Source organism: Fusobacterium perfoetens (genome assembly GCF_021531595.1).
Lineage (GTDB): Bacteria > Fusobacteriota > Fusobacteriia > Fusobacteriales > Fusobacteriaceae > Fusobacterium_B.
Window position 1 is genome coordinate 1 of sequence record NZ_JADYUD010000016.1, and the last position, 46390, is coordinate 46390.

The 46390-nt window shown below is 30.8% G+C and carries 39 protein-coding genes, 4 tRNA genes and 1 other annotated feature; of the genes, 38 read left to right on the forward strand and 5 right to left on the reverse strand.

Annotated elements, in window-relative coordinates:
- Positions 1-244: 244 nt before the first annotated feature.
- The 31 genes from I6E17_RS08485 (at position 245) to trxA (ending at position 34039) form a co-directional block, all read left to right on the forward strand.
- A complete protein-coding gene (locus tag I6E17_RS08485; RefSeq protein WP_235236722.1) occupies positions 245-1396 on the forward strand; it encodes a hypothetical protein in 1152 nt (383 codons plus the stop codon).
- Positions 1397-1715: 319 nt separating this feature from the next.
- Positions 1716-1868, forward strand: coding sequence for a 50S ribosomal protein L33 (gene rpmG / locus I6E17_RS08490; RefSeq protein ID WP_176829524.1), 153 nt, complete (start codon positions 1716-1718; stop codon positions 1866-1868).
- 32 nt (positions 1869-1900) lie between these two features.
- Positions 1901-1976, forward strand: a tRNA-Trp gene (locus I6E17_RS08495).
- Positions 1977-2012: 36 nt separating this feature from the next.
- A complete protein-coding gene (secE, locus tag I6E17_RS08500; RefSeq protein WP_235236724.1) occupies positions 2013-2198 on the forward strand; it encodes a preprotein translocase subunit SecE in 186 nt (61 codons plus the stop codon).
- 2 nt (positions 2199-2200) lie between these two features.
- A complete protein-coding gene (nusG, locus tag I6E17_RS08505; protein ID WP_176829522.1) occupies positions 2201-2800 on the forward strand; it encodes a transcription termination/antitermination protein NusG in 600 nt (199 codons plus the stop codon).
- A 61-nt stretch (positions 2801-2861) separates the two neighbouring features.
- Positions 2862-3287, forward strand: coding sequence for a 50S ribosomal protein L11 (gene rplK, locus I6E17_RS08510; protein WP_176829521.1), 426 nt, complete (start codon positions 2862-2864; stop codon positions 3285-3287).
- Between the two features lie 76 nt (positions 3288-3363).
- Entirely contained in the window at positions 3364-4074 is a 711-nt protein-coding gene (rplA, locus tag I6E17_RS08515; protein ID WP_176829520.1) for a 50S ribosomal protein L1, read from the forward strand.
- A gap of 25 nt (positions 4075-4099) precedes the next feature.
- Positions 4100-4241: a sequence feature (ribosomal protein L10 leader region), on the forward strand.
- Between the two features lie 20 nt (positions 4242-4261).
- Positions 4262-4768, forward strand: coding sequence for a 50S ribosomal protein L10 (rplJ, locus tag I6E17_RS08520; RefSeq protein ID WP_176829519.1), 507 nt, complete (start codon positions 4262-4264; stop codon positions 4766-4768).
- Positions 4769-4821: 53 nt separating this feature from the next.
- Complete coding sequence (gene rplL, locus I6E17_RS08525; RefSeq protein ID WP_176829518.1) at positions 4822-5187, forward strand: 50S ribosomal protein L7/L12; 366 nt, start codon at positions 4822-4824, stop codon at positions 5185-5187.
- Positions 5188-5400: 213 nt separating this feature from the next.
- Positions 5401-8913, forward strand: a complete 3513-nt coding sequence (rpoB, locus tag I6E17_RS08530) for a DNA-directed RNA polymerase subunit beta (protein ID WP_235236726.1) — start codon at positions 5401-5403, stop codon at positions 8911-8913.
- Between the two features lie 80 nt (positions 8914-8993).
- On the forward strand, positions 8994-12944 hold the full coding sequence (rpoC, locus tag I6E17_RS08535; RefSeq protein WP_176829516.1) for a DNA-directed RNA polymerase subunit beta': 3951 nt from the start codon (positions 8994-8996) through the stop codon (positions 12942-12944).
- A gap of 60 nt (positions 12945-13004) precedes the next feature.
- Positions 13005-13877 carry a YicC/YloC family endoribonuclease gene (locus tag I6E17_RS08540; protein WP_176829515.1) on the forward strand — a complete coding sequence of 291 codons (873 nt, stop codon included), beginning with the start codon at positions 13005-13007 and terminating at the stop codon, positions 13875-13877.
- A gap of 50 nt (positions 13878-13927) precedes the next feature.
- Positions 13928-14491 (forward strand): guanylate kinase, encoded by a 564-nt coding sequence (gmk, locus tag I6E17_RS08545; protein ID WP_176829514.1) that lies wholly within the window; start codon positions 13928-13930, stop codon positions 14489-14491.
- Positions 14492-14500: 9 nt separating this feature from the next.
- Positions 14501-14716, forward strand: a complete 216-nt coding sequence (rpoZ, locus tag I6E17_RS08550; RefSeq protein ID WP_176829513.1) for a DNA-directed RNA polymerase subunit omega — start codon at positions 14501-14503, stop codon at positions 14714-14716.
- A 12-nt stretch (positions 14717-14728) separates the two neighbouring features.
- Positions 14729-15715 carry an FAD:protein FMN transferase gene (locus I6E17_RS08555; RefSeq protein ID WP_235236728.1) on the forward strand — a complete coding sequence of 329 codons (987 nt, stop codon included), beginning with the start codon at positions 14729-14731 and terminating at the stop codon, positions 15713-15715.
- Between the two features lie 73 nt (positions 15716-15788).
- Positions 15789-17798 carry a sodium-translocating pyrophosphatase gene (locus tag I6E17_RS08560; RefSeq protein ID WP_176829511.1) on the forward strand — a complete coding sequence of 670 codons (2010 nt, stop codon included), beginning with the start codon at positions 15789-15791 and terminating at the stop codon, positions 17796-17798.
- 78 nt (positions 17799-17876) lie between these two features.
- Entirely contained in the window at positions 17877-18254 is a 378-nt protein-coding gene (locus tag I6E17_RS08565) for a DUF5684 domain-containing protein (RefSeq protein ID WP_176829510.1), read from the forward strand.
- Between the two features lie 434 nt (positions 18255-18688).
- Positions 18689-19516, forward strand: coding sequence for an NAD(P)H-dependent oxidoreductase (locus I6E17_RS08570; protein WP_235236730.1), 828 nt, complete (start codon positions 18689-18691; stop codon positions 19514-19516).
- 15 nt (positions 19517-19531) lie between these two features.
- Positions 19532-20122, forward strand: a complete 591-nt coding sequence (locus tag I6E17_RS08575; protein ID WP_176829508.1) for a DNA-3-methyladenine glycosylase — start codon at positions 19532-19534, stop codon at positions 20120-20122.
- Positions 20123-20391: 269 nt separating this feature from the next.
- Entirely contained in the window at positions 20392-25236 is a 4845-nt protein-coding gene (locus tag I6E17_RS08580) for an alpha-2-macroglobulin family protein (protein WP_235236732.1), read from the forward strand.
- On the forward strand, positions 25236-27497 hold the full coding sequence (gene pbpC, locus I6E17_RS08585; RefSeq protein WP_235236734.1) for a penicillin-binding protein 1C: 2262 nt from the start codon (positions 25236-25238) through the stop codon (positions 27495-27497). Before I6E17_RS08580 ends, pbpC begins: the two co-directional genes overlap by 1 nt.
- Positions 27498-27642: 145 nt before the next feature.
- Positions 27643-27849 carry a 50S ribosomal protein L31 gene (rpmE, locus tag I6E17_RS08590; protein ID WP_176829505.1) on the forward strand — a complete coding sequence of 69 codons (207 nt, stop codon included), beginning with the start codon at positions 27643-27645 and terminating at the stop codon, positions 27847-27849.
- Between the two features lie 57 nt (positions 27850-27906).
- Positions 27907-28533 carry a uracil phosphoribosyltransferase gene (upp, locus tag I6E17_RS08595; RefSeq protein ID WP_176829504.1) on the forward strand — a complete coding sequence of 209 codons (627 nt, stop codon included), beginning with the start codon at positions 27907-27909 and terminating at the stop codon, positions 28531-28533.
- 164 nt (positions 28534-28697) lie between these two features.
- A tRNA-Ser gene (locus tag I6E17_RS08600) sits at positions 28698-28781 on the forward strand.
- A gap of 2 nt (positions 28782-28783) precedes the next feature.
- Positions 28784-28876: transfer RNA gene (locus tag I6E17_RS08605), tRNA-Ser, on the forward strand.
- A gap of 48 nt (positions 28877-28924) precedes the next feature.
- Positions 28925-29001 (forward strand) — tRNA-Arg (locus I6E17_RS08610).
- Positions 29002-29421: 420 nt separating this feature from the next.
- Entirely contained in the window at positions 29422-30612 is a 1191-nt protein-coding gene (gene megL, locus I6E17_RS08615) for a methionine gamma-lyase (protein ID WP_176829503.1), read from the forward strand.
- Between the two features lie 109 nt (positions 30613-30721).
- Positions 30722-31540 carry an EFR1 family ferrodoxin gene (locus I6E17_RS08620; RefSeq protein ID WP_235236737.1) on the forward strand — a complete coding sequence of 273 codons (819 nt, stop codon included), beginning with the start codon at positions 30722-30724 and terminating at the stop codon, positions 31538-31540.
- 265 nt (positions 31541-31805) lie between these two features.
- Positions 31806-32441: a bifunctional 2-keto-4-hydroxyglutarate aldolase/2-keto-3-deoxy-6-phosphogluconate aldolase gene (locus I6E17_RS08625; protein ID WP_176829501.1), complete on the forward strand. Its 636-nt coding sequence runs from the start codon at positions 31806-31808 to the stop codon at positions 32439-32441.
- Positions 32442-32454: 13 nt separating this feature from the next.
- Positions 32455-33495 (forward strand): sugar kinase, encoded by a 1041-nt coding sequence (locus I6E17_RS08630; RefSeq protein ID WP_176829500.1) that lies wholly within the window; start codon positions 32455-32457, stop codon positions 33493-33495.
- Between the two features lie 232 nt (positions 33496-33727).
- Positions 33728-34039: a thioredoxin gene (gene trxA, locus I6E17_RS08635; RefSeq protein ID WP_176829499.1), complete on the forward strand. Its 312-nt coding sequence runs from the start codon at positions 33728-33730 to the stop codon at positions 34037-34039.
- Positions 34040-34143: 104 nt separating this feature from the next.
- On the opposite strand, the gene I6E17_RS08640 is transcribed toward trxA, so the two are convergent.
- The 5 genes from I6E17_RS08640 to I6E17_RS08660 all read right to left on the reverse strand — a co-directional run bounded on the left by I6E17_RS08640 (position 34144) and on the right by I6E17_RS08660 (position 38817).
- Entirely contained in the window at positions 34144-34809 is a 666-nt protein-coding gene (locus I6E17_RS08640) for a Crp/Fnr family transcriptional regulator (protein ID WP_235236739.1), read from the reverse strand.
- 119 nt (positions 34810-34928) lie between these two features.
- Positions 34929-36440: a glutamate--tRNA ligase gene (gene gltX, locus I6E17_RS08645; protein WP_235236741.1), complete on the reverse strand. Its 1512-nt coding sequence runs from the start codon at positions 36438-36440 to the stop codon at positions 34929-34931.
- Positions 36441-36505: 65 nt separating this feature from the next.
- The gene (prfB, locus tag I6E17_RS08650; RefSeq protein ID WP_176829496.1) at positions 36506-37603 is read right to left on the reverse strand and encodes a peptide chain release factor 2; all 1098 of its coding nucleotides are present in this window, start codon (positions 37601-37603) and stop codon (positions 36506-36508) included.
- A gap of 75 nt (positions 37604-37678) precedes the next feature.
- A complete protein-coding gene (acpS, locus tag I6E17_RS08655; protein ID WP_176829527.1) occupies positions 37679-38041 on the reverse strand; it encodes a holo-ACP synthase in 363 nt (120 codons plus the stop codon).
- A gap of 17 nt (positions 38042-38058) precedes the next feature.
- A complete protein-coding gene (locus tag I6E17_RS08660) occupies positions 38059-38817 on the reverse strand; it encodes a TatD family hydrolase (RefSeq protein WP_235236743.1) in 759 nt (252 codons plus the stop codon).
- 294 nt (positions 38818-39111) lie between these two features.
- On the opposite strand from I6E17_RS08660, the gene I6E17_RS08665 reads away from it, so the two are divergent.
- The 7 genes from I6E17_RS08665 to I6E17_RS08695 all read left to right on the forward strand — a co-directional run bounded on the left by I6E17_RS08665 (position 39112) and on the right by I6E17_RS08695 (position 46075).
- Positions 39112-40407 carry a Na+/H+ antiporter family protein gene (locus I6E17_RS08665; protein ID WP_176829494.1) on the forward strand — a complete coding sequence of 432 codons (1296 nt, stop codon included), beginning with the start codon at positions 39112-39114 and terminating at the stop codon, positions 40405-40407.
- Positions 40408-40532: 125 nt separating this feature from the next.
- A complete protein-coding gene (gene ychF / locus I6E17_RS08670) occupies positions 40533-41627 on the forward strand; it encodes a redox-regulated ATPase YchF (RefSeq protein ID WP_235236745.1) in 1095 nt (364 codons plus the stop codon).
- A gap of 81 nt (positions 41628-41708) precedes the next feature.
- Positions 41709-42197, forward strand: coding sequence for a YceD family protein (locus I6E17_RS08675; RefSeq protein WP_176829492.1), 489 nt, complete (start codon positions 41709-41711; stop codon positions 42195-42197).
- 30 nt (positions 42198-42227) lie between these two features.
- Entirely contained in the window at positions 42228-42413 is a 186-nt protein-coding gene (rpmF, locus tag I6E17_RS08680; RefSeq protein ID WP_176829491.1) for a 50S ribosomal protein L32, read from the forward strand.
- 236 nt (positions 42414-42649) lie between these two features.
- Positions 42650-43117 (forward strand): DUF1850 domain-containing protein, encoded by a 468-nt coding sequence (locus I6E17_RS08685; RefSeq protein ID WP_235236748.1) that lies wholly within the window; start codon positions 42650-42652, stop codon positions 43115-43117.
- A gap of 20 nt (positions 43118-43137) precedes the next feature.
- Positions 43138-45108, forward strand: a complete 1971-nt coding sequence (locus I6E17_RS08690) for a TRAP transporter permease (RefSeq protein ID WP_235236750.1) — start codon at positions 43138-43140, stop codon at positions 45106-45108.
- A gap of 22 nt (positions 45109-45130) precedes the next feature.
- Complete coding sequence (locus tag I6E17_RS08695; RefSeq protein ID WP_235236752.1) at positions 45131-46075, forward strand: TAXI family TRAP transporter solute-binding subunit; 945 nt, start codon at positions 45131-45133, stop codon at positions 46073-46075.
- The last annotated feature ends 315 nt before the right edge of the window (positions 46076-46390 follow it).

Consider the following 46390-nt stretch of genomic DNA (forward strand, 5'->3'; position numbering starts at 1 on the left):
TAGAGCACACGACTGTTAATCGTGTTGTCGTTGGTTCAAGTCCAACAAGAAGCGCCATTTTTTATTTTTTGGAAAAAATTTTTATGAGGCAGTTTAAAAACTGTCTTTTTTTATTTATTGTAAAATCAAATAAAATTGACATTATATATGTCAGATGTTATACTAAAATGTCATTCATCATTATAGTAAAGAATTATTATTTCAGATGAAAGATTATAAAAATTTATATAATAAGGAGAAATCAATGGAGAAGTTGAAAAAGAAAGCAGTCAGTCTTGAAGCTTTTGTATGCCTTATTGTTCTTATCGGGTCTTGTGTCTCAGTAGCTCATATAATGGGACCAGTTAATATGATAAATACAATAATGGGAACTGCACATGATTTGTTGCTTAACACAGTATTTTTCATAATGGGTGTTGCAGTTTTAGCAGGAGCTTTATCTGAAATTTTGTCAGAATTTGGAGTCATATCATTAATAAATAAATTATTATATTTTGTTATATACCCCTTATACAGACTGCCGGGAGCTTCAGCTTTAGCAGTTGTTACAACATATATTTCCGATAATCCAGCAGTACTTAGTCTTGCTGCAAATAAAGAATTTAGAAAATATTTTAAAAATTATCAGTTTACTGCTCTTACTAACCTAGGAACATCATTTGGAATGGGATTTATTGTATCTGCTTTTATGGTTGCACAAGGTGGAATTATGAAAGAGAGTTTATTTAAACCTGTACTTCTTGGAAATTTAGGAGCTGTTGTAGGAAGTATAGTAAGTGTTAATCTTATGATTCACTATAGCAAGAAATATTTTGCATCTTGTGGTGAACTTGACAATCAAGAAGTTACAGATAAATTTGTTCTTGAAACAAGAGAAATAAGAAGAGGATCTGTTTTTGAAAGATTCCTTGAAGCTATGCTTGAAGGAGGAAAAGTAGGAGTAGGAATGGGAATGGCTATTATTCCAGGAGTAATAATAATATGTACTACTGTTCTTATGCTGACAAATGGAATGCCTGAAGGAGGATATACAGGGGCAGCTTATGAAGGTATAGGTATACTTCCTGTAATAGGATCAAAACTTACATTTATACTGAAGCCATTATTTGGATTTTCAAGTCCGCAGGCAATAGCATTTCCAATAACAGCTCTTGGAGCAGTTGGAGCAGCTATAGGACTTGTTCCTCAATTTATAAAAGAAGGAGTTATAGGGCCAAGAGAAATCACAGTATTTACAGCTATGGGAATGTGTTGGAGCGGATATTTAAGTACTCATGTGGCTATGATGGATAGCTTGAATTACAGAGAGCTTACAGGAAAGGCAATATTCAGTCATACGATTGGTGGAATAGCAGCAGGAATAGCAGCTAATCTATTATATACATTTTTCTGTTAAAATTAATTTATAAAATCTTACATTAATATATATGAAAAAATAATATAATAAAAAAGCATTTTAAGAACGGAAATAGAAAGTTATTTTTCTTTTCCGTTTTTTTCTTTTGAATTTTGTTTTATAATAATCTAAATTTTTTGAGCCATTGAAAATGAAGAAAAAAAATTAAAAATATTTTAAAAAATTACTTGACAGAATTGAGAGAAGAAGGTATAATCTTCTATGTCTTAATAAACCTAAATCAAGAAAACTCTATTACCATATATTGTTATTATATGGGAGGATTACAGAATATCCGAAAGGTAAATGGAGGTGTACGATGAGAGTAAATATTCAATTAGAATGTACAGAATGTAAAAGAAGAAATTATAGTACTTCAAAAAACAAGAAAAACACTACAGAAAGATTAGAAGTGAATAAATACTGTAAGTGGGATAAAAAAGTTACTTTACACAAAGAAACTAAAAAATAATTTTAGTATTTAGGAAATAGTTATCAACATGCAGGTCAATGGCTCAATTGGTAGAGCATCGGTCTCCAAAACCGAGGGTTGGGGGTTCGAGTCCCTCTTGACCTGCCATTTTTTATGGATACTAATAAAAAGGTGGATTAAACTATGAAATTGTTTAAAGATGTAAAAATGGAATACTCAAAAGTAGAGTGGCCTAGAAAGAAACAAGTAGTTCATGCTACTGTATGGGTTGTTGTGATGAGTGTTGCATTGAGCATATATTTAGGGGTTTTTGATATAGTTGCTTTAAGACTTTTAAAGATACTTGTATCTCTATTCGGAGGACAATAATAATGAAAACAGTTTTAGAAAAAAAATGGTTTATGATACATACATATTCAGGGTATGAAAAGAAAGTGAAAACTGACTTAGAGCAAAAATTAGAAGCTCTGGGTATGAATACCATAGTTACCAAAGTATTAGTACCAGAAGAACAGTCAGTTGAACTTAGAAGAGGAAAGAAAAAAACAATAAGCAGAAAGTTATTCCCTGGATACGTAATGTTGGAAATGTATGCTACGAGAGAAGAAAGTGAAGATGGAATCAATTATAGCGTAGACTCTGATGCTTGGTATGTAGTAAGAAATACAAACGGAGTAACAGGTTTCGTAGGTGTAGGATCAGATCCAATTCCTATGGAAGAAGAAGAAGTAAAAAACATCTTCAAAGTTATCGGATACAGCGTTGAAAACAGTGAAAGTGAAGATGCAGAATTAATAGCAGTAGATTTTGCTGAGGGAGATTATGTAACTCTACTTGAAGGTGGATTTGCAGGTCAACAGGGAAAAGTTGCTGAAATTAATTTAGAAAATAGAAAAGTAAAAGTAATGGTGGAGATGTTCGGAAGAATGACTCCTGTAGAAGTAAACATTACTGGTGTTGAAAAGGATTAGTCATTTGAACTAATCAGTGGGAGATAAATCACTAGTACCACATAAGGAGGAAATTTAAAAAATGGCAAAAGAAGTTATTAAAATAATTAAATTACAATTACCAGCAGGAAAAGCTAACCCTGCACCACCAGTTGGACCAGCTCTTGGACAACACGGTGTTAACATCATGGAGTTCTGTAAAGCATTCAATGCAAAAACTCAAGATAAATCAGGATGGATTATTCCAGTTGAAATTTCTGTATACAATGACAGATCATTCACATTTATAATGAAAACTCCACCTGCATCAGATTTATTAAAGAAAGCTGCTGGAGTTCAATCTGGAGCTGGAAACTCTAAAAAACAAGTTGCAGGAACTATCACTAAAGAAAAATTAAAAGAAATTGCTGAAACAAAAATGCCAGACTTAAATGCTGGATCATTAGAAGCTGCAATGTCTATAATAGCAGGATCTGCAAGATCTATGGGAATCAAAATAGAAGACTAATTACAGATCCAATCTTTGTTGGATATATTAAGTGGTAGGAGAAATCCAGTGACCACAAAAGGAGGAAATTTTTAAAATGGCAAAACACAGAGGAAAAAAATACTTAGAAGTAGCTAAGTTAGTAGATACAACTAAATTATATGAAGTTAAAGAAGCTTTAGAATTAATTAAAAAAACAAGAACAGCTAAGTTCTTAGAAACAATAGAAGTGGCATTAAGACTTGGAGTAGACCCAAGACATGCAAGCCAACAAATCAGAGGGACAGTTGTTTTACCACACGGAACTGGAAAAACTGTTAAAATATTAGCAATCACTCAAGGTGAAAACATAAACAAAGCTTTAGAAGCTGGAGCAGATTATGCTGGAGCTGAAGAATATATTGAAAAAATCCAACAAGGTTGGTTAGATTTTGATATCGTAATCGCTACTCCAGATATGATGCCTAAACTAGGAAGACTAGGAAAAATATTAGGAACTAAAGGTTTAATGCCTAACCCTAAATCAGGAACAGTTACTCCAAATATTGCAGCAGCTGTATCTGAATTCAAAAAAGGTAAATTAGCATTCAGAGTAGACAAATTAGGATCAATTCATGTACCAATCGGTAAAGCTGATTTTGATGACGAAAAAGTTTACGAAAACTTTAAAGCATTCATGGGAGAAATCATCAGATTAAAACCTGCAGATGCAAAAGGACAATACTTAAGAACTGTAGCAGTTTCATTAACAATGGGACCAGGAGTAAAAATTGATCCATTATTAGTTGCTAAAGAAATTGGTGCATAATTAAGTTAACAAAGTTGGATAAGCAAATTAATATAGATCCAAACTAAAGACAGTGGGTGGCGAAAGCCATAAATCCTACCGAGGTTGGACAGAAGTTCAGTAACCTCAGAAGAGTTTATGACCTCCGTTCCACTTCAAAAATGGTGCGGAGGTTAATTTTAAATAAAAGAGGAGGTGAAATCGTAAAATGGCAAATCAAGCAAAAGTTCAAGCAGTAGCTGAATTAGCAGACAGAATTAAAAGAGCTCAATCTATCGTTTTAGTTGACTATCAAGGAATCAATGTTAAAGATGAAACTAAATTAAGAAAATCTTTAAGAGAATCTGGTGGAGAATACCTAGTTGCTAAAAATAGATTATTCAAAATAGCACTTAAAGAAGCAGGAGTTGAAGATTCATTTGACGATATACTAGAGGGGACAACAGCATTCGCATTCGGATATGATGATGTTGTAGCACCAGCTAAAGTTATGAATGAAGTTTCTAAAGCTAATGCAAAAGCAAAAATATTCAACATTAAAGGTGGATATTTATCAGGAAAAAGAGTTAGTGAAGCAGAAGTTGTTGCACTAGCAAGCTTACCATCAAGAGAACAATTACTATCTATGGTGTTAAACGGAATGTTAGGACCAGTAAGAAAACTTGCTTACGGTTTAGTAGCAGTAGCTGACAAAAAAGAAGCAGCAGCTGAATAATTAAAAAATTAAAGTAAAAATCAAATTATCGAAATTATAGGAGGAAATTATAAATGGCATTCAATAAAGAACAATTTATCGCTGACTTAGAAGCTATGTCAGTTTTAGAATTAAGAGAATTAGTATCAGCTTTAGAAGAGCACTTCGGAGTAACAGCAGCAGCTCCAGTTGCAGTAGCAGCAGGACCAGTTGCAGCTGAAGTTGAAGAAAAAACTGAATTTGATGTTGTATTAACAAACGCTGGAGACAAAAAAATCGGAGTTATTAAAGAAATCAGAGGAATAACTGGATTAGGATTAAAAGAAGCTAAAGACTTAGCTGACAACGGTGGAGTTATTAAAGAAGGAGCTTCTAAAGAAGAAGCTGCTGAAATTAAAGCTAAATTAGAAGCTGCTGGAGCTACAGTAGAAGTTAAATAGTTTTATTTCTAATACAATAAATTGTACTGAATAAACAAAGCAATAGGCACTCAAAAATGAGTGCCTATTTTAATCATGTTATAGAGTATTGAGTTTTTATATCTAATTTTTTACTTAGTTAATACTTAATCTGTTGAAAATAATATAATTATAACTGTATGTTGTTTTCAATAGGTTAAGTATTGACAATAAAAATTGAAGGGGTGTGAGTAAATGGGGAAACTCGTTGAAAGATTAAATTTTGGAAAAATAAAAGAAAGAGGAGAAATGCCTCATTTCCTTGAATTTCAATTGAATTCTTACGAAGATTTTATTCAAGCAAACAAGAATCCATTGTCAAGAGAAGATAAAGGATTAGAATCTGCATTTAGAGAAATATTTCCAATAGAGTCTTCTAATGGAGACATTAAACTGGAATATATAGCTTATGAACTTCATGAAGCTGAAAAACCTTTAAATGATGAGTTAGAATGCAAGAAAAGAGGAAAAACATACTCTGCTTCATTAAAAGTGAGATTGAGATTAACAAATAAAAAAAGCGGAAATGAAATTCAGGAAAGCTTAGTATATTTTGGAGAACTTCCTTTAATGACTCCAAGAGGAACATTTATTATAAATGGTGCGGAAAGAGTTGTTGTATCACAGTTACATAGATCACCAGGAGTATCTTTTGATAAAGAAGTAAATCTTCAAATAGGTAAAGACCTTTTTGTTGGGAAAATTATTCCATATAAAGGAACTTGGCTTGAATTTGAAACAGATAAAAATGACTTTTTAAATGTTAAAATCGACAGAAAGAAAAAAGTATTAGCTACAGTATTCTTAAAAGCTATTGATTTCTTTGATACAAACGAAGATATCATGAATGAGTTTTTAGAAATAAAAGAATTAGATTTATCAACATTCTATGAAAAATATGCAAACAAACAAGATTTACTTGATGAATTAAAAGTTAAAATGGAAGGAAGCTTCCTTAAAGAAGATATAATTGACGAAGAAAATGGAGAATTTATAGGAGAGGCTTCAACAGTAATAAGTGAAGAACTTATCAGCAAAATTATAGATAAGAGAATAATGAGCATTACTTACTGGGAAGTTAAACCTGAAGAAAAAATTCTGGCAAATACTATTTTAAATGATTCAACTGAAACTAAAGAAGAAGCAGTTACAGAGGTATTTAAGAAATTAAGACCAGGAGACTTAGTAACAATAGATTCAGCTAAATCTCTTATAAAACAAATGTTCTTCAATCCTCAAAGATACGATCTTGAGCCTGTTGGAAGATATAAATTAAATAAGAGATTAGGACTTGATATTCCTGAAACACAAATTCTTTTAACAAAAGATGATATTGTAAGAACTATGGAAATTATTATGGACCTTTATAATGGAGAGGGACATACAGATGATATAGATAACTTATGTAACAGAAGAATAAGAGGAGTAGGAGAACTTCTTTTAATGCAAATCAGAACAGGTCTTGCAAAAATGGGTAAAATGGTAAAAGAAAAGATGACAATTCAAGATTCTGAAACATTATCATCTCAGTCTTTATTAAATACAAGACCATTAAATGCTCTTATCCTTGATTTCTTTGGTTCTGGACAGTTATCACAGTTCATGGACCAATCAAACCCACTAGCTGAACTTACTCATAAAAGAAGAATATCAGCACTTGGACCTGGAGGACTTTCAAGAGAAAGAGCGGGATTCGAAGTAAGAGACGTACATGACTCTCACTATGGAAGAGTTTGTCCTATAGAAACTCCAGAAGGACCAAACATAGGTCTTATTGGATCACTTGCTACTTATGCAAAAGTAAATAAATATGGATTTATAGAAACTCCATATATTAAAATAGAAAATGGAAAAGTAAACTTTGACAGAATAGATTACTTAGCTTCTGATGAAGAAGATGGATTATTTATAGCTCAGGCCGATACTAAAATAGGTGAAAATGGAGAGCTTTTAGGAGAGGTTACATGTAGATTTGGACATGAAATCGTTCAAATTCCTGGAGAAAAAGTTGACTATTTAGATGTATCTCCTAAACAGGTTGTATCTGTATCAGCAGGATTAATTCCATTCTTAGAGCACGATGACGCCAACCGTGCACTTATGGGATCTAACATGCAGAGACAGGCTGTACCATTACTTAGAACAGAAGCTCCTTATGTAGGAACAGGTCTTGAAAGAAAAGTTGCAGTTGACTCTGGGGCAGTTGTAATTTCAAGTGTTGATGGAGTAGTAACTTATGTAGATGCAAGCAAGATAAAAATAGAAGAAGATGGAACTGGAAAAGAGTATACATACAGACTTCTTAACCATGAGCGTTCAAACCAAGCAATGTGTTTACATCAAAAACCAATCGCAGATGTTGGTGAAAGAGTTAAAAAAGGTGATGTAATAGCTGATGGACCTGCTACAAAAGGTGGAGATCTTGCACTTGGAAGAAATATTCTTATGGCATTCATGCCTTGGGAAGGATATAACTACGAAGACGCAATCTTAATATCTGACAGATTAAGAAAAGATGATGTATTTACATCTATACATATAGAAGAATATGAAATAGAAGCAAGAAATACTAAACTTGGAGACGAAGAAATAACAAGAGAAATACCAAATGTATCAGAAGAAGCTGTAAGAAATCTTGATGCAAATGGTATAATAGTTGTAGGAGCAGAAGTTGAAGCAGGAGATATTCTTGTTGGTAAAACTGCACCTAAAGGAGAAACAGAACCTCCTGCAGAAGAAAAATTATTAAGAGCAATATTCGGAGAAAAAGCAAGAGATGTAAGAGATACATCACTTAGAATGCCTCACGGATCAAAAGGAACAGTAGTTGAAGTTCTTGAACTTTCAAGAGAAAATGGAGACGATTTAAAAGCTGGTGTAAATAAAGCAATAAGAGTATTTGTGGCTGAAAAAAGAAAGATAACAGTTGGAGATAAAATGTCTGGTCGTCATGGAAACAAAGGGGTTGTTTCTAGAGTTTTACCAGCTGAAGATATGCCATTCTTAGCAGATGGAACACATCTAGATGTTGTTCTTAACCCACTTGGAGTGCCTTCTCGTATGAATATCGGACAGGTACTTGAAGTTCACTTAGGACTTGCTCTTCAAAAGATCCCTAACAAAGATGAAAGATATATAGCAACACCTGTATTTGACGGGGCATCAGAAGATGAAGTTAAAGATTTCTTAGAGAAGTCAGGATATCCAAGAAGTGGTAAAGTTACATTATATGATGGAAGAACAGGAGAAAAATTTGATAACCCTGTTACTGTAGGAATCATGTATATGTTAAAACTTCACCACCTTGTAGAAGATAAAATGCACGCAAGAGCAATAGGACCTTATTCATTAGTTACTCAACAACCTCTAGGAGGAAAAGCTCAATTTGGAGGACAAAGACTTGGAGAAATGGAAGTTTGGGCTCTTGAAGCATACGGAGCATCAAATATTCTTCAAGAAATGCTTACTGTTAAATCAGATGATATTAATGGAAGAACTAAAACTTATGAAGCAATAGTAAAAGGAGAAGATATGCCTGAAGCAGATCTTCCAGAATCTTTCAAAGTTTTATTAAAAGAATTCCAAGCAATCGCACTAGATGTTGAGTTATTTGACAAAGAAGGAAACTTAATCAATGTTGATGAAGATATAAATAAAGAGGAAGCTATAACAGAATTCTCTTTAGCATCATTAACTGAAAAAGAATAATTAGCGTCACTATAAGTGTATTTATTTAATATTATAAAGTGTAAAAACTTTATCTCGATTAAGGAGGCTTTACATTTAATATGGGAATAAAAAGTTTTGAAAAAATAAGAATAAAACTTGCTTCTCCTGAAAAAATTTACGAATGGTCACATGGAGAAGTTACAAAACCAGAAACAATTAACTACAGAACATTAAATCCTGAAATGGATGGATTATTCTGTGAAAGAATATTCGGACCAAGCAAGGACTGGGAATGTGCGTGTGGAAAATATAAAAGAATGAGATATAAAGGTTTAGTTTGTGAAAAATGTGGTGTTGAAGTAACTAAATCTAAAGTAAGAAGAGAAAGAATGGGGCATATAGCTTTAGCTGCCCCTGTATCTCATATATGGTATTCTAAAGGAACACCTAATAAGATGGCATTAGTTCTTGGAATTTCTCCAAAAGAACTTGAATCAATCTTATATTTTGCAAGATATATTGTTATAGAAAGTAGTGAAGAAACTCTTCCTGTAGGTAAAATATTAAACGAAAAAGAATATAAACTTTTCAAACAAATGTATGGAAATGCATTTGATGCAAAAATGGGAGCAGAAGCTATCTTAAAACTTTTAGAAGATTTAAATCTTCCAGTATTAAGAGAAGAATTAGAAAAAGAACTTGATGATGTAAATTCTAGCCAAAAAAGAAAGAAAGTAGCTAAGAGATTAAAAATAGTAAGAGACTTTATGGAATCTAATAACCAACCAAGCTGGATGATTCTTAAAAATGTTCCTGTTATTCCTGCTGATTTAAGACCAATGGTTCAGCTTGATGGAGGAAGATTTGCTACTTCTGACTTAAATGATCTTTACAGAAGAGTAATTAACAGAAATAATAGACTTAAAAAATTATTAGAAATAAAAGCTCCTGAAATTGTTGTTAAAAACGAAAAAAGAATGCTTCAGGAAGCTGTTGATGCCTTAATAGACAATGGAAGAAGAGGAAAACCTGTTGTTGCTCAAAATAACAGAGAATTAAAATCTCTTTCTGATATGTTAAAAGGAAAACAAGGAAGATTCAGACAAAACCTTCTAGGTAAAAGGGTTGACTATTCAGCCAGATCAGTTATCGTTGTTGGACCTTCATTAAAAATGAACCAATGCGGAATTCCTAAGAAAATGGCTCTTGAACTTTACAAACCTTTCATTATGAGAGAACTTGTAAAAAGAGAACTTGCTACAAATATAAAAACAGCTAAAAAATTAGTTGAAGAAGCAGATGACAAAGTATGGGATGTAATTGAAGATGTAATCAAAGATCACCCTGTATTACTTAACAGAGCTCCGACTCTTCACAGATTATCAATTCAAGCTTTTGAACCAGTGTTAATTGAAGGAAAAGCTATAAGACTTCATCCGTTAGTATGTTCTGCATTTAATGCCGACTTTGACGGAGACCAAATGGCTGTTCACTTAGTATTATCACCAGAAGCTATAATGGAAGCAAAACTTTTAATGCTTGCTCCAAATAATATTATTTCTCCAGCTAATGGTCAGCCAATAGCTATTCCAGGACAAGACATGGTTATGGGATGTTTCTATATGACTAAAGACAGACCTGGATGCAAAGGAGAAGGAAAATTATTCTCTAATAAAGAACAAGTTTTAACTGCTTATCAAAATGGTGTAGTAGACACTCACAGTATTATAAAAGTAAGAATAAAAGATGAAACAGTAACTACTACTCCTGGAAGAATTTTATTTGCAGAACTTCTTCCAGAAGAAATCAGAGATTATCATATGACTTATGGTAAAGGACCTCTTAAGAAATTAATAGGTGAATTATATGAAAGATATGGTTTCGTAAAAGCAGCTGAAATAATAGATAAACTTAAAAACTTCGGATACCACTATTCTACATTTGCTGGAGTATCAGTTGGTATAGAAGACCTTGAAATTCCTGCAAGTAAAAAAGAAATTCTTGAAAATGCAGATAAAGAAGTTGCAAGAATTGAACAAGAATATAAAGCAGGACATATTATTAACGAAGAAAGATACAGAAGAACAATTGCTGTATGGTCTCAGGCTACAGCAGCTGTTACAGATGCAATGATGAATGGACTTGATGAATTCAACCCAGTTTACATGATGGCGAACTCTGGAGCCAGAGGATCTATTCAACAGATGAGACAGCTTGCAGCCATGAGGGGAAATATGGCCGATACAAGAGGTAGAATCATTGAAGTACCTATTAAAGCTAACTTCCGTGAAGGTCTAACAGTATTAGAGTTCTTTATGTCATCACACGGAGCTAGAAAAGGACTAGCAGATACAGCTCTAAGAACTGCCGATTCAGGATATTTAACAAGAAGACTTGTTGATATATCTCATGAAGTTATAGTTAATGCAGAAGACTGTGGAACTCATGAAGGAATTGAAGTTGCAGAACTTGTATCTGATGGAAATGTAATTGAAACATTAGCAGAAAGAATTAATGGAAGAGTTTTAGCAGAAGATTTAATAGTAGATGGAGAAGTAATTGCTCCTAGAAATACTATGATAGGTAAAGCTCTTATTAAGAGAATAGAAGAATTAGGAATCAAAAAAGTAAAAATTAGAACACCTCTTACATGTGCTCTTGAAAAAGGAGTATGTAAGAAATGTTATGGTATGGATCTTTCAAATCATAAAGAAGTACTTCTTGGAGAAGCAGTTGGAGTTATTGCAGCTCAATCAATTGGAGAACCAGGTACTCAGCTTACAATGAGAACATTCCATACTGGAGGAGTTGCCATGGCAACAGCTTCTGCAACAACTAAAAAAGCAGAAGTAAGTGGTAAACTTAAATTTAAAGATGTAAAAATTCTTGTAAATGAAGAAACTAATGATGAAATAGTAGTAAGTCAGTCAGCTAAAATTTCTATTGGAAACTATGACCATGAAATTCCTTCAGGAGCTATTTTAAGAGTAAAAGAAGGAGATACAGTACAAGCAGGAGATGTTCTTGCAGATATTGACCCATATCATGTGCCAATTATATGTGACCAAGATGGAACAGTTGCATTTAAAGAAATTTACATAAAAGCAAACTATGATGAAAAATATGATGTTACAGAATATCTTGCAGTAAAACCTGTTGAATCAGGAGATGCTAACCCAAGACTTATCGTTTACGATAAAGATCATAATCCAAAAGCAAGCTATCCAATTCCATTTGGAGCATACTTAATGGTTAAAGAGGGAGATAAAGTAACTAAAGGACAAATTCTTGCAAAACTTATAAAAGAAGGAGAAGGAACAAAAGACATCACAGGAGGTCTTCCTAGAATTCAGGAATTATTTGAAGCAAGAAATCCTAAAGGAAAAGCACTTCTTACAGAAATAGACGGTAAAGTTGAAATAACTGCTAAGAAGAGAAAAGGTATGAGAGTAATCATTATCAGAAATGAGAAAGATCCTGATTTATTCAGAGAATATCTTGTATCTGTAGGAGATCACTTAGTGGTAACAGATGGAATGCTTATTAAATCTGGAGATAAAATCACAGAAGGAGCAATTTCTCCATTTGATGTGTTAAATATCAAAGGACTTGTAGCAGCTGAGCAGTTCATCCTTGAATCAGTACAACAAGTATATAGAGATCAAGGAGTTACTGTTAACGATAAACATATTGAGATTATCGTTAAACAGATGTTCAAGAAAGTAAGAATTACAAATTCTGGTTCATCACTATTACTTGAAGATGAAGTTGTTGAAAAGAGATTAGTTGATCTTGAAAATGAAGAATTAAAAGCAAAAGGTAAAAAACTTGTTGAATACGAACCAGTAATCCAAGGTATTACAAAAGCTGCTGTTAATACAGAAAGCTTCATATCTGCTGCTTCATTCCAAGAAACAACAAAAGTTCTTTCAAATGCAGCTATAGAAGGTAAAGAAGACTACTTAGAAGGTCTGAAAGAAAATGTAATCATCGGTAAGAAAATTCCTGCAGGAACAGGTTATGTTGATTACAGAAATGTAGTTCCTACAGAAGTAAAAGAGGAACAGTAATTAAAAATAAAATAGGCGGCTGAAATGTCGCCTATTTTGTCATAATAAGGAGTTAGCTCAATGAGAAGTATGACAGGCTATTCAAAACTATCTTATCAGGATGAAAACTTTCAGATAGGAATCGAGATAAAAAGTGTAAATAATAAAAGTCTTAATTTAAAAATAAAACTTCCTGGAATATTGAACTTTTTAGAAAATAAAATAAGAACACAGGTAGGGGAAAAAGTAACAAGAGGAAGCATAGATTTAAAAATAGATTTTGAAGATAAAAGAGAAAATGAAGATATGTTTGAATATGATGAGAATATGTGTAAAGCATATCTTAATCTTCTTAATAAAATGGAAGAAAGTCTTGGAGGAGAGTTCACTAATAAAATGGACTATCTTGTAAGAAATTTAAATGTCATAAAGAAAAAAGAAAATGATACAGATGGATATGAAGCTGTTTTAACAGAAAAAATAGATGAAGTATTAGATTCTTTTATACAGTTTAAAATAGAAGAGGGCGAAAGACTTAGAGAATATTTTAAAGAAAGAGTGGCATTTATAGAAGACAGAGTAGAAATAATAAAAACTCACAAAGAAGAAGTTGTGAAGAATTATAAAGAAAAACTTATAAAAAGACTTGATTCAATAAGAGGAGAAGTTGAATTTAAAGAGGAAGATATTTTAAAAGAAATACTACTTTTTACAGATAAAAGTGATATTTCTGAAGAGGTATCAAGACTTGAAAGTCATTTAAAACAGCTTAAGATAGAACTTGATTCAGACAGCAATACTGTTGGTAAAAAAATAGATTTCATACTGCAGGAGATGTTCAGAGAACTTAATACTTCAGGAGTAAAAGCAAACTCTTATGAAATTTCAAAACTTGTAGTGGAATGCAAGAATGAGATTGAAAAAATAAGAGAACAGGCAATGAATATAGAGTAATTATCTGGAAATTGAAAACTTTATTAAAAATAAAAAGGAGAACGGAAATTATGAAAAAGGGTAACTTATTTGTAGTTTCAGGGCCTAGTGGAGCAGGAAAATCAACTATCTGCAGGCTTGTCAGGAAGATGTTAAATATCAATTTAGCAACTTCAGCTACTACTAGAAAACCTCGTGAAGGAGAAGTAAACGGAAGAGATTATTATTTTCTTACAATTCCTGAATTTGAAGAAAGATTAAGAAATGGAGAATTTTTGGAGCATGCTAAAGTTCATGAAAATTATTATGGAACTTTAAAAGCGGAAGTTGAATCTCGTCTGGCAGCCGGAGAAAATGTTATTCTAGAAATAGATGTACAGGGAGGGCTTCAAGTAAAAGAGCAGTATCCAGATGCAAACTTAATTTTCTTTAAAACACCTACAATGGATGATCTTGAAAGAAGATTAAGAGGAAGAAAAACTGATGATGAAGCTACAATTCAGTTAAGATTAAAAAACTCTATAAAAGAACTTGAATATGAAAAACTGTATGATACTTCAATAGTAAACTATACAGTTGATGATTCTTGTGGACATTTAATAAAAATTATTGAAAGTAAAAGCTTAGAAAGCTAGGAGGAATTTATGAAACACGAAATTACTTATGATACTCTATTAGAAAGAATACCTAATAAATATATACTTACTATTGCTGCAGGAAAAAGAGTCAGAGAAATAGTAAGCGGAGCACCTCTTTTAGTAAAAACAAGCAAAAAAGACACTCTAGTAAGAAAAGTATTTAAAGAAATTGTAGAAGGAAAACTTACTTATACTCAAGAAGATTCAACAGAGATTAAATAGGAGCAGGGAAATATGAAAAAAATCATATTTTTGCTGATAACAATTTTTATGATTGCAGGATGTGGTCATAAAGAAGCAAATCCTATAGAAAAAAAATTTACAGAGGAAAGGTTTCTTTTTGGAACATATATTCAAATGATAGTTTTTTCTGATAATAAAGAAAAAGCAGAAGATGCTTTAAATGTAGCATTTGAAAAAATAGCAGAACTTGACAGTAAATATAATAGTAAAACTAAAGGTTCAATTATTTATAATCTTAACCATTCTGAAAAAAAGGAAGCAGTTCTTGATGAAGAAGGAATTATGCTTTTTAAAGAAGTAAAAAAAGTATACGATTTAAGTGGAGGAAAATATGATATAACAGTTTCTCCTCTTCTTGATGTATGGGGCTTCAGTACAGATGGAAGGGAAAATATTCCATCACAGAAAGAACTTGAAGATGCTTTGAATAAAATAGGATTTGATAAAGTTGTTCTAGAAAACAATAAGCTTATACTTAAAGAGCCAGTAAAAGAAATTGATACAGGTTCTTTCTTAAAAGGATATGCTGTTCAAAGAGCAAGAGATATTTTAGAAGAAAAAGGAATAAAACATGGTTTTGTTTCTTCAATATCAAGTATTGCAACAGTTGGAGGAAAACCAGATGGAACTCCTTGGAAAATAGGAATTCAAAATCCTGCTGATTCAACAAAACTTTTAGGTATAGTTGAAATTAATAATAAAGCACTTGGAATATCGGGAGATTATCAAACTTATGTAGAAATACAGGGAGAAAAATATCATCATATAATGGATAAAGCGACAGGTTATCCAGTAAAAGATAAAAAACTTACAGCTGTAGTATGTGATTCAGCTTTTTATGCAGATATGTATTCAACAGCATTTTTCAATATGAATGTTGAAGATGTTTTTAAAGAAGCTGAAGTTTTAAGTGCAGATGTATTAATAGTTGACAGTGAACAGAAAATAAAAACTACAAAAAGTTTTAAATTGAAATAAGAAAATGCTTGAAATAAAACGGAGAAACTACTATAATACTAAAGAACAAAAAAATTTAGGGGGTTAAATAAAAATGGAACAATTTATGTATCTTGGAATAGTAGCTGGAATCATTGCTCTAGCAGCAGCATTCTACTATTCTAAAAAAGTGGAAAGTTATGAAATTAACATTCCAAGAGTAGCGGAAATAACAGACGCTATCAGAGAAGGAGCTATGGCATTCCTTGTAGCTGAATACAAAATTCTTATATGGTTTGTAATAATCGTAGGAGCAGCACTTGGAATATTCATTTCTGTAAATACAGCAATTGCTTTCGTATTAGGAGCTTTAACATCTGCTCTTGCTGGAAATATTGGAATGAGAATAGCTACTAAAGCTAACGGAAGAACTTCAATAGCAGCTAAAGAAGGAGGGCTTGCAAAAGCTCTTGATGTGGCATTTGCCGGTGGAGCTGTTATGGGACTTTCAGTTGTTGGATTAGGTATGTTAATGCTTTCTTTATTAATGTTAATAATGGGAAAAGACGCAGTTGCATTTACTGATATCACAGGATTTGGTATGGGTGCTTCTTCAATAGCTCTTTTTGCAAGAGTTGGTGGAGGAATTTATACTAAAGCTGCTGATGTTGGTGCTGACTTAGTTGGTAAAGTTGAAGCAGGAATTCCTGAAGATGACCCAAGAAACCCAGCTACAATAGCTGACAATGTTGGAGACAATGTTGGAGACGTTGCAGGAATGGGTGCTGACCTTTTTGAATCTTATGTTGGATCAATAATAGCAGCAGTTACTTTAGGATTTTTATCATATGAGTCTACAGGTATCTTAGGATATGCAGTTGCTCCAGTAATTTTATCAGCTTTTGGTATCATTGCATCTATAATAGCAACAGTTACAGTAAAAACTGATGATCCTACAAAAGTTCATGCTAAATTAGAAGGTGGAACAAGAATAGCTGGTATCTTAACAATAATCGCTTCATTTGGAATTATTAAATATTTACAAATGCCAATGGGTGTATTTGGAGCTATCGTAGCAGGACTTGTAGCAGGAATCTTAATTGCTTACTTTACAGGAATCTATACAGATACAGGTAAAACAGCAGTTAACAGAATTTCTGATGCAGCTTCTACAGGAGCAGCAACAGCTATTATAGAAGGATTAGCAGTTGGTATGGAATCAACAGTTGCTCCAATAGTTGTTATTTCTGGTGCAATTTTAGTAGCATTTAAATCAGCTGGATTATACGGAATTGCTATAGCAGCAGTTGGAATGTTAGCAACTACAGGAATGGTAGTAGCAGTTGATGCTTACGGACCAGTTGCAGACAATGCTGGTGGTATTGCTGAAATGTCAGATCTTCCTCATGAAGTTAGAGAATGTACAGATAAACTTGATGCAGTTGGAAACTCAACAGCAGCAGTTGGTAAAGGATTTGCAGTTGGATCTGCAGCTCTTACAGCTCTTTCTCTATTCGCTTCATACAGAGAAGCAGTTAATAACTTAACAGCTGACGAATTAAGAATAGATGTAACTAATCCGGATGTAATCGTTGGATTATTTATTGGAGGAATGTTAACATTCTTATTCTCTGCATTAACTATGACAGCAGTTGGTAAAGCAGCTATGGAAATGGTTGAAGAAGTTAGAAGACAGTTCAGAGAAATGCCTGGAATTATGGAAAGAAAAGTTAAACCTGATTATAAAAAATGTGTTGAAATTTCAACTCACTCTTCATTAAAACAAATGATCGTTCCTGGACTTTTAGCAATTATTGCTCCAGTAGTAGTAGGATTATGGTCAGTTGAAGCTCTTGGAGGATTACTTGCAGGTTCTCTTGTTACTGGTATCTTAATGGCTATCATGATGGCAAATGCTGGAGGAGCTTGGGATAACGGTAAGAAACAAATTGAAGGTGGATACAAAGGTGACGGTAAAGGTTCTGACAGACATAAAGCTGCAGTTGTTGGAGATACAGTAGGAGATCCATTCAAAGATACATCTGGACCAGCACTAAACATCTTAATAAAACTAATGACTATAGTTTCTCTAGTATTAGTTCCATTATTTGTTAAATTTATCTAATAGTAAATTAATATAAAAATAAAACGATGCATTAAGGTGCATCGTTTTTTCTATAAAAAATTATTAAGGAGATATGAAATGTTGGGATTAATGATATTTATATTAGTATCAGCAGGATTATGGAAAATTTTTGAAAAAGCTGGAATAAAAGGTTGGAAAGCTTTAATTCCTTTTTATAATGGCTATGTTTTGATAACAGAAGTTGCAGGAAAACAGTGGTGGTATTTCTTATTTTTATTTATTCCTGTTGCTAATTTTATAGTTATGATAATAATAAATATAGAAGTAGCTAAGGCATTTGGAAAATCAACTTTATATGGAATACTTGGACTTTCATTTCTTGCATTTATCTTTTATCCTCTTCTTGGTTTTGGAGATGCAGTTTATAAAAGAAAATTTAGAGAAGAAAAAAATTCTGAAGTTGTAGATGAAACTTTATATGTTGATGAGAAATAAGAATGTTGCTTTTGAAAAAATTTGAGAAAATAAAAATTTTTTAAACTTTTTTTTATAAAGAATCGTCATAAATGTGTAATAAAAGTAATTCATAATAAAAGATTTCTCTTCCTTGAAGTCTTTTAAAAATTTCTCAAAATTCTCAAAATTTTCTCAAAAAAATATAAAAATAAAAATCGGGTACTTTTGTATCTGATTTTTATTTTTTTGAACAAAAAAATTAAAAAAATAAAAAATTTTTTAAACTTTTTTTTATAGAGCATCGTCTTAAAAGTATAATAAAAGTGATAATAATTTCTCCCCAACCAAGCAGACTGAATACAGTTTGCTTTTTCTCATTTTTTGGCAAAATTAGAATACTTTGAAAATTTAAGTTTTATAAGTTATAATAAAAAGCAGAGAGCACAAAAATTAAATAAATATAGGAGAAAGTTATGAAAAAATTATTAATTCTGTTTTTTACATTTATTACTGTTTTAAGCTATTCAGAAACAACCAATCCTAAAGAAGCTGATATTGTAACTTCAGCATCAATAGTACCTGGAAAATATGTAGAAGAATATATTCCTAAAGGATTTACAGATTCAGATTCAAAAAAAGTTTTATTTGTAGTAGGAGATTTAAGACATAACAGTATAACTTTTGATATGGCTTATACAGCAATGAAGTTTTTTGAAGATAATGGAATGGAAGTAACTCTTCGTGATCTTTATGAGATGAACTGGAATCCTGTTCTTTCAATGGATGAATTTTATTATCAGAAAGATGGAACAGGAGAGCCTAAAGAAGATGTAGCTTATGAACAAAATTTAGTTAGTCAGGCAGATTACATAGTATTTGTTTATCCAAACTGGCATGATACTCAAAATACTATGGTAAAAGGATATCAGGAAAGAGTTTTTGCTAAAAAATTTGCTTATGAAGATGGAACAAATGGAGGAATTAATGGCCTTTTGAAAGGAAAGGGAATATTTACTATAATGAACTGTGGATTTTTAGGTGGAGGAAGAGGATTTATAAATGATGGTGCAGGAATAGATGATAAAAGATGGAATTCATATATGAAAGCATTTAAAGTTCTTGATGATGATACAGCACAGTTCTGGGGAGCAGAAAATTGTGGAAGATTTGTAAATGATCTTTATCCAAGAAATAATTCTGAAAATTATAAAGAAAATCTTGAAAAGTTAAGAGCAGATTTAAGAAAATATTTAAAAGAAACTTTTATAGAGGGAAAGAGACCTAAAAAATCATTCTTCTAAAAGAAGGAGATACAAATGCGTATACAGAGAGAATTTTATTTAAAAGATGCTGTTACATTAGGAAGGGAACTTCTTGGAAAGATAATTGTGAAAAAAAGAGAAGATGGGCGTATTTTTAGTGGAAGAATAACAGAAACAGAAGCATATATGGGAACAGAAGATAAAGCAAGTCATTCTTATGGAGGAAGAAAAACTAAGAGAACAGAAATAATGTATAAAGAGGGAGGGCATTCTTATGTTTTTCTTATTTATGGAATGTATGAATGTTTTAATGTAACTGTTGCTTCAGAAGGAAATCCTCAGGCAGTTCTTATAAGAGGAATTGAGCCTTTAGAGAATAAAGAAATTATGGCTTGTGAAAGAAAAGTAAAAAAAGAAAAAGATATATCAAATGGACCAGGAAAGCTTACTAGAGCTCTTGGAATAACGAGAGAAGATAATGGTGAAGATTTAGTAACAAGTAATAAAATTTGGCTTGAAGATGACGGCTATACACCAAAATCTATAGTAGAAACAGTGAGGATAGGAATAGATTATGCAGAAGAATATGCATTAAAGCCTTGGAGATTTTATATAAAAGATAATATATTTGTTTCTAAGAAATAAAACTAGAATTATGTAAAAATAGAATAATATAGATAATTTATAAAATGAGCGAGTACAGTAAAAAAGTACTCGTATTTTTTTATATTTTTATGATAAAAGTGAGGTAAAATTTCATAGTGAAGTAAGGTGGAATGAAATATTTAAAATTATTTATTAAAAAGTAAAATAACTTTTATTTGATAAAAAACAGTTTGTAAGGTATAACCAAAGTAAAGGAGAATTTAAAAAATGTTTAAATGAAATTTCTTTATTTTTGAAGGAGGATATTTATGAAGAAAATATTATATATATTTTTTATGATTATAATGCTTGGATGTGGTAAAGAACCAGAGCAAAAGGAAGTTATTACAGAAAAAAATTATAAGGTATCTGAAATTACTGCAGAGGGAAAAGAATCTTCAGAAAATAAAAAAGAAAAAGAGTTTAGCTTTGTTGGAATTAAAACTTATTTAAGTGGTAAGCCAAGAATAGAAATAGAATTTAATGAAGATATTAAGGAAGAGAATATAGATGCATATGTTAATATTTCTCCTGAAGTCTCTTACAATGTGCTTACAGACAAAAATAAAATAATAATAAATGGTAATTTTAAAGCAGGAAATAGTTATAAAATTGAAGTTTTGAAAGAATTAAAAAGTTTAAAGGGAAATTCTCTTAAAGAAAATATTGTAAAAGAAGCTATTTTTAATGAAATAGAACCTAAAATTGTATTTTCAAATCAAGGAATAATTTTACCAGCCTCAGAAAATAAAAAAATAGCTTTTAAATCAGTAAATGTAAAAAAAATAAATTTAAAAATAAAGAAAGTTTATGAAAATAATATAACACAGTTTCTTCAGGAATTAGTTTTTAAAGGAAATGGAAATATATTTGACTATAATGTTGAAAATGAATTTTATAAAGTAGGAGATACTGTTTTTGAAAAAGATTATGAACTTAATTCAGAGAAGAATATTTGGAAGCAGACAGAAATAGAGCTTGGAAATCTTGTTGATAATAGAGGAATATTTATAGCAGAAATTTCTTTTGATGAAAAAGGAATAGACTATACTTTTCCTGAAGGAACAGATTCATGGCAGAAATATGCTCTTATAAGAAATAATGGGAAAATAGGAAAAGCTATTCTTCTTTCTCATATGGGAATTACAGCTCAAAAAGAAAAGGAAAAAACAACAGTAACTGTTATTGATGTATTAAAGAACGAGCCTATAAAAAACATTGATGTAAAAATTATAACTTTTAATAATCAAATAGCATATGAAGGAAAAACAGACAGTAAAGGAGAAATCTCTTTTGAAAATAAAGAAAATATGATGTATGTGCTTGCTGAAAAAGGAGAAGAAAAATCAATTTTAAAGTTTAGTGATTCTCAGCTTTCTTATGATGGGTTTGCTGTTGATGGAATGTTTGCTTCTGAAGGAATAAAAGCATTTATATATACAGACAGAGGAATTTATAGACCTGGAGATGAAGTATACATATCTTTTATTGCAAGAAATAGCAAGGAAGAATTTCCAGAAAATCACCCAGTAAAAATAAATGTTTATTCTCCAACAGGTAAAAAGTTTATAGAAGATAATATTATAAAAAATGGAAAAGATGGTTTCTACACATATTCATTTAAAACAAATATAGATTCAGAGACAGGAATTTGGAGAGTAGAAGCAGAAATAGGAAGTCAGAAATTTGTAAAAGATATTTCTATAGAAACAATAGTTCCTTATAAAATAAAATCAGAAATTTCTGCTCCTGAAAAAATAGATATAAATGAAAATAAAACTTTTACAGTTGATATAAAATCAGAATATCTTTTTGGTGCTCCTGCAGAGAATTTAAAATTTAATACAGAAATTGATGTAAGAGAAAAAAATATAAATTTTGAAAAATATAAAAATTATATATTTAAAAATCCTACTTCTTACAGTTATTATTACAGAGATTATAAAGAAGGAATCCTTAATGAAAAAGGAGAAGGAAAGGTAGAATTTAATATTTCTCAAATAGCTCCTAAAAATATAAATCTTATAGGAATAATTACAACAAAAGTAATAGAAACAGGAGGAAGACCTGTGATAAATAAAGTTCCTGTATCATTTAATAAGTTTGATACATATGTAGGAATAAAAATTCCTGAAAGCACATATATAAAAAAAGGAGACAATCTTAATCTTGAAGTTATAGCAGTATCAGAAGATGGAGAAAAACTTTCAGAAGGAAGAAAACTTATTTACAGAGTATATAAGAATGAATATTCTTGGTGGTGGGATTATGACAGCTATAATTCTTTTATAAGATCTATAAAGACAGATAGAAATACAGTTCTTGTTTATGAGAAAGAATTTACTTCACAAGATAAACCTTATATTATAGATTATACTCCAGATGGAGAAGGTGAAGTATTTGTAGAAGTTGAAGATATGGAAACAGGTCAGAGTACAGGAATAAATCTTTATTTAAGTACATGGCAGGATTCAGCTATAAATAATAAAATTGATAAATTGAAAATAGAAACTGATAAAAAAATATATACAGCAGGTGAAACAGCTAAAATTACTTTTGAAGGAACAAAAGGAGCAAAAGCACTTATTACAACAGAAAAATCAGGAAAAGTTATTGACAGAAAATGGATTGATGCAGAAAATTTAAAAAATATACATGAATTTAAAGTTACGGAAGATATGTTTCCTAATGCTTATGTATCAGTAACTTTATTCCAAGACTATAGCAACTCTGATAATGACAGGCCATTAAGACTTTACGGAGCAGTTCCTATTATTGTAGAAGATAAAAGTACAAAACTTAATATAGAAATAGAAACTCCTGAGGAAATAAGACCAAATGAAGAATTTACAGTGAAAGTAAAAAACAAAGAGAAAGAAAAAATGAACTATACTGTCGCTGTAGTAGATGAAGGTCTTCTTGATATAACAGGATTTGACACTCCTAATCCTTGGAAATATTTTTATCAGAAAGAGGGAATGCAAGTATATTTTTATGATAATTATTCTGAAATCATGGGAAGAATAACAGGAAAGGTTCATCAAATATTAAAAACAGGAGGAGATAGTTTTATAAATGAGGCAGCAAGTCTTAAAACTTTAGCAAGAGCAAAAGAGATGGGCCTTGAAAATGTTCAAAGATTTAAACCTGTGGCTATGTTTAAAGGAGTTCTTACTTCTGATGAAAATGGAGAGGGAACTATAAAATTTACAATGCCTAATTATATGGGTGCAGTAAAAGTTATGGTAATAGGTACATCTGGAAAGAAATATGGAAGTGCAGATGCTGAAATTGTAGTAAAAGCTCCAGTTGTAACAGAGGCAGTTTTTCCTCGTACACTTAAAGCAGGAGACGAATTTGAAATTCCTGTTTCTGTTTTTGCCTTAGAAGATAATGTTGGAAAAATAAAAATAAATTTAAGTTTTATGGGAAAAGAAGAAAAAGAAACAGTTATTCTTAATAAAAAAGGCAGAGAGACAATATATTTTCATTTAAAAGTTGGTCAGAAAATAGGAAGTGAAAAAATAAAAATATCTGCTGTGTCAGATAAATATAGTTATGAAGAAGAAACAAATATAAATATTAATTCAAATAATCCATATCTTTATATAAATAAAACAGAAATTTTAGAAAAAGAAAAAGAGATAGTTTTCACTCAGCCTTCAGATTATATAGAAGGAAGTGTAAAAGGAAGCTTAACTATTTCTAAGACCCCTATTATTGCAGCAGATCAAAGATTAAGTCAGCTTATAAGGTATCCTTATGGTTGTGGTGAACAGACAGTCTCAGCAGCTTTTCCTCAGATTTATATTGATATACTTACAAACAATAATAAATTTGACAGAAAAGAAATAACAGGAAATGTAAATGCAGCTATAGGAAAACTTATAAGACATCAGCTTTATGACGGATCTTTTTCATATTGGGCAGGAGGAGATACAGATATATGGGTAACAAATTATACAGGACATTTTCTGACTGAAGCCAAAGAAAAAGGATACTATGTTCCTGAAGATATATATAATAAGTGGCTGTCTTTTGCTAAAAGAATGGTAAGAGATTCAGAAATAAATATTACAGAAAAAGTATATGCTCTTTACATTCTTGCATTGAGTGAAAATCCTGAAATAAGTCAGATGAATTTAGTATATGAAAATTATTTAGATAAACTTAATCTTACAAGTAAATGGTATCTTGCAGCAGCATATAAACTTATAGGAGAAAATAAAATTGCTGAAGAAATAGCAGAAGGACTTAAAGTTATGCCAGAGAAAGAAGATGATGATTATTACAGATACAGTTATGGTTCTGAATTTAGAGATAAAGCTGTAATTCTTAATTGTTATTATACAATTTATGAAAAACCTGAAGAAAATCTATATAAGGAAATTTTAAAAACACTTCAAAGCAATCAATGGCTTTCTACACAAAGTGTGGGGTATTCTCTTATGACTTTGGCGAAGATGACAGAAACAAAAGATAAGGGAGTTTCAGGTTTAATAATTATTGATGGCATAGAAGAGAAATTTAAAACAGAAGATGAAAGATTTGTATATAATATTCCTGCAGAAGTTAAGCAAATAAAAATAAAACCAGATGAAAATGTTTTTATTAATTATTATTGGGAAGGTGTTCCTGTAAATTATCAGGGAGAAAATATTTCTGAAAATATAAAACTAGAGAGAAATTATTATGATATAAACGGAAATAAAATAAGTCCTGAAATTCTTTCACAAGGAGATACATTCTGGATAGAGATAAAATTAAAATCTGCTGACGATGTTGAGAAATATATGTATATAAATGATGTTGCACTCACTCAAATTCTTCCTACAGGATGGGAAATAGAAAATATAAGAGCAACAGGAGGAGCATATCCTAAATGGGTGCAAGAAAGAACAGAAGATACATATGTAGAATATGAGGATATAAGAGATGACAGAGTGATGTGGTTCTTTGATTTTGATAACTATAATTCAAAAAGAGCTGTTTTCTTTGTTAAAGTGAATGCTGTTACAAAGGGGAAATTTGATTTTCCAGGAACAAAGGCAGAAGCTATGTACAATGAAAATTATCAGGCATATCTAAAAGGTTTCAGAGTAGAGGTAAAATAATGAAAATATTATTTAAAATGGCATTACTTGTCATTGTTATCATATTTATATTTACATGTGGATTTTATATAAACTTTGATGCGAAGAGTGCAGAAAAAATTTTTGAGGACAGATACAGTGTATCTGTCCTTGATAATAAAGGCAGTATAATAGGAGTGCATCTCAATAAAAATGAACAGTGGCATTTGAAAAGTTCAGAAAAGATTCCAGAAAAATTAAGAATAGCAGTAACTGTCTTTGAAGATAAAAATTTTTATTCTCATAGTGGAATAGATTTTTTTGCAGTTACAAGAGCTTTTTATAATAATTTTAAAGATGGCAGAAGAACAGGAGCAAGTACAATAACAATGCAGGCAGCTAAAATGCTTGAACCTAAAAAAAGAACATATTTAAATAAATATCTTGAAATGATTCAGGCATTAAAATTGGAAAGATATTTTACAAAGGATGAAATATTAAGAATGTATCTTAATAATGCCCCTTATGGAGGGAATGTTGTAGGATATAAAACAGCATCATATATGTATTTTCAAAAAAGTCCTCAAGAGCTTACTTGGGGAGAGGCTTCTCTTTTAGCAGTTCTTCCTAATTCTCCTGGACTTATGAGTATTGACAGAAACAGAGAAAAGCTTATAGAAAAAAGAAATAATCTCTTAAAAAAACTTTATGAAAAAAAATATATAAGTGAAAAACAGTTCAGTATATCTATAAAAGAACCTGTACCTGAGAAAAAATATGCTTTTAAATCTATAGCACATCATCTTGTAAGACGGCTTATAAATGAAAACCAAGAAGAAAAAATAATAAAAAGTACAATAAACAGCGAACTTCAGGAAGAAGTGGAAGAAATTGTAGAAGATTATTCAGAATTTCTAAAACTTCAGGGAATAAAAAATGCAGCTGTGCTTATTATCAATAATAAAAATTATGAAGCAGAAGTATATATAGGTTCACAGAATTTTTATGATTTTGAAAATAATGGTCAAGTAGATGGAATAACAGCTTTAAGATCAACAGGATCTCTCTTGAAACCTTTTCTATATGCAAAAATAATAGATGATGGAAAAGCAGCTCCTCAATCAAAGATACCAGATGTACCTTTATATTTTTCAAATTTTACTCCTCAGAATGCAGATAAGAAATACAGAGGAATGGTAGAGATGCAAGATGCTCTTATAAAATCTCTCAATATTCCTTTTGTACATCTTTTAAAAGAGTATGGAGAAGAGAGATTTTTTTACTTTTTAAAAGAGATACTGGGGTTTAATGATAGTGATCCTTCAAAATATGGACTTTCTCTTATTCTTGGAACAAAAGAATTCAGCATGGAAAATATGGGAAAGCTTTATGCAGGACTTGCTAATTATGGAAAATTTAGAAATATAAAATATATCAAAGAAAGTCAAAAAGAAAATACAGAGAATTTTATAACAGAAGGAGCATCTTATCTTACACTTGAAGCAATGAAAAAGCTTGAAAGACCAGGAATGGAAAGGCTGTATAAAGAAAAAAATCCTGTATCTTGGAAAACAGGAACAAGTAACGGAAGAAGAGATGGCTGGGCAGCAGGAGTAACACCTGAATATACAGTTATTGTATGGACAGGAAATTTTACAGGAGAGGGAAATCCTAATCTGACAGGAGTTTATAGTGCTGGAAATCTTATGTTTGATATTTTAAAAATACTTCCTAGGAAAGAAAGAGAATTTAGAAAACCATATTCTTTAAAAAAAATTAAAATTGATGCAGAAACAGGATATAGATTGAAATATGATGTTCCTTGGGAAGAAATATATTATCCTGAAGATGCAGTTCCTTTAAGAGTATCTCCTTATTATAAAAAAATTTACATAAATAAAAAAGGAGAAGAAATAGATTCAAGAGACAGCAGTTTTCAAGAGAGAAGAGAGAAAATAATTTTGAATTATCCTACAGAAGTTATAAATTATTTTGTGAAAGAGAATTTAGATGTATCTAATATTTTTAATAGAAAATTTCTTGAAAAGAGTTTAAAATTTATTTATCCTTCAAATAACTTAAAAATAATTATACCTAAAGATTTTGATGGAGAAAAAAGTATTATTGTAAAAATTGCAAATTTAAAAAATCAGGAACTTTATTGGTATATAAATAAAGAATACATAGGAAAGGATTTTGATGGAGAAAAAAAGTTTAATTTAAAAAAAGGAAAGTATGAAATAAAAGTTGTGTCCTCTGAAGGAGAAACAGCTAAGGTAAATTTTGAGATAACAGATAAGTAATAGTTTTTTAAATTAAAATAAAAACTTCAGAAAATTTTATTATTTATAAAAATAAAAGCATATAAAAATAGTTGCAAAAACATTGAAAATATGATACAATGCTTTGTGAATTTATAAGTTAATTATCGAAGGTGGTGAAAACAGAATGAAAAAAGGAATACATCCTGAGTATAAAGTTGTGACAGTTGAATGTACTTGTGGAGAAAAATTTGAAACAAGATCAACTTATGCAAAAGGTGACTTAAAAGTTGCTGTTTGTTCTAAATGTCATCCATTCTACACTGGAAAAGCTAAGTTCTTAGATACAGCTGGTAGAGTTGACAAGTTCAACAAAAAATACAATATCAAATAGAAAACAGGACAAATGTCCTGTTTTTTTATAAATAAGAATATACAAGGAGGAAAAATTATGGCAGTTGTAGAAATCAAACACCCTTTAATTGAGCACAAACTTACTTATCTTAGAGATAAAAATACAGATACTAAAACTTTTAGAGAGAATCTGAATGAGATAGCTAAGCTGATGATTTACGAAACAACAAAAGATTTAGAATTAGAAGAGATTGAAGTGGAAACTCCAATAATGAAAACAAAGGCGGGAGTATTAAAGGATAAAGCAGTTGCTATAGTTCCTATATTAAGAGCAGGACTTGGAATGGTTGACGGAATACTTTCTCTTATTCCTACAGCAAAAATAGGACATATAGGAGTATATAGAAACGAAGAAACTTTACAACCTGTTTATTATTACTGTAAACTTCCTGTGGATATTCAGGATAGAAAAGTTATTCTTGTAGATCCTATGCTTGCAACAGGTGGATCTGCAATATATGCGATAGATTATTTAAAAGAAAGAGGAGTAAAAGACATAACATTTATGTGTCTTATATCTGCTCCAGAAGGTGTTGCTAAAGTTCAAGAGGCACATCCAGATGTATCAATTTATACAGCTAAAATAGATGAAAGACTTAATGAGCATGGATATATTGTTCCAGGACTTGGAGATTGTGGAGATAGAATATTTGGAACAAAATAATAAAAAATAGTAAAAAATATAAAAATTTCTTTTGTAGATTTTATCAAAGATGGACTTTTATTTTAAAGGCTTATTAGCTGGAAGTGCCATCAATAAAGAAAAAAATAAAAAAAATGGGATAAAATATTGACAAAATGAAAGGCTTATGATAAACTTATTGAAGTGGAGAGTTATCCTAACTGGTAAGGAACCGGTCTTGAAAACCGGCGCCGTAAGGCTTTAGAGTTCGAATCTCTAACTCTCCGCCAGTGGTGAAGTGGCAGAGTGGCCTAATGCACTCCCCTGCTAAGGGAGAGTACCGATTAAACCGGTACCGAGAGTTCAAATCTCTCCTTCACCGCCAGTTTGACAATTAAAAGGTAGAAAATAATCTACCTTTTTTTTTATAAATGTACCTGTAGCTCAATTGGATAGAGCACTTGACTACGGATCAGGGTGTTGGGGGTTCGATTCCTCTCAGGTACGCCATTTTGATAAAAATAGTTTAAAATTTATTTTTAAACTATAAAGATAGAGAGCCGCTTCTTTAATGTGAAGCGGTTTTTATTTTTTTAAAAATTGTAAAAAATATTATGGAAATAGCTGTATTATAACAGTGAGTGAATATAAAAAAATAGCTGTTTTTTTATTATAAATATTTTAAAAATAAGAAATTATAGAAAATATAGTCAACTGTTATGGAACAGCTAGGTTTGACAAAATTCAAAAATAATATTATAAATAGAATATAAGATATACTTAAAACAAATCAAATGTGTTTTATTTATAATAATAAATCGTAATAAGTACATTAAAATATCAATACAAAAAAATCAGACCTGTTGTACAGAATGTGGAATTTTTATGTGGATATTGTAAGACGATGTTATATTTGAAGGAGGAAGGATTATGCACGATTTAAAAAACAAAGGAATAGGAACAAAAGCTATACACGGAGGACATACTAAAAATCCGTTTGGAACTTTAGCAACACCAATATATCAAACATCAACATTCGTATTTGATTCAGCTGAACAAGGAGGAAAAAGATTCGCCCTTGAAGAAGAAGGATATATCTACAGTAGATTAGGAAACCCTACAACAGCTGTTATAGAAGAAAAAATAGCTTTATTAGAACATGGAGAAATGGCAGCAGCTACTTCTTCAGGAATGGGAGCAATTTCATCTACTTTATGGACTTTATTAAAAGCAGGAGACCATGTAATTGCTGATACAACACTTTATGGATGTACATTTGCTTTATTAAGCCATGGATTAACTAAATTTGGTGTTGAAGTTGAATTCTTAAATACAGCAGATTTAGAAGCAGTTAAAAAAGCAATGAAACCTAACACAAGAGTTGTATACTTAGAAACTCCAGCAAACCCTAACTTAAAAATCACTGACATAGCAGAAATAGCTAAAATAGCTCATACTAACGAATATACAAAAGTTGTTGTTGACAATACATTTGCAACTCCATACAACCAAAATCCATTATTATTAGGAGCAGATGTTGTTGTTCACTCTGCAACTAAATATATAAACGGACACGGAGATGTTTTAGCAGGATTCGTAGTTGGAAGTAAAGAAATAGTAACTCAAGTTAAACTTGTTGGTATAAAAGATATGACTGGTTCTGTTCTTGGACCTCAAGAAGCTTACTATATTATAAGAGGAATGAAAACATTTGAAATCAGAATGGAAAGACACTGTGCTAATGCAATGAAAGTTGCTAAATGGCTTGCTGCTCATCCTAAAGTAGAAAAAGTTTACTACCCAGGATTAGAAGATCACGAAGGACATGAAATAGCTAAAAAGCAAATGAAAAACTATGGAGGAATCATGTCATTTGAACTTAAAGGTGGATTTGAAGCAGGTAAAGCACTTCTTAACAATGTTGAATTATGTGCACTTGCAGTAAGTTTAGGAGATACAGAAACTCTTATCCAACACCCTGCATCAATGACTCACTCTCCATATACAAGAGAAGAAAGACTTGCAGCAGGAATTACTGATGGATTAGTAAGATTATCTGTTGGTCTTGAAGATGTAGAAGATATTATTGCTGACTTAGAACAAGGATTAGCAAAAGCTTAATAATAAAAAGCCTACAAAACATGAATGTGTATATTTAAAAAGAAAAAGCAGGAAATAATTTTCCTGCTTTTTCTTAACTTAATTTATAATAAAAAGAACAGGAGGAAATATGAAAAACATATATGCAGCCTATTTCAGTGGAACAGGAACAACTAAAAAAACAGTAAATTTTATTGCAGAAAAGCTTTCAGAAAAGCTATCTTTATTGAAAAAAGAGTTTGATTTTACTCTTCCAGAGATAAGAAAAGAAGGAAAAAGCTTTGAAAAAGAAGATATAGTCATTTTTGGTGTACCTGTTATTGCAGGAAGAGTTCCAAATGTTCTTTTAAAATATTTAGAAACTGTAAAAGGAAATGGAGCTTTAGCAGTGCCAGTTGTACTTTTTGGAAACAGAGATTTTAATGATGCTCTTATGGAACTTTCTGAAATTCTTTTAACAAATGGATTTAAAACTATAGCAGCTGGAGCTTTTATAGGAGAACATTCATTTTCTAAAATTCTTGCAGCAGGAAGACCTGATAAAGAAGATATGAAAATAATGGAAAAGTTTTCAAATGAAATATATAAAAAAATAACTGATAAGAATTTTGATAAAAATATACCTGTAAAAATTACTCATGGAGAAAAGCCTTTTACATACTATAAACCTAAAGATGCAGAGGGAAATCATATTGATATAAGGAAAGTAATTCCTAAAACAAATATAAAACTTTGTGACAACTGTAAGATTTGTGCCAAGGTATGTCCTATGGGATCAATAGATTATAATAATCCTGAAATTATAACAGGAATATGCATAAAATGCTGTGCTTGCATAAAAAAATGCCATACAGGAGCAAAATATTTTGATGATAAAGGATATTTATATCATAAACAGGATTTAGAGAATAGATATAAAAGAAGAGCTGAACCAGAACTTTTTTATTAAATAAAATTTATAATTAAAAAATAATTTTCATGAGTTTCGTATATGAAACTCATGAAAAACATTATTTTTTCCTCAAAAGAAGAAAATGTAGTATTTTCAATAATCAAAAAAATTATATAAAAATATAAATTTCATATATGAAATTATTTTAAAGAACTTGAGATTGAAGTTTTTAAAATTTTAATGTAAAGTCATAATGTAAAAACAAAATATATACATAGAGCATATTTTTATATAATAAAAACTTATTTTCTTGGGAGGAAAAATGTTAAAAAAAAGTGAAACTTTAGAAAGAATAATTAATACAGGAATAGTGGCAGTAGTAAGAGCTGAAAGTATAGCAGAAGCAGTAAGAATTTCAAGTGCATGCATTGAAGGAGGAGTTCCTGCTATAGAAGTAACTTACACAGTTCCAGGAGCTACAGAAGTTATAAAAGCATTAAAAGAAACATTCCCTGCTGATAAATTAATAGTTGGAGCCGGAACAGTATTAGATGCAGCAACAGCAAGAATAGCTATTCTTGCTGGAGCTGAATATATAGTTTCTCCTGGATTTGATGAAGAAACAGCAAAAGTTTGTAATTTATATCAAATTCCATATATGCCAGGATGTATGACAATAACAGAAATGATGAAAGCTATGCATTATGGAGCTGATATTGTTAAATTATTCCCTGGAAGTGCTTTTGGGCCATCATTTGTTAAAGCTGTAAAAGCACCTTTACCACAAGCTAACATAATGCCTACAGGAGGAGTAAGCCTTGAAAATGTGGAAGAGTGGTTTAAAAATGGAGTTGTTGCAGTAGGAGCTGGAGGAAAACTTGCAACTGGGTCAAGTGAATCTATAACAGCAACAGCTAAAGCTTTTGTAGAAAAAATAAGAGAAATAAGAAATAAATAACAGGGGGCTCAAAGTGGGAAGAATATTTGATTTTCATAACAGAGAATTCGGATTAGCATGCAGTGGTGAAATTTTACTAAGACTTTCTCCAGTTAATAATGAGCTTCTAGTTCAAGGAACCCTTCTTGAAAAAAATATAGGGGGAGCAGAGTTTAATGTTGCAACAGGTGTTTCTTCTTTAGGAGTAAAAAGTACTCTTATAACTAAATTACCTGAAAATGAACTTGGAAGATATGCAAAAAGAGTTATAAACTCAAACGGAGTAGACAGCAGTTTTATAATTGATGATAACTCTTTATATAGAAGGCTTGCTATATATTTTTATGAATATGGAGCTTCTCCAAGAAAGCCTAATGTAACTTATGATAGACATGATTCATCATTTCAATTTATGAATGTGGAAGAACTTAATAAAGAAATTTATGAAAAGTGTGAAATCTTCCATACAAGTGGAATAAGTCTTGGACTTTGTGAAAATTCAAAACAACTTACTAAAGATTTAATAAAGAAGTTTAAAGAAAAAGGAGGATTAATTTCTTTTGATGTAAACTTCAGAAGAAATCTTTGGGGAGATGAAGAGAATGCAAGAAAAGAAATAGAAGAAATTCTTCCTTCAATAGATATACTTTTTGCTTCAGAAGAAACATTAAGAAAGATGTTTAAGCAAATAGGAGATATGGAAACTATTATGAGAAACTTTGCTAAAGAACATAATATATCTCTTCTTGCTTCAACTCAAAGAACAGTAAATTCACCAAAATCACATAATTTTACTTCTATAATATATAACAACAAAGAGGATAAATTCTATTCTGAAAAATCTTATGAAAACATTGAAATTATAGACAGAATAGGAAGTGGAGATGCTTATGTTGCAGGTGTACTTTACGGAATTCTTAAATTTAATGATACAGAAAAAGCACTTAAATACGGAAATGCCTGTGGTGCTATAAAAAACACAATTACAGGTGATAATAATTGTGCAGGTGCAGGTCTTATTAAAGGAATAATAGAAGATCATGAATTTGGAAGCACAAGTGAGATGAATAGATAATAAAATAGCTAGCTACAATATTTTTCATGCTGAAAAATTTTTACCTTTCTAAAAAGACAGGACTGCTCTCCTGTCTTTTTTCTTTTGCAAAAAAAGAAGGAAAATACTATTTTTTATAGAATAATAAAATAGTAAGTATGTGACTTAGTCACATACAAAATTTAGAAAAAATAATATAATAATCATGTAAAGAAGATAAAGCATGATTAGTGAATTTTAAGGAGGAAACAAAATGGCAGTTCTACATGTAACAAAAGATAGTTTTGAAAAGGAAGTATTAAAATCAGATGTACCGGTGTTAGTTGATTTCTGGGCAACATGGTGCGGACCTTGTAGAGCGTTAGGACCAATTCTTGATGAAGTATCAGACGAAGTTTCATCAGTTAAAATTGTAAAAGTAAATGTTGATGAAGAGTCAGACTTAGCCGGAGAATTCAGAATTATGTCTATTCCTACTATGATTTTATTTAAAGATGGTAAACCAGTAGAGAAATCAGTTGGACTTCTTCAAAAGAATGAAGTTCTTGATTTAATAAAAAAATAATCCTAAAAACTAAAAATTAAAGTTTTACAAACTCCCAAAAAACAGATAACAGAGAGGTATCCCCTCTCTGTTATTTTTTAGTAATAAATTTTAATATTTTTAAATTAGATTAATTTTTTTAGTTTACTTTTATCTGAAATAGTTATAATTCCTCTTGAAAGTGATACAATTCCTTCAGTTTGAAAATATTTAAGCATTCTTGAAACAACTTCCCTTGCAGTTCCCATATTTTTAGCAATATAGTCATGAGTAAGGTTTAAAATATCAGTTTTTGATGAAAGAGATTGTTCTAAAAGAAAGATTGCCAGTCTTTTGTCAAAACTCATAAAGACTATCTGTTCCATAATCCACATAGCATCAGAAAAACTTTGATTTATTATGCTGCTTGTAAATCTTTCTACAACAATATTTTTATCTTTTATTTCTTTATATTTATGTGGATTTATAAGATATACTTCACTTTCTTTTTCTGCATCAATAAAAATATCAAAATTAATATTTGTCAATATACATGAAGCAGAAAGGACACATACTTCATAGGGATTAAGTTTATAAAGAGTAATTTCTTTTCCTTCTGAAGATAGCATATATACTCTTACAAGTCCTGATTTAATGACTAAAATTCCTGTACATTCAGTTGAATCATGGATATTTTCTCCAGCTGAAAATTTTTGAAGGGAGCTGTTATCCAAGATAATTTTTTGCTCGTCTTCTGTTATTTTATCCCAGAAGGGAAAAGCTTTTTGAAAAAAAATTCTACTTTCTGTCATGAATAATATCTCTCCTTTTATTATTGTCAATAAGCATAAGAATATGATGTGACTTCAGGATAAAAAAACTCCCTGCATACAAAATTTTATAAGCAGGGAAGTTTCTGATAAACTGAAAATTAAATGTTATATAATGCAATCATTCTTCTTAATCTTCCAAGAGTTCTTTCTTTTCCAATTATAGAAATAAGATTGTATAAGTCTGCACCCTTAGGTTGACCAGTAAGAACAGCTCTTAAAGGCATATATACTTTTCCAGGTCCTTCTCCAATTTCTTCAAGTGTATCAGTAAGAAGTTTTTTAGCATCATCTAAAGGAATATCTTCAGAAGGATATGCTTCTATTTTATCAAGGAATAATTTTATAGATTTTTTACCAGTTTCATCTTGAATACCGTTATATAATCTTTCAATTCCTTTTCTTTCTTTTTTATCCATATCTTCAGTTATTTCAGGAAGAGTATATTCATCTTTAAAGTAAACTTCTGATTCATCAGCTATTTCTTTTAAAGTATGAGCATGTTCTCTTAATATTTCAACTATTCTTTCAAGAGCATATCTTTCATGTTCTGTTAAAGTTTCTCCTACATATCCTTTAGCTTGGAAGAAAGGTATAGCAAGATCAGTAAGCTCTTTAAGATCTTTCATTCTCATATGTTGATTATTTATCCATCCAAGTTTTACAAGGTCAAATACAGGTCCTCCAAGAGAAACATTATCAATATTGAATGTATCTTTAAATTCTTGAAGACTGAAAATTTCTTTTCCATCTTTAAATGAATAAGCCATAAGTCCAAGGAAGTTTAATAATCCTTCTTTTAAGTATCCGTTATCTTTATACCAATTTAATGAAACAGGATTTTTTCTTTTAGAAATTTTAGTTCTGTCACTGTTTCTTAAAAGAGGCATATGAATAAATTCAGGCTGTTCCCATCCAAATGCTTTATATAGTTGAATATGTTTAGGAGTAGAAGAAATCCATTCCTCAGCTCTGATAACATGAGTTATTCCCATTAAGTGGTCATCTACAACATTTGCAAGGTGATAAGTAGGGAATCCATCAGCTTTTAATAAAACCTGATCATCTATTTTGCTGTTTTCAAAAACAATATCTCCTCTTAATCTGTCATGGATAACAGTTTCACCTTCATAAGGCATTTTAAGTCTTATAACATATGGTTCTCCAGCTGCAAGTTTAGCTTCAATTTCTTCTTTAGTAAGGCTTCTGCAGTGTCCGTCATATCCTGGAGCTTTTTTCATAGCTTTTTGTCTTTCTCTTAAGTTATCAAGTCTCTCAGGAGTACAGAAACAGTAATATGCTTCACCCTTTTCAACAAGTTGTCTTGCGTAGTCTCCATAAATACCAAATCTTTCAGATTGTCTGTATGGCCCTACAGGTCCACCGATATCAGGACCTTCTGCCCAGTTAAGTCCAAGCCAGTTAAGTGAGTCAAATATCATTTGCTCAGATCCCTCTGTATATCTGTTTTGGTCTGTATCCTCTATTCTTAAAATGAATTCTCCATTGTTAACATGTGCAAAAGCAATATTGAACATAGCAATATATGCTGTTCCAACATGAGGATCTCCTGTAGGAGATGGAGCTACCCTAGTTCTTACTTTTCTTTCCATTGATTGTTTAACCCCCAATATTTTTATTATCTAAATTAAATTTTAGCATATTTCATATTTTTTTTCTATCTTTTTATCCATCTTAAATAAGCATTAATGAAATCATCAATATCTCCATCCATAACTGCTTTTATATTTCCAGATTCACATCCTGTTCTATGATCTTTAACCATAGTATAAGGCTGAAATACATATGATCTTATTTGGTTTCCCCAACCTATGTCAGATTGTTCTCCTTGAATTTTTTTCATTTCTTCTTCTTTTTTCTTAATTTCAAGATCAAGAAGTTTTGCCTGAAGAACTTTCATAGCTTTTTCTCTGTTTAAAAGCTGAGAACGCTCTTGTTGACATGTAGTAACAATCCCTGTAGGGATATGTGTAATTCTAACAGCAGAATCAGTCATATTAACATGCTGTCCTCCAGCTCCTCCAGCTCTATATGTATCAATTCTTAAATCTCCAGGATTTATTTCTACTTCAATGGTTTCATCAACTTCAGGAAGAACATCAAGAGAAGCAAAAGAAGTGTGCCTTTTTTTATTAGCATCAAAAGGAGAAATTCTTACAAGTCTATGCACACCTTTTTCTGCTTTCAGATAACCATAAGCATATACTCCTTCAACAAGAAGAGTGATTGATTTTATTCCTACAGAATCTCCAGGCATAAAATCAAGCTGACTTACTTTATATCCTTTTTCAGCAAACCATCTGCTGTACATTCTATATAGCATATCAACCCAGTCACATGCTTCTGTTCCTCCAGCACCTGAATGAATTGTAATTATGGCATTATTTCCATCATATTTTCCATCAAGAAGAAGCTTAACATCAAGAGTATCAATTTCATGTGCAAGTTTTTTATGTTTTTCTTCAAGTTCAGGTATGAAGTCTTCCTCTCCCATATCAATGAATTCAATTAAAACTTCTTCATCATGATACATATTTTCAATTGCTTTATATTCGTTAATAAGGTCTTTATTTTCATTTATTTTTTTTATAACAGTTTGACTTTCTTTTTTGTCATTCCAAAAGCCTTCTTCTGTTGTCTTTTTTTCAAGACTTTGGACAGTATTTTCTCTCTCTTCAAGTTTTACAGTCTGTTTTATTCCTTCTATTTTTTCTTTATAGGTCTGAAATTCTCTTTTCAGTTCTAAAATATCCATAATAAACACTCCAATTAAAAAATTTGCAATTTTCTTTAACAAAGCTTAAGAAAATATTTGAAAAGAAAGCTTAAATTATCGTATGAATATCACAGCTACAGCAGTAGCATAATCTCTACAGTGTGAAATAGAAATTTCAGTATAATATTTTTCATTGAAATCTTCAATATTATTTTTAAAAATTACATAAGGTTTTCCAAGTTCATTATTTAATATTTCTATATCAGCAGGGGAGAAATTTCTTACTCCTGTACCAAGAGCTTTTGAAACAGCTTCTTTTGCAGAAAATTTTCCTGCATATGTTTCAGCTCTGTTTCCTTTTGAAACTATATACTCAACTTCTTTTTCAGTAAATACTTTATGTATAAAATTTTCTTTTGAAACAGCTTTTTCTATACGGCTTATTTCAATAATATCATTTCCTATTCCATGAAATATCATAATATTTATCTTCCTTATTTTATATTATAAATTTTCTTTGCATTTTCTGTAGTTATTTTTATTACTTCTTCAACAGGAATATTTTTTAACTCTGCAATTTTTTCAGCAACATATTTTACATATATAGGTTCATTTCTTTTTCCTCTGAATGGAACAGGTGTAAGATATGGTGCATCTGTTTCTATTACAATTTTTGAAAGATCAATTTTCTCTATAAAGTCAACGGTTTTTCTTGCATTTTTAAATGTAAGAACCCCTCCTATTCCAAAGACATATCCTTCAGGAACTTGCATTGCGCTTTCAAAAGAACCTGGATAACAGTGGAAAACTCCTTTTACATCAGGAAATTCATTTAAAATATTAATAGTATCTTCCATTGCATCTCTTGAGTGAATAACAACAGGAAGATTTAATTTTTGAGCAAGTTTCATTTGAGCTCTGAATCCTTCTTTCTGAACTTCTTTTTCATCTTCCATCCAATAATAATCAAGCCCAATTTCACCTATGGCAACTACTTTTTCATGTTTTGAAAGTTCTTCAATTTTTTTCTCAACTTCATCATTATAAGTTGATATATCTGTTGGATGAACTCCTACTACAGCATATACAAAAGGATATTTTTCACTATATTTAACACTTTCTTCAGATGTTTCAAGATCATTTCCTATATTTACAATAAATTCAAGTTCATTTTCAGCTCTTTTAAAAACTTCCTCTCTGTCTTCATTGAATTTACTGTCATTAACATGGCAGTGAGAATCTGCTGGTTTCATATAATATCGTCTCCTTATTAAAATTCTTCTATTAATTATATCATAAGTTTAATTTTTTTATATCAGATATCTATAAAATAGTATTTAGATTATTTTTTATGATAAAAGCTATGTCTACTGTAAAAATTCTTATAAATCAGAGAAACAGAAATTTTTTTATATTGATTTAAGAGAGATTTAATGATAAAATTAATAGGAATTATGTATATTATTTACTGATTTGGGCTGTGAAAAATCACAGTTTTTTTTATAAAAAACAAGAAAGTTATAAAATAACTTTTAAGGGGGAAAAATATGTTGTTTAATCCAGTAATTTTGTCGGTGACGGCAATGATGGTACTGTGTCTTTTAAAACTTAATGTTATTATTGCAATTCTTATATCTGCTCTTATTGCAGGGGTATCAGCAGGAATGGGACTTGGAGAAACAATGAGTATTCTTATAAATGGAATGGGAGGAAACTCTGAAACAGCTCTAAGTTATATTCTTTTAGGAACTCTAGCAGTAGCAATAAATAATTCAGGGCTTGCTAAGATTATTGCTCTTAAAATTTCAGGAATAGTAAAAAATAAGAAAATTTTATTAATATTTATTCTTGCAGCTATAGCATGTTCATCACAAAATCTTATTCCTGTACATATAGCTTTTATACCTATACTTATTCCACCTCTTCTTCCGCTTATGAATAAGCTTAAGATAGACAGAAGAGCTGTTGCGTGTGCTCTTACTTTTGGACTTAAAGCACCGTATATTGTTCTTCCAGTAGGGTTTGGACTTATATTTCAAACTATAGTTAAGGATCAACTTAATGCGAACAATGTTCCTATGACATTGAAAGAAGTTTCTTCAGTGAACTGGCTTCTTGGGGCAGGAATGCTTTTAGGACTTCTTATAGCAGTATTTTTCAGTTATAGAAAACCAAGAGAATATAAAATAAATGAAGAAGAAAATAAATCAGAAAATGATATAATTTTTGAAAAGAAACATATGTTTGCACTTATTGGGGCAGTAATAGCTTTTGGTGTTCAGCTTAAAACAGGTTCTCTTCCTTTGGGAGCTTTATTTGCTTTGATGTTTATGGCTATTACAAATGTTATTCCTTGGAAACATATAGATGAGACTCTTGATGGAGGTCTTCATCTTATGGGATTTATTGCTTTTGTTATGCTTGTTGCAGCAGGATATGGAAATGTAATAAGAGAAACTGGAGCAGTTCCTGAACTTGTTGAAGGAGTAATTTCTATAATAGGAACAAATAAAATTCTAGGAGCTTTTGTTATGCTTCTTGTAGGACTTTTTGTAACTCTTGGTATAGGAACTTCATTTGGAACAATTCCTATTCTTGCAGTTATTTATTGTCCTCTTGCAATAAGTCTTGGATTCAGTCCAGCAGGAACAGCAATTTTAGTTGCAGCTGCAGGTGCTCTTGGAGATGCAGGATCTCCTGCTTCAGACTCAACACTTGGACCTACAGCAGGTCTTAATGCAGATGGACAGCATCAGCATATATGGGATACTTGTGTACCTACATTTTTACACTATAATATACCGTTAATAATTTTTGGATTAATAGGTTCGCTTGTATTTTAAAAAATCTTTATTTTCTTTATGCAGTTAAAAAAATGAACCAAAAGAAAATAATAATATTTCTTTAAAAAAAGTATTATTTATGATAAAATTTATAGTAAAATAAATTCTGGGAGGCAAAATATAAAATGATTGGAATAGGAATAGTCGGACTTCCAAATGTAGGAAAATCAACTCTTTTCAATGCAATAACTAAAGCGGGGGCAGCAGAGGCTGCTAACTATCCGTTCTGTACTATAGAACCAAATGTAGGAATGGTAACAGTTCCTGATAAGAGAATAGATGAACTTGCTAAGATAATTAATCCTCAAAGAGTTGTTCAAGCAACAGTTGAGTTTGTGGATATAGCAGGACTTGTTGCAGGAGCTTCAAAAGGAGAGGGATTAGGAAATAAATTCCTTTCAAATATAAGAGGAACAGCAGCAATATGTCAAGTTGTAAGATGTTTTGATGATGATAATGTTGTTCATGTAAGCGGAGGAGTAGATCCTATAAGAGATATAAATGTTATAAATGGAGAACTTATCTTAGCTGATATGGAAACAATAGATAAAGCTCTTGAAAAAAATAAAAAACTTCTTGTTACAAAAAATAAAGATGTAATGAAACTTGTTCCTGTGTTAGAAAAATGTCAGGCACATTTAAATGAAGAAAAATTATTAAAGACTCTTAATCTTACAGATGAAGAAAAAGAACTTATAAAAGTTTATCAGCTTCTTACAATAAAACCAATGATTTTTGTTACAAATGTATCTGAAGATGATTTAGCAACAGGAAACGAATATGTTGAAAAAGTAAGAGAATATGCAAAAGGACTTGATTCAGAAGTTGTTATAGTTTCTGCAAAAGTTGAAGAAGAACTTCAAGAAATGGAAGAAGCAGATAAAGAAGAATTTTTAGAAAGTCTTGGTGTAGAAGAGGCTGGTCTTAACAGATTAATAAGAGCAGGATTTAAACTTCTTGGGCTTCAAACTTATTTTACAGCAGGAGTAAAAGAAGTTAGAGCATGGACAATCAATATAGGAGATACTGCTCCAAAAGCAGCAGGAGTTATCCATACAGATTTTGAAAGAGGATTTATAAGAGCTAAAGTTGCAAGCTATGAAGATTTTATAAAATACTCTGGATGGAAAGGAACTCAGGAAGCAGGAGTTATGAGAGTAGAAGGAAAAGATTATGTTGTTCAAGACGGAGATTTAATGGAATTTTTATTTAATGTATAGTAATTTGTTAAGAAAATATACTTGACAAGAAAGTGAAAACCGTGTAGAATAATTGGGTATGATAACATGAGGGGGCTATCTATGAAAATTAAATTATTAGATCTTGACAGAGAGAACATAAAATTTAATTTTTCAGTTTCCAGCTTAGAAGGTGTAGACCTTGAAGGAGAACTTCATATTGAAGGGAAAGCTAAAAGGTTAAATAATGAATACTTTATAGAAGGAAAATATTCAGCTAGAATAAAGACACAATGTGTTAGATGTTTAGAAGAAATTATAGTTGATTTGGGTGAAAAAGAATTTAATGCTAAGTTTTTAAATCCACAGGACTATGAAAGATACTTAGAAACTCTGGCTAAAGCTGCTGAAATGACCGAAGAGGATTATTTTGAGGCAGAAGGTAATGAAATTGATGTCACAGAATTAGTAAGAGAAGAGTTACTTTTAGAGATGCCACAGTATCCTGCCTGCGTTCCGGAATGTAAAGATGATTCTTATTTACAGAAATACAGTAACGACGGAATGGATAGTAGATGGGCACAGTTGTTAGATATAAAAATAAAAAATTAAAATAAGAATTTGTGAGGAGGGGAAACTAAAATGGCAGTACCTAAGAAAAAGACTTCAAAAGCTAAAAAAAATATGAGAAGATCTCACCATGGATTAGCAGCATCTACATTAATCACTTGTGAAAAATGTGGAGCTACAAAAAGACCTCATAGAGTTTGTTTAGAGTGTGGAGATTACAACGGAAAACAAGTACTAAAAACAGCTGATGCTGAATAGTTTTAGTCAAAATAAAAAAAGCAAGTTTAGAAATATAATCTTGCTTTTTTTATTTTTTGGAAAAAATCATAAATTTATTAAAAATTAAAATCGGTGCATATATAAAATGTACCGATTTTTTTTAAAGTGTATAAAAAAGTTATAAAAAGTGTTGACATAAAAAGATATAAATGTTATTATTCATTAACGAAATACATATATTAAATATATATAATTTAACAAGGATATATATAAAAATGATAAATAAAAAAGTAATAGTAGGATTAACAGCTTTAATTTTTTTATTAATTTTTTTCTTAAAACCAAATTATACATTAGTTATTGAAGACAGAGACAAAGGAAGAATATATAATTTTCCTTTAAAAGAAAAAAAATTTTCACTTGGTTATACTCATTCTGTTATGAAAACAGAAGCAGAAGAATTTTTTACAGCAGAAAAAAATAAGAAATTAAAACTTGTAGAAACAGAATATAAATCATATGGAGTTGGTCTTCCTTTTTTGCCAGAAGAGGGAAAGCTAATTATAAGGGACGGAAAGTTTATACTTTATATAAATAGAGAATTTGAAAATATATCAATGGTAATTTCTCCAATAGGAAAACATTTCCTGAGAGTTGATGGTAAAAAATATATGCTTAGTGAGATGCTTGGGGATAAGCCAGTAAAAATATTGTTAACTATTAAAAAAGATTATAGATTTTAGTAACAAGGGGGAGTTTGGTTATGAAACAAGAAGCGGTATTAAATGTGAATTCAGCCATGAATACCAAATCTTCAGAAGTTGAAGAATTGATGGCAAAATATGACAAAGGTTCAAGATACAGAGTACTTTCAGGAACACAGGGAAAAATAGTTTCAGTTCTTTTATTCTGTTTTACAGTTTTTCAACTTTATTATGGAATAAGAGGAGGAATTGATGCACAGATAGCCCGTTCAATTCATCTTGCTTTTGGTCTTACAGCAGTATTCTTTTTATATCCTACAAGTTCAAAAATGGATAAATACAGTTTACATCCTTTTGATTGCTTTTTGGGAATTCTTGCAGGAGCATGTTGTCTGTATGTTGTAATTTTCTTTGAAGACATTGTAATGAGACAAGGGCTTATAAATGGAATGGATATGATTGTAGGAGGAATTGCTGTTCTTCTTGTTCTTGAAGCTGCAAGAAGAATGATAGGGCTTCCTATGGTGGTTATATCTCTTGGATTTATACTCTATGCTCTTCTTGGAAGAAGTATTCCAGGAGCTCTTGGGCATAGAGGCGTAAGTCTTGAAGGGCTTGTACAACATCTTTTCTATACAACAGAAGGAATTATGGGACTTCCCATTCAAGTATCTTCAACATTTATATTTATTTTCCTTTTATTTGGTGCATATCTTGAAAAAACAGGAATGGGAGAATTTTTCATAGATCTTGCAAACTCAGTAGCAGGAAGTTCACCTGGAGGTCCTGCAAAAGTTGCTGTTATTTCAAGTGCATGTATGGGAACTTTATCAGGAAGTTCTGTGGCAAATGTTGTTGGAACAGGAAGCTTTACTATTCCAATGATGAAAAGACTAGGATATAAAGGAGAATTTGCAGGAGCAGTAGAAGCTACAGCTTCTACAGGAGGACAGTTAATGCCACCTATTATGGGAGCAGCAGCTTTTCTTCTTGCAGAAATAACAGGAACACCTTATTCAAAAGTAATACTTGCAGCAGCAATACCTGCAGTTTTATATTATCTTGGTGTATTTATAGGAGTTCATTTTGAAGCAAAAAAATTAGGGCTAAAAGGACTTCCTAAAGAAGAAATTCCTAAGTTTTCAGTTGTAATGAAAACAAGAGGACAGCTTATTATCCCTATATTTGTTGTAATAGGACTTTTAAGCAGTGGATGGTCTCCTATATATGCAGCTCTTGGGGCAGTTGCTTCTACAATTATATGTGCAGCTATAAAAAAAGAAACAAGACTTTCTTTTATGGATATAATTCAAGGAATGGTAGCAGGAGCAAAAAGTGCTTTAACAGTAATAGCAGCTTGTGCTTGTGCAGGAATTATTACAGGAGTTGTAACTAAAACAGGTCTTGGTCTAAAAGTAGGTTCAATACTTGTTGGAATTGCAAATGGAAATCTTATACTTACTCTTTTCTTTACAATGATAACATCACTTATACTTGGAATAGGAGTTCCTACAACAGCAAACTATGTAATAACATCAACTATAGCAGCACCTGCAATTCTTCTTATAACAGATGCAGCAGGAGTTCCTGTAGTTCCTGTTCTTGCAGCTCATTTATTTGTGTTCTACTTTGGTATAATAGCAGATGTAACTCCTCCTGTATGTCTTGCAGCAGTTGCTGCAGCTGGAGTAGCAAAATCAGAACCTATGGAAACAGGAATGCAGGCGACAAGACTTGCTATAGGTGCTTTCCTTATTCCTTATATGTTTGTAATAAGTCCTGATTTAATAATGATAAATCCTGGTCCAACAGTAATATCAAGTATAATAACAGCTATAATTGGAATATGTTGTGTATCAATAGGACTTACAGGATTCTTTAAAGTAAAAATGAATGTTGTTGAAAGAGTTTTATTTATTGTAGCTGGGCTTTTAACTTTAAAACCTGGATATAAAACAGATCTTTTAGGATTAGTTTTAATAGTAGTTGTTTATTATATTCAAAATAAAAAAATAAAAAATAATAAATAATATTTTAGAGGGGGAAGTTGGTATGAAAAAGATAATTGCAATAATGGCTTTAGCTTTAGGACTTGCAGCATGTGGAGGAAGTGAAAAAGCACCTACAACTTATGTTAATATAGGAACTGGAGGAACGGCTGGAACTTATTATCCATTAGGAGGAGCTTTTGCAGAAATATGGAATACAAATATTGAAGGAGTGAATGCAACAGCAGAATCAACAGGAGCATCAGTAGCGAATGTTAATATGCTTCAAAAAGGTGATATTGATGTAGCAATAATTCAAAACGATGTAGCATCTTATGCTGAAAATGGAGTTGAACTTTTTGAAAATAAAGTAGAAAATATAAGAGGAATGGCAACATTATACAGTGAACCTATTCAATGTATTACAACTGATGGAAGTGTAAAGTCAATATCTGATTTAAAAGGAAAGAAAGTAGCAATAGGAGCTATAGGAAGTGGAGTTTATTGCAATGCTGTGCAAATCCTTGCAGAAGCAGGAATAACTGAAAAAGATTATAAACCTCAATACCTTTCATTTGCAGAAGCAGCAACAGGTTTAAGAGATAGACAAATAGATGCAGCATTTATAGTTGCTGGAGTTCCTACATCAGCAATAGTTGACCTTGCTACTCAAAGAGATGTAAAAGTTGTCAATCTTGATAAAGAACTTGCAGATAAATTAAAAGCTAAATATTCTTATTATACAGATTATGAAATCCCTGCAGGAACTTACAGTACGCAAAAAGAAGATGCTCAAACTCTTACAGTACAATCTATGCTTGTAGTAAGCTCTAAATTATCAGAAGATATGGTTTACAATATGCTTAAATCTATGTATGAAAATACAGATAGAATTAAAGCAGCTCATAAAGTAGGAGAATTTATTAAAGAGGAAAGTGGACTTGAAGGAATGAGTATAACTCTTCATCCAGGTGCAGAAAAATATTTTTCTGAAAAAGGAATAAAATAAATAAAATAAATAAAAAAAGAGGAGGTAGTTCTAAGCTATCTCTTTTTTTATAGTTATTATTTTTGAATAAGAATTAATTTATAAATATATTGAAGTATAATGTCGTAATATATTCGATAAGTTTAAAAATAGAACTGAAGTTTCAAAAATAAAATTAAAAAAAATTTGACAAATAAAAGATAATAATATATACTTATTTTGTTATAAGGCTGTCAGACAACTAGATAGCGAAACATTTTTTTCCAGGAGGGGTTTATGAATATTTTATTAGTTGTACTTACTGTAGCGTTAATATTCTGTATAGCAAAATTAATT

What these genes read in the sequence shown, in the direction of transcription:
- megL (WP_176829503.1), top strand. Translation starts at nt 29,422, where the DNA reads ATGCACGATTTAAAAAACAAAGGAATAGGAACAAAAGCTATACACGGA.
- secE (WP_235236724.1), top strand. Translation starts at nt 2,013, where the DNA reads ATGAAATTGTTTAAAGATGTAAAAATGGAATACTCAAAAGTAGAGTGG.
- I6E17_RS08565 (WP_176829510.1), top strand. Translation starts at nt 17,877, where the DNA reads ATGTTGGGATTAATGATATTTATATTAGTATCAGCAGGATTATGGAAA.
- I6E17_RS08625 (WP_176829501.1), top strand. Translation starts at nt 31,806, where the DNA reads ATGTTAAAAAAAAGTGAAACTTTAGAAAGAATAATTAATACAGGAATA.
- I6E17_RS08665 (WP_176829494.1), top strand. Translation starts at nt 39,112, where the DNA reads ATGTTGTTTAATCCAGTAATTTTGTCGGTGACGGCAATGATGGTACTG.
- I6E17_RS08540 (WP_176829515.1), top strand. Translation starts at nt 13,005, where the DNA reads ATGAGAAGTATGACAGGCTATTCAAAACTATCTTATCAGGATGAAAAC.
- rpoC (WP_176829516.1), top strand. Translation starts at nt 8,994, where the DNA reads ATGGGAATAAAAAGTTTTGAAAAAATAAGAATAAAACTTGCTTCTCCT.
- I6E17_RS08640 (WP_235236739.1), bottom strand. Translation starts at nt 34,809, where the DNA reads ATGACAGAAAGTAGAATTTTTTTTCAAAAAGCTTTTCCCTTCTGGGAT.
- rplK (WP_176829521.1), top strand. Translation starts at nt 2,862, where the DNA reads ATGGCAAAAGAAGTTATTAAAATAATTAAATTACAATTACCAGCAGGA.
- nusG (WP_176829522.1), top strand. Translation starts at nt 2,201, where the DNA reads ATGAAAACAGTTTTAGAAAAAAAATGGTTTATGATACATACATATTCA.
- I6E17_RS08580 (WP_235236732.1), top strand. Translation starts at nt 20,392, where the DNA reads ATGAAGAAAATATTATATATATTTTTTATGATTATAATGCTTGGATGT.
- I6E17_RS08570 (WP_235236730.1), top strand. Translation starts at nt 18,689, where the DNA reads ATGAAAAAATTATTAATTCTGTTTTTTACATTTATTACTGTTTTAAGC.
- rpoZ (WP_176829513.1), top strand. Translation starts at nt 14,501, where the DNA reads ATGAAACACGAAATTACTTATGATACTCTATTAGAAAGAATACCTAAT.
- I6E17_RS08555 (WP_235236728.1), top strand. Translation starts at nt 14,729, where the DNA reads ATGAAAAAAATCATATTTTTGCTGATAACAATTTTTATGATTGCAGGA.
- I6E17_RS08620 (WP_235236737.1), top strand. Translation starts at nt 30,722, where the DNA reads ATGAAAAACATATATGCAGCCTATTTCAGTGGAACAGGAACAACTAAA.
- I6E17_RS08660 (WP_235236743.1), bottom strand. Translation starts at nt 38,817, where the DNA reads ATGAAACCAGCAGATTCTCACTGCCATGTTAATGACAGTAAATTCAAT.
- I6E17_RS08560 (WP_176829511.1), top strand. Translation starts at nt 15,789, where the DNA reads ATGGAACAATTTATGTATCTTGGAATAGTAGCTGGAATCATTGCTCTA.
- gmk (WP_176829514.1), top strand. Translation starts at nt 13,928, where the DNA reads ATGAAAAAGGGTAACTTATTTGTAGTTTCAGGGCCTAGTGGAGCAGGA.
- pbpC (WP_235236734.1), top strand. Translation starts at nt 25,236, where the DNA reads ATGAAAATATTATTTAAAATGGCATTACTTGTCATTGTTATCATATTT.
- I6E17_RS08685 (WP_235236748.1), top strand. Translation starts at nt 42,650, where the DNA reads ATGATAAATAAAAAAGTAATAGTAGGATTAACAGCTTTAATTTTTTTA.
- rpoB (WP_235236726.1), top strand. Translation starts at nt 5,401, where the DNA reads ATGGGGAAACTCGTTGAAAGATTAAATTTTGGAAAAATAAAAGAAAGA.
- I6E17_RS08695 (WP_235236752.1), top strand. Translation starts at nt 45,131, where the DNA reads ATGAAAAAGATAATTGCAATAATGGCTTTAGCTTTAGGACTTGCAGCA.
- rpmE (WP_176829505.1), top strand. Translation starts at nt 27,643, where the DNA reads ATGAAAAAAGGAATACATCCTGAGTATAAAGTTGTGACAGTTGAATGT.
- ychF (WP_235236745.1), top strand. Translation starts at nt 40,533, where the DNA reads ATGATTGGAATAGGAATAGTCGGACTTCCAAATGTAGGAAAATCAACT.
- rpmF (WP_176829491.1), top strand. Translation starts at nt 42,228, where the DNA reads ATGGCAGTACCTAAGAAAAAGACTTCAAAAGCTAAAAAAAATATGAGA.
- trxA (WP_176829499.1), top strand. Translation starts at nt 33,728, where the DNA reads ATGGCAGTTCTACATGTAACAAAAGATAGTTTTGAAAAGGAAGTATTA.
- rplL (WP_176829518.1), top strand. Translation starts at nt 4,822, where the DNA reads ATGGCATTCAATAAAGAACAATTTATCGCTGACTTAGAAGCTATGTCA.
- I6E17_RS08485 (WP_235236722.1), top strand. Translation starts at nt 245, where the DNA reads ATGGAGAAGTTGAAAAAGAAAGCAGTCAGTCTTGAAGCTTTTGTATGC.
- I6E17_RS08690 (WP_235236750.1), top strand. Translation starts at nt 43,138, where the DNA reads ATGAAACAAGAAGCGGTATTAAATGTGAATTCAGCCATGAATACCAAA.
- rpmG (WP_176829524.1), top strand. Translation starts at nt 1,716, where the DNA reads ATGAGAGTAAATATTCAATTAGAATGTACAGAATGTAAAAGAAGAAAT.
- prfB (WP_176829496.1), bottom strand. Translation starts at nt 37,603, where the DNA reads ATGGATATTTTAGAACTGAAAAGAGAATTTCAGACCTATAAAGAAAAA.
- rplJ (WP_176829519.1), top strand. Translation starts at nt 4,262, where the DNA reads ATGGCAAATCAAGCAAAAGTTCAAGCAGTAGCTGAATTAGCAGACAGA.
- upp (WP_176829504.1), top strand. Translation starts at nt 27,907, where the DNA reads ATGGCAGTTGTAGAAATCAAACACCCTTTAATTGAGCACAAACTTACT.
- I6E17_RS08575 (WP_176829508.1), top strand. Translation starts at nt 19,532, where the DNA reads ATGCGTATACAGAGAGAATTTTATTTAAAAGATGCTGTTACATTAGGA.
- I6E17_RS08675 (WP_176829492.1), top strand. Translation starts at nt 41,709, where the DNA reads ATGAAAATTAAATTATTAGATCTTGACAGAGAGAACATAAAATTTAAT.
- gltX (WP_235236741.1), bottom strand. Translation starts at nt 36,440, where the DNA reads ATGGAAAGAAAAGTAAGAACTAGGGTAGCTCCATCTCCTACAGGAGAT.
- rplA (WP_176829520.1), top strand. Translation starts at nt 3,364, where the DNA reads ATGGCAAAACACAGAGGAAAAAAATACTTAGAAGTAGCTAAGTTAGTA.